Raw genomic sequence first — 57,222 nt, 5'->3', positions numbered from 1 at the left:
CTTCGCTAGTCAGTTCCTTCAAGGTACGCGAGACCATGGTGCCGAGGTTGCGTGCATCGATGAACAAGATGTCGTTCGTCCGGTCGCGCAACTTTTTGTCGCGTGAGAGGCCGTTCGACTTGTCGCGGGTGAGGAACCACAGGCAGACGGGTATCTGAGTTGTGGAGAAGAGCTGCCCCGGCAACGCCACGATGCAATCGACAAGGCCGGGGTAATGGATTTGCTTGCCGTCCTCGCCGACCGTGACGCCCTCGATCAGCGCGCGGCGTATGTCGCCCTCGCCAGATTGCTGGCTTGAGAGCGAGCCGTTGGCCAGCACCACGCCCGCATAGCCGTCTGGCGCGAGGTGGTAGATGATGTGCTGGAGCCATGCGAAGTTGGCGTTGCCTACCGGCGGCACGCCATAGCGCCAGCGGGTGTCACCCTTGAGCTTGTCACCGCCCCAGTCGCTGTCGTTGAAGGGTGGGTTGGCGAGCACATACTTCGCCATGAGACCCTTGTGCAGGTCCTCGTGAAACGTGTCCGCCCACTTGGAGCCGAGGTTCGCTTCAATGCCCCGGATTGCAAGGTTCATCTTGGCGAGGCGCCACGTGGTGGCGTTGCTCTCCTGCCCGTAGACCGCGATCTGGTCGCGCGCCTGCCTGGGAACGACGTGCTTACCTGCGTGCTCCTCGACGAAGCGCTCAGACTGCACGAACATACCGCCGGACCCACAACAGGGGTCGTAGACGCGGCCCTTGAAGGGCTCCAGCATGGCGACCAGCAGCTTCACAACGCTGCCAGCCGTGTAATACTGCCCGCCACGCTTGCCTTCCAACTTGGCAAACTCGCCAAGGAAGTACTCATAGACGCGGCCCAGCACGTCCTGCCCATGATGCGCATCCTCGAACCTAATGTCCGAGAATAGCTTCAGCACCTCCCCGAGCTTGGTCTGGTCCAGCTCCTGTCGGGCGTAGTTCTTGGTCAGCACGCCCTTGAGCGTGGGGTTCTCCGCCTCGATGGCGATCATCGCCTGATCGATCAGCTCGCCGATGGTCGGCTTAGTGCTGGTGGCGTTCTCCTTGAGAAAGGTCCAGCGCGCCCGCTCTGGTACGAAAAAGATACCTTCGCTGATAATCAGATCGCGGGCGGCGTCGGCGTCTTCGAGAAGGGAAGCCTCCTCCGGGTTCGCCTTGACCTCCTCGATGCGGGCATCAAAGCGGTCGGAGATGTACTTCAGAAAGATCAGGCCGAGGGCGACATGCTTATATTCGGCAGCGTCCATGTTGCCGCGCAGCTTGTCAGCAGCAGCGAACAGCGTGGCAGCAATGGAGGGCCCGGCTTTCGCGGCCTTTGCTGCACTATTCTTGCTCCCCGGCTTTCTCCCTCGTGGCACGACCCAACCCCCAGTCCTAGAATATCCCGTTGACCGGGGCTATTTGGTCAATGATTGGTTAACGCCCTCCTATGAGGCAAGGAAAAAGTGGTCCGGTCGACCAAATGCCAAGGCGCTGTCAAGTCCTGGCAGTCGCGGGATCAGGCGAACGCGCCCGAGTTTTTCCAGTAGCCACATGTTTCACGCATTAATTATCACAGAAAAACAATGTGTTAGGGCTGTGACTGGCATTCGGCCACCGTTAGCGCAAGGCCACAGACGCGGACCAACTAACCAGGTGTCGCTCATGGTTCACCCGCTTCTTGGCATGCAACTCGAAGTCACCAACGCGACCAGCCTGGACGAAGTGAACTAGGTCGGAGAACTGGGCCCTTGTCGTGGTAATGGTCGCCGTCTTTGCGGGGCCTGGTCCATCTGCGATCAAGCCAGCATCTGCGGCATCCAGGATGCGGTCCGTTGCAAAGATCGACAGAACTCCTGGAACCCCTCGGCCCCTGGTCGGGATGAACTCGACCGGAAGCAACAAGTAGGCAAGCTCATTCCCCTTACCCTCGGCGGTGGACCACCCCGTCACGAGGCTTGGGGTGCCTATAAGGCGAGCTATCCACGTTTCTGTCTCATCTGGCATCGCCGCCGCGCTACTCGAATAGGGCGCGAATGTCGGTATAGGGAACGGGGAACGGCCGGGGGCCGACGTACCATCCCACGGGCATCACCGTCTTGTTCGGATCGCTGTCACGGTACGATGGCTCCGTCACGTGGTCGTTGTCGAAGGGCACGATGACAGAGGCGCCATCCTTGCTCCCAACGAAGTAGATGAAGGGGTCGCTCCAGCGTCCGCCTTGCCCACCCGTCAATTTGCAAGCGACGAACCAGTAGCCCTTAAGTTCCTTCCGCTCGCAACTGGCGGAGCGATACCTAGAGAAGGGCAAATCTGCGCCTAGCTTGACCTTGTCGTCATAGACGCCCTGAAGGGTCCGGGTAATGACATGAGCATCGCCGGCCTCGGCCGCCGACAGGTCCTCGATCTCAATGAGCAACCACCCGCGCGAAAGCCCCTCGCAGCGCTGGTCCCAATTCCGCTGCTGGGCGACCGGCTGCCACTCCGTGTACGGTGCACCGATAGCCTTCTCTGTCTCTCTGCCAATTGCCTCGTCCCGCACGTTGATCCATTCCATCTTCTCGTCGGTGCCCGCGATGCCGAACTTCTCGTCGGCCTCTCGAATGACGTTGATGGTCTTGTGGTAGCCGTCGCAGTAGGCGGACAGGGCTTCCGCGCCGAACCGCTCGGCGACCTGTGAAGGAGCCTCAGTTTCGGGCAAGGCGCCAGCAATCGGCGACGCCGTGTTCTCAGGGACGATAGTTGTTGCAGCGACAGCCGACTGTTTGGAGGCATCCTTGTCTAGCGTATAGTTGGCCAGTCCCACCGACACGAAGAATGCGAGAAGGCTCAGCCCGGCGATCTTCCAGCCCCGGCGACGGCGCCCGCGAACGAAGATGCCGAGAACTATGCCGACCACCATGGCGACGAGCAACAGAAGGGCGAGTGCGGCAAAGGCTGTTGACATCTTATCTCTCTGGCTGCGGGGCAGGACAATGGATGGCGCGGGATCGCGTCCGTGGACCCCAATGCGGTGGGCGTAGTGCTGCTACGGTAACAGCCAAAAAACCGGAGTAAACCCCCGTTCCTTGTCACGGAGCCGTAGTGAAACTGCGGGACATGGACATTCGCAAACGGGTCGGACTTCGGATCAGGGCAGCGCGCAGAGAGCACGGGCTTTCTCAGAGCGAGCTTGCCGCCAAGCTGGAGCGCAGCATCGATACGATCTCGGCGATTGAGCGAGGCATCAGCCTGCCCAATCTTGAGACGCTTGAGGGCTTGGCAAGGGTGCTCGGTGTACCCCTCAAGGACTTCTTCGACTTCGAAGGGCAGGGTGCAACACCGAAGCAGGAGAAAGCCCTTGCCGAACTGCTTTCACTGGCTCGCCAGATGTCCGATCGCCAACTCGCCCTGTGTCTTGAATTGGCCCGTGTGGTGGTTCGGGCGGACTAGGGAGGGAACGGGTCATCTTCCTTCGCCACCGGTGATCGCGGATCGAGATGGCTGGGACGGATGCTTCGAACTGGGCACTCGTGCCACCCGATCGTAAACGCGTTGTTGTGGGTGAAGAACACCAGCGCGTGGTAGTCGATGTGAGCATCTATGACTTCGGCGAGTGCGGTCTTGCCGCTGATGCCGGAATGGAGGTCGTTGAACCGGGGTGCAACGATGCAGGCAGCGGCACCTTTGTGGCCGTCGGCATCAGGATGGTCCCAGATGTGTCGGCCGTAGTTCTTGACGTTCGCTGCACACTTGAGCCGGTGCTTGGCACCGAACGCGTTCAATCGAGCCGATCGAAACCCCGACCGGATCACGATAGGGCCGACCAGTCGTTGAAGCGGCTCCAGCACGTCCTGACAGAGGCGTGTGCCTGTTTCAACCGCTAGGTCGGGGTGGTCCGGCACATTCGGTATGCCAAACGCAGCGCCAATCTCAGAGTAGAGGAACTGGCGGAGATAGAAGTGCTCGGACAACCGCACCCGCCCCAGTTTCTCAAGCGTCCAGAATGTCTCTCTCATGGACATTATTATTCAAAATCAATGTGTTATGTGTGTGTCATGCATTGACGAACGAGGCGCAGAGGAGCGGTCTGACCTCAGGCCCGGTGGCAAGAGACCGATCCTGCCCACGCCGGAGCCACTTTGAAATGATCGGAAGTGCAGCGAGGCTGCAGCGCAGCCGGACATTGGTTCATACGAACCGCTGCTCGGTCAGTTGGCCATGAGCCCGTATGGTGAAGAACCAAGGCGGCTAACAGTCGCGCGCGTAGATGTGAAAAAATCGGAACCACAAACGCCACAAGCGGCAGCGGCAAGGTTGACTTTGAGCCCTCTACGGACACCGAACGGACATAGACGCCACAGGGCGCGCGCTAGCCATTACTTTTCATAGGTTTAGCCGCTTCAAGCTTCTGGCTATGTACCTGTTGACGCAATCCCCCAAGCAAAATGGCGGGAGTGGCCCTCTTGGTGGTGGACGTGGTCACCGTTCCAGTCTCAGAAAGTGGCGATTGAGAAAAACGGGGGAGAGACGCGATGACGCACGAGCGGCAACTACCGAAAGAAATCGCCCAGCACATTGAGAGCTTCAAGCTTTCGGCGGGCGAACGACAGGCGGAGGTCGATGCCTATTGGGCGATAATGAACCTAATTGAAAATGCCTCAGACCCGTTTGTGAAGCGGGTCCACCTCCAGACGTTGGAGTACGTGCTCGACCATGGTTCAATGAGGTGGACGTACTGCATGGACAACGTGTTTCCGATCGCGCTGGCGGATCAGCGGAAGGCACTGAAGAGGCTCAGGCCCGCTGAGCTTTTCAAGGCTATCGAGCACATCCTTTCCGCGGCAACTCACACCAGCAATTTCGGCGCCTCTCGCCGGTGGCCGCTGCAAACCAGTGCGTACTACTCAATGTCGAAAAAGCTACCGAGGTACGGTGATCTGATGGAACAGGCGCTGCCGCTCGACCTTCTCGGTTCAATTTATCGCTTCGGGGTTCACTCGTTCCACGTCGGTCGCGTTGTTGAGGAGATCATCCGGCTGATTGAAAAGCGGTATGACCTCGACTTCGCGGCACTGGAGAAGCAGCGTTCCGCAAAGGTGAAGCAGAAGTAGCCCCTCTACGCCCAATATGGTGCCTGCCAGCTAAATCGCCGGCCGCTATTGCCCTCAAGGATGGCACCAGCGCGGGATCAATTTCCGAGGCCAGCTTTATAAGTGTTCGCCTGGCAAGAGCCGCAATCGCGGGCGCCTCGGAGAACGCGGACACCCACGACGTCACATACCTACCTAGCTCAGGCAGGCTTTGGCGTCGCAACTTGCTGCGACAGTGTTCGACGAATTGAGCCAGATTGTCTTCGGACGGTTGGATCGTGACCTCGGCGCCGACTTTGCGGATGTGATAGCCCAAGAAATCAAAGCCGTGATCTACACGTCGAGGGGTTCGTCGCGGCTTTAGCCTCCAAGAGCCGGAAGAGCAGCGCACAACGGAGCGCTCCAAGGTTATCATCGAGTTCGACAATCGGCTCCGCGTGGCAGACAGCAAGGCCACATTATCGGCATAGGACGCGATTGCGACCTGCTCCAATGCACCTGACCGCTCTGCGTCGTCGAGAACCTGCGCCATGCGGGCCTCAGCGACGAGCGTTGAAGAACTCGATCCTTGGGGGAGACCCCCCCGGCTATCTACACGTAGGCTAACCATCGAGCATGTCTCATTCGGGATATAGTCCGCGAACGAGTATTCCACTGCTGTGATGCAGTGTCTGACTACCTCTTGGGGAAGGGGCAGCCATTCCGAAAGCGTTTGAACGATGTTTCTGTTCGACGCAAAAGTCCCGTAACAATCCGCAACGTCCCGCTCTATGAACCAACGGGCACCGGCTTCGATGTGATCTCTGATCTTCCTGATTGCCGCATTACGTCCCCCGCCCTGTTGCGCGAACTGATCAGCCCTCAGGTGTATGAAGGGACGAAGCCCGGCGACAACAAGCTGCTGGCGGGCACGCTGCCGAATGCCAAACTTGTGGATGGGGCGGTAGCCACCGTCTGCCTTCTTCTTTGCCCATATCTCTACGGGTTCTGTTTCTGGCCCGAATGGGTTCAGGCGGCCTGCCATTTGGATAAGCTGTGCGGTCGATACGCGAAGTGGAGCCTTCAGGGACTTGTTGGCTCGCTCGAACGCAAGCAACCTCGCATAGAAGGAACTGAGATATGTTCGCAGAGCCTCTCGCGCGTGCCGTGCGTTGCCACCTTCGACGTGTAGTTCGATCCGGCGAAGGAGCTTGGCGGACTGCTGCCGTGCGCGGCGAAAAAGCGCCTTATGAAGCCGGGTACGTTGAGCCGCCGACGCAGCGGCCTCAGGATCTGTGTGCACCCATGAGGAAACGCCCCGCGGTGGCCTGGTCGGGCTCTTTGACATGCTGTCAGGAACTGCCTGCGGGTTCGCCATGACTGGCCGAGAACGTATGCGGCAGGACATAGGTGTAGCTTGACGGACCGCGCTCATAGATTGCACCGGGGTTCAGCATGGTTTGCGACACGCAGGAATTGCGATCTAGCGAAGCGGGCGAACTTCCTGCTGCTCCAGCCACGCATAAAAGCGCGTAACGCTGTAGAGCACCTTCTGTCCAAGTCGAGTGAAGGGGGGCCCCTTGCGGGCCATGCGCCATTTCACAAGAGTGGTCGGATGTACGCCCAAGAGGGCCGCCAACTCGTTAGTGTCAACGTAATCGACAATACCAGATTGTTCCCTGCTTCCTGTCTCTAGAACTTTGCTAATGGCCATTTGTCTTCTCCAGCTATCCGGTGGCGTCTGGAGTAAACTTGCGGCATCTTGAGACCAGCGTCAGGGACAAAGAAGCGCTCCCCGATGTCGCCCACTATGGCTTGGGCTTTGGTCGCCGAGACCTCATGACCAAGGTGTTTTCTGCTCGCTGGTTGCGGGACGCCTGGTCAGCTAGTCGGATGGCTTTGCCCGACCTCGTCTTCGGATCGAGTGTGGCCAGGGTGTCCGGGTCTAGCTCGTCGGGACCAAGATCAGATGGCTTACGCAGATCGAGCTTGTAGTAGCGCTCAATGGTTTTCCTCGTACCGTCGTCGATGTCGAGGCTCTTGCACGCAGCGTACAGGGACGGGAGCCAGTCCGCCGACTTGCCCACCGATCTCATCTCCTTCATGCGAGCTAAGACAAGCTTGTATGTCCTGTAGCTCTCCGCGGTTGGGATGTGGTTGGTGTTCGTTCCGAAACCTCTAAGCTCCATCGGCGCGGCATCCGCCACCAATTGTGCATAATGCCGGCACGCAGCGATGGCCCACTCGGGAATGTTCCCCGGTGCAGCCTTGCCGATGGCGATCACTGCATAACGGATGTCGTTGGTCTCTTCGAAGTGCTCACGCGCCCGTTCGAATGCGGTAATTGCCAAGCCGGCCGAGGGCTCGGTTTTGTTGGCTGCCATGTCTATCGCCTCATCAGCCGGACGACGTTTGCACTGTTCTTCGTGCCAGAGATTGTGTCGGCCACAAGCTCTGTCGCCTTCCTCAAGGGATCATCGGCAAGGTGAGCGTATCTGTGCGTGGTCTGGGTCTGAGTGTGCCCAAGCAGCGCTCCAATGAGAGCGAGCGACGTTCCCCGTCCCGCGAGGATCGAAGCATAGGTGTGCCGCAGGTCATGGATGCGAACGTCCAGTACACCTGGTGCCAGCCGCACGTTGCGCGCCTTGGCGAGTTCAACTATCTCGGTGACCTGCGGCTCGCGGTCCAACTCAGCGGCAAGCCCATCGACAAGCGCCCTGACGTCGTCGCTATCCTTCCAAAGCGCGATTGTCGCTATCTCCTTTATTACCTGCCAAGTCCGCCTGACCTCCTGGAGGTGGCCCTCACCGGTTCTGCCTGGGAAGACGTAAATCGGTGACGCTGCCGTTGAATGCAGACGTACCAGCAACTGGCGGGCGGGAGCGGAGAGCGGTACGCGATGCTCTCTTCGTTGCTTTGTGTGATGCGATGGTTTCGTCCAAACGCCGCTCTCAAGGTCGAACTGAGACCATTCGGCTGCAAGTACCTCCCCTCGGCGGGCTCCCGTCAGCATTAAGAGGCGAATGGCATCGGCACTGAGTTGTTCTTTGCATGCGTCCATGGCCGCTGAGACCTGAGCAATCTCCTTGTCGGACAGGTAGCGATGTCGAGGCTGTTCCGGATTTCGTTGGACGCCTGACGCAACATTCTGCTCGATCCATCCCCACCGGTTGGCGAGGGTCAGCCCTTTGCGCAACACCTCGACGACACGGTTTGCCCGCGTACGGTGCTGACGAGAAATCCCACGGTGCAGCGCGTCAACGTCGGATGCCGTGAGGTCTCGGAGCTTAAGCTTCCCCAGCTTCGGCAAGACGTACGTTCTCCACATTGAGGCGTCGTCGGCCGCGGAGCGGGTTGCTTTGCGGGGGAGGTGCTCTTCAGCGTACCTGTCAAAAAGGTCCTGCACAGTCGGGGCATCGCGGTCGGACTGCCGCTTGCTCAAGGGGTCGCCCCCCAGATCGATCTCGCGCTTCAGCTTGGTGGCTTGATCTCGGGCTGCCTGAACTGACCATTCAGGGTAGGAGCCGATCGTGATGCGGCGCTCCCGCCCGTGGATGGTGTAGTTCAGTACGAACGCCTTTGTGCCCTTGTACGTGACGCGACAGCCGAAGCCCTTCAACTCGTCGCAGTACTCAATCTTGCTGCCGTGAGGGGGTGACGGTAGGGAGCGAACAAGGCGGTCGGTGAGTTTGGTGGGCAACGATGTCCGTCCTGTGTCCGGAAGCTAGCGTACATATCCTACCACGCCATGCCACACGTCGCCACTGGAAGTTCGCCGATTTCTTCTTTACTTTCAGCGTATTGATGTAAGTATCCTAGCTATTCTGGGCCATTCACGAAGCGCGAAGCCCAAGGCTCATAACCTGAAGGTCACAGGTTCAAATCCTGTCCCCGCAACCAAAGCTTGGCATTGGGAAACCCCGCGAAAGCGGGGTTTTTCGTTTTGGGCCGACGTTTCGGCTTTCCGGATATTTAAGTCGACAGGGGTTGGCAAACACCGGCCCCAAGCACATCTTAGCGACGACGAATTCAGGGCTCGGCTGTAATGACCCTGGGTATCTCCATCGGAGACGTCGGGGCGTGGTTCTTCACCCTCTGGCTCTGCATTGACTGGTACTTCAACCTCGACATGCAAACGGAGACTATCATGAAGGCAACGTTCAAGACTGGTATGGACATTCTGGCGGCACTGCGGGGCCCGAGGGGTGAAAGAGAGTGACCACGCCGACCGACGCAACGATGGGACGAGCCCAGGGTTAAGCCGGAGCTGCCGAGGCGGTTCGACTCCGCCACCCCGCACCAATTGAACCCCGGCCACGAGCCGGGGTTCTTTGTTTTCTGAAGGCCTGGCGTCTGTTGCAAGACCAGCGGCAACGTCAGCGGGCCGCCTTGGCGGCTGCTTCCAGCCACATCGCGACTGCTACTGCGCCGGGGTCGGGATGGCCGAGGGCGCGGTCGCCGATATAGCTCGAGCGGCCGCGCCGCGGCTGCATCGCGGCGGTGCCGGCTGCTCCGATGCGGGCTGCCTGCGCGGCTGCGTCGAGCTGGTCGGCGATGCTGCCGGTGGTCATCGCAGTGGCGGCGGGGATGAGGGCGTCCAGCATGGTGCGGTCGCCGGCGTCGGCGCCGCCCAGGCGCTTGATTGCGTCGGTGCCGGCAGCGAAGGCACGGGCGAGTGTGGTGGCGGCATCGCGGTGCTGCTCGGCCACTGCGTGCGATGCGCCGATGGCGAAGGCGGCGTAGAGGGGGCCGGAGGTGCCGCCGACGCTGCGGCGCAAGGCGAGGCCGATCTCGCGCAGCACCGCATCCAGCGGGCGGCCGGTCCAATCGGGCGCCAGCTGCAGCAGGCTCGATGCGCCGCCGGCCAGCGAGTGGCCGATGTCGCCATCGCCGACGACGCGGTCCATTTCGGTCAGCTCGGCCTCAGCGGCGATGATGGCGCGGCAGGCGGCACCGAGCACTGCGGCAAGTTCCGGCGAGGTCGGCGCCGCCGCGCCGTTATCCGTGCCGGCATCGACCGCAGGGGCGGGGAGGGTGGTCATGCCATCGAGCGGCAGCCGGCCGTGATCGCCGGGCCAGGCGGGTGCATCGGAGGGCGCGTCGAGGGCGGTGAGCAAGGCCGCGTCGGCGCGGATCAGACTGATCGAGACGCCGGTCATTTCGATGGCGGTGAGGAAGGTGCCGCAATAGGCGCGCTCGACGATGAGGCCGCGCTGGCGCAGCAGCTGCAGCGCGTCGCGCGCCACGATGCTCATTTCCATCTGCGCGGTGGCACCGAGATTGTTGACCAGCAGCGCCACGCGATCGCCCGCCGCGAGGCCGCGGTCGCCGATGATGGTGTCGACCAGGGTCTCGACCACCTGCCGGGCCGGCTGCATCGTCACGCGTCGCACGCCGGCCTCGCCGTGGATGCCGAGGCCGAGTTCCATCTCGTCGTCGCCGAGCGAGAAGTTGGCCTTGCCCGAGGCCGGTACGGTGCAGGGCGACAGGGCGACGCCCATCGAGCCGACGGTGGCAATTGCCGCCAGCGCACGAGCCTTCACCTCGGCAAGCGGCAGGCCGGCTTCGGCGGCAGCGCCCGCCACCTTGTGGACGAACACCGTGCCGGCAATGCCGCGGCGGCCGGCGGTGCGCTCGGCCTTGCCGAGGGCGGTGTCGTCGTCGACGATCACCAGCTCGACCGCGATGCCATCGGCACGGGCCATTTCGGCGGCAAGCCCGAAATTCAGCCGGTCGCCGGTGTAATTCTTGACGATGACGAGGATGCCGGCCGGGTTGGCGACGGCGCGCAGCGCGGCATAGACCGCATCGGTGCTGGGCGAAGCGAAGACGTCGCCGCTGACTGCGGCGGTCAGCATGCCCTTGCCGACATAGCCGGCATGGGCAGGTTCGTGGCCGGCGCCGCCACCGGTGACCACGGCCACCTTGCCACTTCTCACGAAGGCAGCGAGGTCGGCGCGTACCAGCGTGTTCTCGCTGCCGAGCAAGGCTAGGCCGGGATGGAGGGCAGCGAGGCCTTCGAGCGACTGACGGACGATCGAAGGAATATCGTTGATGAGCTTCTTCATGGCCTCTCCTCCCGGAACCCCGCGCCGGGGCGGCGCAGATTCATGCAGCACGACACTGGCGATGTCTGCACGATCGGGGTTCAGGAGGAAAGGGCCGAGAGGTTAGGCGGCAGCGGCCTGCTGGCGCTCCAGCGGATAGCCATCCGCCTCGTAAAGGGCGCGGATAGCGTTGCCATCGAAGCGACGTCCTTCGACCTCGAGGAACGTGCCGATCAGCCAGGCAGCGGGGCGGTCTTCCACGATGTACTGGATGGCCTCGGCGGCCGTCCTGAAGCGACGATACTGCTCCCGGGCCGACTTGGCGTAGCGGCGGCTGGGATAGAGCTCGGCGGAGGCGGTGTAGCTGAAGTTTTCCAAGTCGTGTCCTTTCGGGGCGATGAGCCGCGGGGGCGGCCGGTGGGTTTGCGTTGCAGCGGGTAATCGCCGCTCCGGTAGAGGCGCGCCAAGGCGCTGCCGGCATAGACGCGGTCTCCGACCCGTAGGCGGGCGCCGCGCAGGCTGATGGGCGCAACTTCCTCAAAGGCGAAGCGCAAGGCGTGTGCCGCGACCCGGAAAGCCCGAGGGCCCTGGGCCGTGGCAGTTTGCCAGTCGCGACCGAGATAGAGCTCGGCGCGAGCCTGGTAGTTCAGATGTGTCATGTGTTCTCTTGTGGGCCGGTCATCGTCAGATGCGGGCCTCTCGTTGAACGCCTCAACCGAAACCGGGAGACGTGTGCCGGGCCTGCCTCGACGGTAGGCCCGGCGGATCGATCAGGCGAGCTGAAGGTTGGTCGCGGACAGCTTGCCGTCCCGGCCGCTCTCGAGGTCGTAGGTGACCTTCTGGCCTTCGGCCAGGCCCATGATGCCGGCTGCTTCCAGCGCGGTGGCGTGGACGAATGCGTCCTTGCTGCCATCGGCCGGAGCGATGAAGCCGAAGCCCTTGGTGGAGTTATAGAATTTCACGGTGCCATTGATCATGACGGTTTACTTTCGATTGTGAGGGGACGCCCGGCGGGCGAACGCACTCGTTCCTCCGGCGCAACACGCGCAGGGGGTCTAGACGTTCGCAATTCAGGGGAACCAAACAACCGGCAAGCCGGCAGATCAGAAGCCAAAGATGGCCGTAACGTATGGCGCCTATATAGGGATGAATTGCGCCGAGAACAAGGTGACGCCGGAATTAGGGTCGGACACGCTCACCGTGTTTCGGCCCGGCCAGCTGCGCACCATTTACTACTTCGATGCGGCACGGGCATCGACAGCTTTATCAGGGGCGGCGCTGTCCTTGATCAGTATCACCCCGCCGCTCTCCGTACGAAATCGTACACAGTCTTGCTTAAATGCAGGTTGGCTACGGGCTTAGATCATTGTAATCAACTGCAATGCTGAGTATTCATATGTGCGGCATGAGCGTGCATCTAAGCTTTGAGATGAAGTATTTGTACGAAACCGTACGCCCGATACTTGCGATTCGGAGGCTTTCGTGGCGACGAAGGACGAGAAGCTCTCACTCAATGCCCTAATCGCCATGGTTGTCGGGTCGATGGTAGGGGCAGGGATTTTCAACCTGCCCGGCCGCTTCGGCGCGGCCACCGGTCCATTTGGGGCGATCATCGCCTGGGCGATCGCTGGCACCGGCATGTACATGCTGGCGCGCGTCTTCCAGACGCTGGCCGAGAAACGCCCCGACATCGACTCCGGCGTGTTCGCCTACGCCAAGGCCGGCTTCGGCGACTACATGGGGTTCCTGTCGGCCTTCGGCTATTGGCTCGGCAGTTGCCTTGGCAACGTCTTCTACTGGGTGCTGATCGGCTCGACGCTCGGCCGGTTCTTTCCCGAGATTTTCGGCGATGGCAGCAGCATCATCGCGATCATCGTTTCGCTGGTCGGCATCTGGGCCTTCCATTTCATGATCCTGCGCGGCGTCCAGCAGGCCGCCTTCATCAACACCGTCGTCACCATCGCCAAGCTGGTGCCGCTGGTGGTGGCGCTGCTGACCATGATCTTCGTGTTCAACTACCAGCAGTTTTCCGAGAACTTCTTCGGCGGCGCGGACATGCCTGAGAAGTCCCTGGTCGACCAGGTGCGCGACACCATGCTGATCACGGTGTTCGTGTTCCTCGGCATCGAGGGGGCCAGCGTTTACTCCCGCTTCGCCAAGAAGCGCGCAGACGTCGGCACCGCCACGATCCTCGGGTTCGTCGGCGTTACCGGCCTGATGGTCGCGATCACGCTCTTGCCCTATGCCGCCATGCCGCAATCGACGATTGCCGGCCTGCAGCAGCCTTCGCTCGCCGGCACGCTGGAAGAGATCGTCGGCCATTGGGGGGCGGTGTTCATCTCCATCGGCGTGCTGATCTCGGTGCTGGGTGCCTATCTCGCCTGGTCGCTGATCTGCGCCGAGGTGCTGTTCGCGGCCGCCAAGTCCAAGGACATGCCCAAGCTGTTCGCGGCCGAGAACGCCGACAAGGTGCCGGCGAACGCGCTGTGGCTCACCAACATCGTCGTCTCGCTGTTCGTGATCTCGACCTATTTCTCGCAAGACGCGTTCAACTTCATGCTCGACATGACGAGCGTGACGGCGCTGCTGCCCTACCTGCTGGTGGCGGGCTATGGCGTGCTCATTGCCCGGCGCGGCGAGGGCTACGAGGCCAATTCGAAAGAGCGTGGATGGGACCAGGTCGTTGCCTGGATCGCGGTGATCTACACGCTCGTCATGTTCGTCGCGGCCGGGCTCAAATACGTGCTGCTGCTGGCGGTGCTGCTGGTGCCGGGCACCATCCTCTACTTCTGGGCGCGGCGCGAACAGAAGCTCAGGCTCTTCACCTCTGTCGAGCTCATCGTCTTCGGCGTCACCCTCATCGCAGGCGCCGTTGGGGCGTGGGGCCTGCTGACCGGCACCATCACACCATGATCCTGGAAAGGTCCACGGCTATGAGCACGGAAACCTCCTTCGGCGTCCATTCCGAAGTCGGCCAGCTGCGCAAGGTGCTGGTCTGCGCACCCGGACGCGCGCACCAGCGGCTCACCCCCAGCAACTGCGACCAGCTGCTGTTCGACGACGTGCTGTGGGTGGATGTGGCCAAGCGCGACCACTTCGATTTCATCACCAAGCTGAGGGATCGCGGCGTCAACGTGGTCGAGATGCACAATGCGCTGGCCGAGACGGTGGCCATCCCCGAGGCGAAGAAGTGGATCCTCGACAACCAGGTGGTGCCGAACCAGGTGGGCCTGGGGCTGGTGGACGAAGTGCGCTCCTACCTCGACGGGCTCTCGCACCGCGAGCTGGCGGAGACGCTGATCGGCGGGCTGTCGACCGAGGAGTTCCCGGACACGCATGGCGGGGAGACGATGGCACTGGTCCGCGATGCGGGGGGGGTCAACGAGTACCTGCTGCCGCCACTGCCCAACACGCTCTATACCCGCGACACTACCTGCTGGATCTATGGCGGGGTGACGCTCAATCCGCTGTACTGGCCGGCGCGGCACGAGGAGACGATCCTCACCACCTCGATCTACAAGTTCCACCCCGATTTCGCCGGCAGGGTGAATGTCTGGTGGGGCGATCCGACCGAGGATTGGGGGCTCGCGACGCTCGAAGGCGGCGACGTCATGCCGATCGGCAAGGGCAACGTGCTGATCGGGATGAGCGAGCGGACCTCGCGCCAGGCGATCAGCCAGCTCGCGGCTAAGCTGTTCGAGAGGGGCGCGGCCCAGCGGGTGATCATCGCCGCGATGCCCAAGCTCCGCGCTGCGATGCACCTCGATACGGTGTTCACCTTCGCCGATCGCGACTGCGTGCTGATCTACCCCGATATCGTCAACCCGATCGAGTGCTTCTCCTACCGGCCGGACGGCAAGGGCGGGCTCGAGCTCAGCAAGGACAAGGGGCTGATCGAAGCCGTGTCCGAGGCCCTGGGCATCAAGAAGATGCGCGTCGTCGAGACCGGCGGCAACGCCTACATGCGCGAGCGGACGCAATGGGACAGCGGCGCCAACCTCGTCTGCGCCTCGCCCGGCGTGGTGTTCGCCTATGACCGCAACACCTACACCAACACTCTGCTCAGGCGCGAAGGCATCGAGGTGGTCACCATCTCGGGCGCCGAGCTTGGGCGCGGCCGCGGCGGCGGGCATTGCATGACCTGCCCGATCTCGCGCGACGCGGTCGACTTCTAGCGAGGGCGAAATGGAGAGCATTTCCCTTGAGCAGGCGTCGGAGGCCTATCGGGCAGCGATGCACCAGGCGGTGCGGAAATATGCGCTGGTCTACATCGCCGAGGGCATGCTGCTGATCATCGCCGGGCTATTGGCTGTGCTCTATCCGCTGTTCGCCGGGGCGGCCGTCGCCGTGCCGCTCGGCTGGCTGCTGATCTCGGCGGCCGTGCTGCAGGGGATCGCGCTATTCGGCACGCGGCAGATGCCGCATTTCAGCATGCAGTTGCTTTCGATCGTCATCGCGCTGCTGGTCGGCTTCCTGCTGCTGCGCAACCCGCAGCAGGCGCGGGAGGTGATCACGCTGCTGGTGATCGTGTTCCTGATGGTGCAGGGCGTCGCCCGGCTGACCTTCGGCCTCACCATCCGGCCGTTCGAGAACTGGCTGTGGGTGGTGCTCAGCGGGGTGCTCGGGGTCGCGCTGTCGCTGCTGCTCATCGCCGGCCTGCCGGAGCCGCCGCTCTGGGTCATCGCCCTGTTCGTCGGGCTCGAACTGATCGGGGAAGGGGGCGCCATCCTGGCACTCGCCTGGAAAGTGGTGGTGCCCGGGGGCGCCGAACCCTCAACGCCCTCCGTGTGACCAATAGGAGATGCAGATGACCTCGAACTTCTGGGAATTCCTCTGGCTGATCGCGATCAGTTTCTTCCTTCTGTCCTACCTGATGGTGCTGGTGCGCATCGTCGTCGACCTGTTCCGCGACAACACCATGGGCGGCTTCGCCAAGGCGCTGTGGATCATCGCCCTGCTGGTGGTGCCGCTGCTGACGGCGCTGGTCTACATCATCGCGCGGGGTCGCGGCATGGCGCAGCGGCAGATCGCCGATGAGCAGCGGCTCAAGTCGCAGGCCGATGCCTATATCCGCGAGGTCGCCAATACCTCGCCGGCCGACCAGATCGCGCGGGCCCGGTCGCTGCTGCGCGAAGGCGCGATCACCGAGGCCGAGTTCGCCGAGCTCAAGGCGGCGGCGCTGGCGCACTGACTGTGGTCGACTCGACATCCGGCTCCGAAGCGGCGTCAGGGCCGCCCGGAGCGGAGCAGGACCCGATCCAGGCGTCGCTTGCGGAGATGATCGCCAAGCTCCGCAAGGTGGCGGCGGAGCCGGATGCGCAGATCACCTGCGACGGGCTGATCGAGCTGATCGGCATCCACTCGCATGCCCTGGCGCTGCTGGTGTTCTCGCTGCTAAACCTCTTGCCCGCCCCGCCCGGCTACAACTTCGTCGTGTCGCTGGTGATCCTGGCGTTCGCCATCCTGATGCTGCTGCACAAGCCGATCTACCTGTGGCGCTGGTTCGGGGAACGGAAGCTGCCACTGAAGCCGCTGCTCAAGCTGATGGACATCCTGGCGCGCATCGCCGATGGCTTGGGCAAGATCTCATCGCCGCGGCTGTTGGTGCTGTCGAGCCGGCCCGTGCTGCCGGTGCTGGGGCTGTTCAACGTGCTCATGGCAGTGGTGATGCTGCCGCCGATCCCGTTCTGCAACATGCTGCCGTCGCTGGCGGTGGCGATGATCAGCGCAGGCATCCTCAACCGCGACGGCTGGCTGATTCTCGGCGGCATCCTCGTCGGCATATTGGGGGTGATCGCCGTCATCATCGCCATCTGGGCGATTATCGTGGTGTTCTGGGCGATCGATACGGTGGTCTAGCGCGCCGGGATGGCAGCGTTCGGCGCGGCGGGGCGCGGCCAGATCACGCCGCGAAAGTACGGTGTGTCGAGCCCTGGAAATGGGCTTCCATCGCGGCGATGGCGCCGGGGATATCGTGCTGTTCCAGGGCGGCGATGACGCGCATGTGCTCATCCACCGTATCGACGAGATAGCCGCGGAAACCTGGGCGGCGGTGGACGCGCTGCGCCATGCGGATATTCTCCTGCAGGCGCTCATGCGTGTCGAGGATGGCGTGGTTGCCGAGTGAGGCGACGATCTCGCGGTGCATGCGCATGTCGAGTTCGAGGAACGGTGTGTGCGCCGTCTCGAATGGGCTGCCGTCGGTGAGGCTGATGCGGCACTTTTCGTGGTTGGCTCGCATGTCGGCCAGCCAGGCGTCCGAGACGGTGTCGCCGAAACTCTTCAGCGCGAAGATCTCGATCATGATGCGGAACTGGTAGTTCTCGCGGATGAACGCCACCTCCGGGTAGACGATCTTGATGCCGGCGCGCGGCTTGATCTCGACGAGCCCGAATTCCTCCAGCAGCACCAGTGTTTCGCGCAGCGGCGACAGCGACAGGCCGAGCAGGTCGCAGAGTTCGGATTGGGTCACCACCATGCCGGCTTCGAGCGTGCCGTCATGCATCGCCTTGCGGAAGCGGCGGTACCCTTCGTTGTCATTGCGGACGTCAGACATGTTCACCGGTGAATTGGTCGAGGAGCATTTTCGCACTTTAGTATATCAACAGGCGATTTGGAAATCTCAGCAAAACGCCAGAGAACACAGGTTTCTACGAAGCTTGCGAGCGATCAGATGCGGGCCAAAGTGCGATACAGAGCGCAATCTCTGCGCTTCGCTGCCTTGACTTGAGATATCATCTCCTCTCATTAATATCTCAACGGAGGGGTAGCATGAAGCTGGTGATGACGTCGGGCCGCTCGAGCAGGGGCTGCTAGGTGGCCGCGGTCGAGCTGAGGAATGTCCGGAAGTCGTTCGGGACGGTTGACGTCATCAAGGGCGTGGACCTCAACATCGACAAGGGCGAGTTCGTCGTCTTCGTCGGGGCCTCGGGCTCGGGCAAGTCAACCCTGCTGCGGATGATCGCCGGCCTCGAGACGGTGAGCGATGGCGATATCCTCATCGACGGCAAGGATGTCACCTTCGCCGAGCCGTCGGAACGGGGCATCGCGATGGTGTTCCAGTCCTACGCGCTCTACCCGCACATGAACGTCTACGACAACATCGCCTTCAACCTGAAGCTGGCGCGCTTCGGCAAGGACGAGATCGACAAGCGGGTCAAGGAAGCGGCGCGGATCCTCAGGCTAAACGAACTGCTGAGCCGTTCGCCGGCACAGCTTTCGGGCGGGCAGCGGCAGCGTGTCGCCATCGGGCGCGCGATCGTGCGCAACCCCAAGGTGTTCCTGTTCGACGAGCCGCTCTCGAACCTCGATGCGGCGCTGCGCGTGCAGATGCGGCTCGAGATCGAGCGGCTGCACCGCGAGCTCGGCACGACGATGATCTACGTGACGCACGACCAGGTCGAGGCGATGACGCTGGCCGACCGGATCGTGGCGCTCGACAATGGCCGGATCCAGCAGGTGGGGCCGCCGCTCGATCTCTACGCACGACCGAACAACCTGTTCGTCGCCGGCTTCATCGGCTCGCCGAAGATGAACCTGTTGCCGGCCAAGGTGCTGAGCAGTTCGGGCGGCAAGGCGATGCTGCGGCTCGAGGCCAGCGCCGCGGCCCGGTTCGAGTTCGCTGCCGGCAGTGCAGGTGTGGGCGATGCGGTGACCGTTGGCGTCCGGCCGGAGACGCTGGAAGTCGTCGCCGCGGGGGCTGCCGTGCCCGCCGGGCTGACCGCACTGCCGGCGAGGGTCGAGTCCGTCGAGCGGCTCGGCAACATCACCTACGCCTATCTCGATGGGGGAACGCCGGAGGTGATCACCGTGCAGGTGATGGGCCATTCCGACCTCGAGCCGGGGCAGGAGGTCCAGGTCGGGCTCAAGCCCGACCAGGTGCACGTCTTCGACGCAGCGGGCGCCGTCATGGCGTCGGCGGTCGGCAGATAAATCCGGCAGAGGCCGGAGCTACAACAGGAGGAGAGACTATGCTTCGTACAAGGACCGCCGCGCTTGCCGGCGGCGTGGCGCTAGCCCTGATGGCTGGTGCCGCGATGGCCCAGGACGCGGTGACGCTGAATGTCTGGTCGGACACGCCGCGCCTCACCATGTTCGATCTCTACGACAAGACGCACGACAACGTGACGCTCAATGTCACCACCGTGGCGCCGGCTGACCTGATCGCCAAGATCCAGCTCGCGCTGCAGGCCAAGAGTGAGATCCCCGACGTGATCTTCATGTCGGACATCGGCTACACCGCGCAGCTCTCGACCCGCCGCTCGAACTACCTGATGGACCTCACCGACAAGGTGCCGCAGGCGCTGCAGGACGAGTTCTATCCGAACGGCAATTCGCCGTGCCATGTGAACGGCAAGCTGCTGTGCATGCGCAACGACCTGGCGCACATGATCGTCTGGTACGACAAGCCTGCGATGGAAGCGCTCGGCAAGGCCGTGCCGACCACCTGGGAAGAGTTCCAGAAACTCGGCGAAGAACTGGCGCCGCAGGGCCTCAGCCTCGGCACCGGCGTCGAGAGCTTCCCGCTCTATGCGATGCTGGTCTCCGACGGCTGTGACATGGTGATGCCGGTCGAAGGCAAGGAAGACACGGTCAAGATCGACCTCACCACCGAGAAGTGCCTGAAGCCGGCCCGGATGGTCGACGCCATGTTGAAGAATGGCAGCCTGACCAAGGTCGGGCCGTTCGAGCCGGATTTCGTGGCGCTGGCCAAGGGCGGCAAGGTGCCGCTGATGATCGGGCCGACCTGGTTCGGCGAATACGTGATCAAGCCGACCTATGAGTGGCCCGCCGGCAAGCTTGCCGCCGCGGCTCCGCTGAAGTGGGACGACCAGAGCCAGCCGCTCACCTGGAGCTGGGGCGGCGGTACCTATGGTGGCTGGAAGGACACTGCGCATCCGGCTGAGGTCGTCGATCTCGTGACCTGGATGGCAACCGATGTCGCCAACCAGACCGCAGCCGTGACGCTGCCTGGCCATCGGCCGTCGGCCGAAGCCTGGGGCGCTCGTCTCGCCAGCGACGCGTACTACGCCGATCCGAACGTCTTCCAGGTGGAAGCCGATGCGGCGGCGTTCAGCCACCCCGGTTATGTCAGCCTGCGCTTCAGCGTAAGCGACGCGATCGCCAAGGTGGTGGTGCAGCCGCTCGCCAGCGGCGGCACGGTCGAAGGCGCCCTGCCGGCGCTGCAGACCGAGCTCGTCAACCTCGCCAAGCTCAACGGCTATCAGGTCGAGTAACCGACAGACCGGCCGGACGCCCCGTGCGTCCGGCCGACCAGTCCAGGGGCATAAATGACCGCAACGGCAATGGCATCGGATATGGGGGCGGCGGCGAGCGATCGCGCCCGCAAGGCAAAGCAGAAGGCACGGCGCGACACGCGCATGTCGTATCTACTGCTGGCGCCGTATCTCATCCTCTTGCTGATGTTCGGGCTGTTCCCGATCGCCTATGCCTTCGGGCTGAGCTTCTTCGACACCATCGAAATGGTGTTCTGGGGTTTCACCAACTACCAGTTCGTGTTCGACGATTTCCGCGTGCCGGCAAGCGTCGTCAACATCCTCACCTTCGTTGCCATCTGGGTGACGCTGACGGTGACCGGCGTTGCCGTGCTGTCGCTGATGCTGGACAGCATCAATCGCAAGACCGCTAACACGCTCAGGACGATCTATTTCCTTCCCGGCGCAGTGACCTCCTCGGCCATCGTGGTGCTGTGGCTGTTCGTGCTCGACCCATCGGTCAGCCCGTTCCAGCCGGTGCTGCACGGGCTGGGCTGGGGCACGCGCGCCGATGTGGTCTCGGGCATCGGGCTCGCCGGCGTGTTCGCCATCATGGCTTACTTCTCGGCTTCGGGCGGCTGGATCGTGGTGTTCGGCGGGGCGCTTGCGAGCCTTCCTACGGAAGTTATGGAAGCAGCGCGCATCGACGGGGCCAACCGGTTTCAGTTGGCGACGCGGATCAAGCTGCCGATGATCTGGCGCTCGTTGGTACTGATGGGGATCCTGTCGCTGGCCGCCGGGTTGCAGCTGTTCGTCGAGCCGCAGTTGATGGGGCTCGCCGGCCCGCAATTCGCGCAGAATGACTGGTCGCTGAACCAGATGGCGTTCCAGTACGCCTTCCGGATGGGCGATTTCGGCGCCTCGGCGGCGCTCAGTACGCTGCTGGTCGGCTCGTCGATCGTCATCGCGCTGGTGATCGTCTTCGCCACCAAATTCTACAAGATCGATTGAGGGCACGATGAGCACCAGAACCGCACCGATGCGCCTCAACCTCGGCCGCTTCGTCGTATTCGCGACGCTGGCCTTTGCGGTGTGCTTCTACGGCATTCCGCTGCTCTGGCTGTTCATCGCGGGGACGCGGTCGGAGGCGTCGCTATTGACCGATCCGCCGTTTGCGCTCGGCACCTGGGAGGCGTTCAGCCGGACCTGGAACAATCTCACCACCTACAACAACTTCCAGATTCTCACCTGGGCCGGCAACTCGCTGATCTACTCGGTGGGCGGGGTGCTGCTGTCGCTGATCGCCTCGACCCCGGGTGGCTATGCGCTGGCGCAGTCGGAGTTTCCGGGCCGCAAGCTGATCCTGACGCTGACGCTGATCGCGATGATCACGCCGTCGACCGCAGTGGTGCTGCCGATCTTCCTCGAGATGAACCTCCTGGGGCTCAACAACACCTATGCCGGCCTGATCCTCGCTTCGGGGTTCTTCCCGTTCGGCGTCTATCTCACCTATGTCTATTTCTCGACCTCGCTGCCCAAGGGCGTGATGGATTCCGCCCGGGTCGATGGCGCCAACCGGTTCCAGCTGTTCACCCGCATCGCGTTGCCGCTGGCCCGGCCGATCATCGCGCTGGTGGCGTTCTTCAGCTTCCTCGCGATCTGGTCGAACTACTTCCTCGCCTTCGTGCTGCTCAGCGACGACAAGCTCTACAATCTGCCGGTGGGGCTGACGGCGCTGGTTTCGGGCTCGGGTGCGCTCAGTAACCTGCCGTCCAACGATGTGCCGATCAAGAAGCCGGAGGTGGTGCTGGCCGCCATCCTCGTGGTGTTACCGGTGCTGCTGATTTTCATGGCCGCGCAGCGGTTCGTGCGCTCCGGAATGCTGTCGGGCGCGGAAAAGGGTTAGGCGGCCGGATCGATTCTCATGGCGGCTGCCAAAATCGTACTTGTGGAGGATTGAATGAAGATCACGGGGTTCACGGCTTGGCTGGTCGAGCACGAGCCAGGGCCGAAGTTCATCTGGCGCGACGGCATCCCCGGCTCGCATGGTGACATCCCGCGCGGCACGAAGCCCCACAAGGCCGTGATCCGGATGGAGACCGACAGCGGGCTCTACGGCTCGATCGAAATGAACCGCGGCGAGGCGGTGGTAGATCTGGTGCGGCGGCGCTTCCACGAGTTCATCGGCGAGAACCCGCTGCTGACCGAGCGGATGTGGCGGCTGATCTGGGAACTCGACCGCATCGAAGAGTTCCACATGCGGACGCTCGGCATGCTCGACATGCTGTGCTGGGACGTCAAATCGCAGCAGGCCAAGATGCCGATCTACCAGATGCTGGGCGGCGACGACCGGGTCGTGCCGGCCTATGCTTCGACGGTCACCTGGCCGACGATGGATGAGTACGAGCGCTACATCAAGATGAGCCGCGACGTCGGCTTCAAGGCGTTCAAGCTGCACGCCTGGGGCGGCCCGGTGAAGCGGGACATCGAGCTGTGCAAGAACCTCCGCAAGTGGGTCGGACCGGATGCGGACCTGATGTTCGACGGCTCGGCCGGCTGGGACTATGTGAACGCGCTCGAGTTCGGCAAGGCGATCCAGGACCTCGGCTTCCTCTGGTACGAGGAGCCGATGCGCGAGTTCCATTTGGGCTCGTACACCAAGCTCTGCGAGAAGCTCGATATCCCGATCCTCGCCGCCGAAACCTCGGATGGCGTCCATGGCAACATGGCGACCTGGATCGAGAACAAGGCGCTCGACATGACGCGCGTCTCGACCTTCTACAAGGGCGGGTTCACCGGCTCGATGAAGGTGGCGCACCTGAGCGAAAGCCACGGCATGCGGGCCCAGGTGCACGGCATGGGGCTCGAGAACGCGCAGATCTGCGCCGCCATCTCGAACAATGACTACTACGAGCAGCTCGTGATGAACGAGGAGCAGATCAAGGGCCTCGACAAGCTCGGGCCGCTCGCCATCGTCGACGGCAACCTGACCGTCAGCGACGAACCGGGCATCGGGTACCAGTTCGACTGGAACGAACTCGATGCCACGGCCCTTACGAAGGTCGAAGTGACCGAGCGATTGACGCCAATCGGCAGTCAGGTACCATGGCACTGATATATCAGATTATATAACTGAGCTATCATGAGGGAGGAATAGCACATGACGACGAGCTTCGACCGACGTTCAGTACTGAAGATGGGCGGTGGCCTGTTGGCTGCCTCCGCGTTCCTGCCGAGCCAGGCCTTGGCCCAGTCGACTGCGATCAACTACTGGCACACCTTCACCAGCCAGTCGGAAGCCGCAGGGCTGCAGGCGGTGCTCGACCTGTTCAAGGCCGCGCACCCCGACATTGCGGTAACGCCCGAGAACATCCCCAACCCCGAGTTCATGGCAAAGATCACGGCGGCCGTGGTCGGCGGCAGCCGCCCGAACGTGACGATGGTTTCGTCCGAGCGCTTCGAGGACCTGCTTGCGATGGGCGCGCTGATCGACATGACGGACCGCATCGCCGGCTGGGAGCGGCGTGGTGACTTCGACGACAAGCGCTTCGCCTCCATAACCAAGGATGGCAAGAGCTACGGTGTGCCCGGCTTCACGTTCGTCGACTGGGGCTACTATCGCAAGGACTGGTTCGATGAGGCCGGCCTGGCCGCGCCGACCACCTATGACGAGTTCCGCGATGCGGCGATCAAGCTGACCGACGCGAGCAAGGGCCGTTATGGCTTCGGACTGCGCGGCGGCCCGGGCGGCCAGAACTTCGTGGTCAACGTGATCGAAGCGTTCGGGTCGCCGGTGAAGCACGAGGACGGCTCGATCGGCCTCGACCGCGACATCGTCGTCAAGGCGCTCGACTGGTACTCGGGGCTGCTGGTCAAGGACAAGGCCGTGCCGCCGAGCGCCGCGAACGATGGCTTCCAGCAGATCATCTCCGGCTTCCAGACCGGGCAGACCGCGATGATCTGGCATCACACCGGCTCCTACCAGGACATCGCGTCCAAGCTGAAGCCGGGCGTGGAATTCGGCACGTTCGCGATGCCGGCCGGCCCAGCGACACGGGTGGCGCGCCTCGCCTACGCCTACAACTGCATCACCAAGGAAGAGGGTGCGGATGCGGCGTGGGAGTGGATCAAGTTCTGGGGCGAGCCGGATGCCGCCGTCGCCTTCCTCGAAAAGACCGGCTACATGCCGGCCTCGACCGTGGCGGCGCAGGACCAACGCATCGTCGGCAACCCGATGTACAAGGCCGCAGCGGATACGCTCGGCTTCGGCATTCCGCAGCCAAGCTTCCCGGGTGCGGCCGGCTGGGCACAGAACACCGTGCTGCCGGCCCTGCAGCAAATCCTGATTGGGCAGGCGACGCCCGACCAGGCTGCAGACCAGATCATCGAGGGGCTGGCCGCGGCCATCGCCTGATGCTTCGGGCGGCCGGTGCACCCGGCCSCCCTTCTCCCCGACCCGATCAAAGCCAAGTCTAAGTTGTCGCGCTTCCGAACCGGAAAAGTCTGCAACTTTTCCTGGAAGCCCTCCAAGGAGCCTTGATGAGCCGAGGCCATGCCATGGCAACGCTGCCGCCGCCGCGCTCCACCTGGGACGCGATCAATCCAATGCGGCTGCTCGGCGAGCTTTCCGAGACGCGCTACTGGATGTATCTGCTGCTGCTGCCGAGCGCGCTGCTGATCACGGCGATCGTGCTGTTTCCCACCGTCTACGGCTTCCAGCTCAGCTTCACCGAAATGCGGCTCAACCGGCCCGCCGGCAACGGCGCGTTCGTCGGGCTCAAGCATTACCAGCGCATGTTGGCCGACCCGATCTTCTGGCTGTCGCTGCGCAATACCGCGGTGTGGGTGACCTTCTCGATCGTCATCGAATTCGTCGTCGGCCTCGTCGCCGCGCTGGCGCTCAACCGCAACCTGCCGGGCGGCAAGATTTTCGCAGTACTGATACTCGTACCCTACTTCCTGCCCAACGTGGTGGCGGGCAACATGTGGGCGCTGATGCTCGACAGCCGCGTCGGCGTCATCAACGATATCCTCGTCAATATCGGCCTGCTCGACAGCTACAAGGCGTGGTTCGCCGATCCGAACACGGCGATGGCGACCGCGATCTTCGTCGAGGCCTGGCACAGTTTCCCGTTCTTCACGCTGCTGATCATGGCGGGGCTCAAAGGTATCCCGACCGATCTCTACAAGGCGGCCGATATCGACGGGGCAGGGGCGTTCGCACAGTTGCGGCTGATCACCCTGCCGATGCTCCGCACAATCATTGCCGCGGCGGTGATCCTTCGTGTCATCGGCCTCGTCAATTCGCCTGACCTGCTGCTGATCCTGACGCAGGGCGGCCCGGGGCGGTCGACGCAGGTGCTGTCTCTCTATGCGTTCCAGAACGCTTATTCGGATTTCAACTTCGGCTACGCGGGCGCGCTGTCGGTGGTGATGTTCGTCTTACTGATGCTGTTCGCCTGGGCCTATATCCGGCTCAGCAAGGTCAACCAGGATTAGCGCCATGGCCCAGACCCGCACCAGCTCCAACCTTACCTGGAACATCCTCAGCTACGCCGTGCTGGTCGTCCTCGCGCTGCTCAGTATCGGCCCGCTGCTGTGGATGCTGCTGACCTCGTTCAAGGTCGACGACGACATCGTTACCCGCACGATGGTGTATTTCCCCACCCGCTTCACGCTCGAGAACTACATCAAGCTGTGGAACCAGTCGGGCTATCCGGTCCTCGTGATCAACAGCCTCGTCACCACCACGCTGACGGTAGCGATCTGCCTGTTCACCGGCACCATCGCCTCATACGCCTTCTCGCGCTTCAACTTCCCGGGCCGCATGCCGCTGATGCTGGGCTACCTCATCGTCCGCATGTTCCCCGCGGTGCTCATGATCATCCCGCTGTTCATCGTGATGCGGAATCTCGGGTTGTTCGACACCAGCCTCGGCCTCGCCGTCGCCTATACGAGCTTCCTGCTGCCGCTGTTCGTCTGGATGCTGAAGGGCTTCTTCGACGCGGCGCCCAAGGAGCTCGAGAGCGCGGCGCGCATCGACGGCTCGACCCGCATCGGGGCGATGTTCCGCATCGTCATCCCGATCGCCCGCAACGGACTGGTCGCCACCTGCGTGTTCGTCGCCATCGCGGCGTGGAACGAGTACCTGTTCGCGCTGATGCTGACTTCGAGCACCGGCTCGCGCACTTGGCCGGTCGGGTTGCAATTGATGGTCGGCGAGTTCCAGCTGCCCTGGGGTATGCTCGCTGCCGGCGGCATCATTTCCATCTTGCCGGTGATCGTTCTCTTCGCGCTGGTGCAACGCGTCATGGTCGCCGGCATCACCGCCGGCGCAGTCAAGGGTTAGCGGCAATGGCCACGTTATCGATCAAGGGCGTCCGCAAGAGCTTTGGCGCAGTCGAGGTGCTCGAGAATATCGACATCGACCTCGAGGATGGCGGCTTCCTCGTGCTGCTGGGTCCATCCGGGTGCGGTAAGTCCACGCTGCTGTCGATCATCGCCGGGCTGGAGCCGAGTTCGGGCGGCGACATCATCATCGGCCAGCGCAACGTCAACAATGTGCATCCCAAGGATCGCAACATCGCCATGGTGTTCCAGTCCTACGCGCTGTACCCGACCATGCCGGTGCGCCGGAACATCGGCTTCGGCCTCGAGATGCGGAAGGTGCCGACCGCCGAGCGGGATGCGGCGGTGCAGCGTGCCGCTGAGCTGCTGCAGATCGAGCACCTGCTCGACCGGAAGCCCGGCCAGCTGTCCGGCGGGCAGCGGCAGCGCGTCGCCATGGGCCGCGCCATCGTGCGCAACCCGGAGCTGTTCCTGTTCGACGAGCCGCTGAGCAATCTCGATGCGAAGCTGCGGGTCGAGATGCGGACCGAGATCAAGCGGCTGCATGACCGGCTGGGGACCACTACGGTTTACGTCACGCACGACCAGGTCGAGGCGCTGACGCTTGGCACCAAGGTGGCGGTGATGAAGGGTGGGGTGATCCAGCAGCTCGCGGACCCCGAGACAATCTACGACCGGCCGGCCAACATGTTCGTCGCCGGGTTTATTGGCTCGCCGACGATGAATTTCCTCAAGGGCACGCTGGAGCAGGGGGCTAGCGGGCTGGTGCTGAACCATGCCGCCGGAACGCTGGCGCTTGCCGGTTTGCAGCAGGACGTGGGCGCGTTTTTCGGGCGCGAAGTCGTCGCCGGCATACGGCCGGAGACGCTGAACGCCGGGCAGGGCGGCGCGACGCTCGAGGGTATCGTCGATGTGGTTGAGCCCACCGGGCCGGACACGATGGTGATCGCCAGCGTCGGCGGGCAGTTGATTACGGCGCGGCTCGGACCCAAGGACCGGCCGAAACCGGGTGAGACGCTGACGTTCAGCGTCGATACGGCGGCGATCAACCTCTTCGATCCTGTATCGGGCGACCGGATCTAGAAGACACTGCTCTTGTCGCCGCCCCCTCCACCGGCTTCGCCGGTTCCCCTCCCCCGCCACGCGGGGGAGGATCAGGTGGCCCGGCGCTGCGCCAGGTAAATGTGGTCGCAGGCCAGCACGGTTTCGCCGCGCTGGTTCAGCACGCGGACCTGCTCGGTGATGCGGCCGTGTTGCGGACGCTTGGGATCGGGGTCGAGCGTGGTGATGGTGAGTTCGGCGTGGATGGTGTCGCCGATAAACACCGGCTTCGGAAACCGCAACCGCTCGAAGCCGTAGGTGAAGGCGAGGGGGTTGATCTCGGTGGCGGTGAGGCCGATGCCGATGGCGAAGGTCATGGTGCCGTGGGCGATGCGCTGGCCGAACTCCGAGCCCTTCATGAACTCGGCGTCCATGTGGTGCGGGAAGAAATCGCCGGTGTGGCCGGCGTGGACGACGAAATCGGTCTCGGTGATGGTGCGGCCGGAGGTTTTGCGGACCTCGCCGATGACGTAGTCCTCGAAGTGGCGCGGCCGCTCCATCAGAAACTCTCCCGGAACATGCGGTTCAGGTCGGCGACGATCGCCGCCGGTGCCTCGCGGCCGATGAGGCCGGCGTTGAGGCGTTTGCTGGCGGCATCCTGGAAGGCCATGTAGCCGGTGTGGCGCGGGCGGACATAGGCGGCTTCGAGGGTTTTGCGGGTGTTGCGGTAGAAGTTGCCGGTGGCGGCGTTGACCGCGTCATCCTCCCAGGCGGTGGCGTGGCCGGGTTGGCCGCCGGAGCTGGCATAGAGGCCGGCTTGCACCGGGCCGGAGGCGACCCAGTAGGCATAGTCGATTGCGGCGTCGCGGTTCTGCGAGAAGGCGGAGACAGCGATACCGGTGCCACCGAGGGCGGAGCCCGCGGCGTTGGGCAGCGGGATATCGGCGAAGGTCAGCGTGCGTTGGCGGAAGCCGGGGACGGCGTAGCTGACATAGCCGTAGCCGAGGGGCATCAGCGCGACTTTCGCATCCAGGCGGGCCATGGACTCGGACGCGGCGATGGGGTCCATGGCGAAGTTGGAGGGTTCGAGGTGCTGCGCCACTTCCGCCAGCATCTCGATAGCCCGGATGCCTGCCGTTTGGTCGATCAGCTCGCCCTGCTCGACCGAGCAGGGGTGGCCGAGATTGGCGGAGAGGGTGAAGAAGCTCATCATCGAATGTGGCGGCAGCAGTGGGAAGGTCACGTGGCCGGCCTTCGCGAGTTCGACCACGCCCGCCCAGTCGTTCGGCGCATCGATCAGGTCGGCGCGGTAGGCCATAACCTGCGCTGCGGCGTCGATCGGGAAAGCCCATTGGTGGCCGGCATACTCGTAGCTCGGGTGGCTCTGGCCGACCGAAGCCTTGGCCAACGCCTCGCGCTCTGCCTCGCGGCCGGACACGTCGATCGGGGCGAGGCAGTTTTCGGCGACGACCTGGCCGACATGCGGGTGGTCGATGACGATCATGTCGTATCGCCGCGCCAGTTCCTCTACCGGGAAGGACTCGAAATCCTGGAGGCTCCGCTTGTCCCATTCGATGGCGACACCGGTCTTTTCGGCCCAGGCCTTCGCCGTCGCGACCATCGGGTCGTAGCCGCGCGGGTGGTTCCAGGTCATGCCCTTGAGGGTCGTCACAGTCCGAACTCCTTTCGGATGGCGGCGCTCTGTTCGCCGATCAAGGGCGCGGCGCGGTGGGTCTGGGTGCGCTTGCCGTCGATGCGGAGCGGCGAGCGGGTGGTGAGGATGGCAACGCCATCGTCGCGGGTGACGGTCTGCAGCATGTCGAGGGCCTTGAAGCCTTCGCTCTCCATAAGCTCGGGCCATTCGAGCACCTTGGCGCACCAAATGTCGGCGGGCTCGAGCAGGTCGAGCCAGTGGGCGGTGGGCTGGGTCTCCAGTTCGCGCGAGATGATGGTCTTGATGGCGTCGCGCTCGCTAAACCAGCTCTTGGGACTGCCGGCATAGGGATCGAGCGCCGCGAGTTGCAGCAGGTCGCGGAGCTTGCCGAGCGGGGTCATGGCGAGGGCGAGCCAGCCGTCGGCGGTGGGGTAAACGCCGTAGGGGGCCGAGAGATAGGCGTGAGCGGAGCGGAACTCCGAGCGCTTGGGCTTGCGGCGGCCATCGTTGAGATGGGTGGTCAGCACCTCGAACTGGAAATCGACCAGCGCTTCGAGGAGGCTGGTCTCGACATGCGCGCCTTGGCCGGTGCGGCCCTTGCGGACCAGTGCCGCGAGGATGCCTTGCGCCACCGCGGCGCCGGCCAGCATGTCGGCAATGGCCAGGCCGAAGGGGACGGGCCCCTGGTCGTGGTCGCCGTTGAGCCACATGACGCCGGAGCGGGCCTGGGCCAGGAGGTCCTGGCCGGGGCGCTGCGCCCACGGACCTTCCTCGCCATAACCTGTTATGGAGGCGTAGACGATGCCGGGGTTGATGAGCTTCACCGCCTCGTAGTCGAGGCCGAGGCGTTCGATGACTCCGGGGCGGAAGTTCTGCAGCATGACGTCGGCACAGCCGATGAGCTTGCGGAGAGCAGCGAGGTCGTCGGGGTTCTTCAGGTCGAGCGCCAGGCTTTCCTTGGACCGGTTGATGGCGTGGAAAATGGTGCTATCGCCGCCGATCTCGGTGTCCGAGAGATAGAGCCGCCGGCTGAGATCGCCACCGTCCGGCCGCTCGATCTTGATGACCCGCGCGCCGAGGTCCTGCAGGCGCAGCGAGGCGTAGGGGCCGGAGAGGAACTGGCAGAGATCGACGACGAGCACGCCGTCGAGGGGGAGGGTCATGGGGCGGCTTTCACTGTGGTGGCCGGTTTGGCGGCGGACTCGAAGGCGGCTTCGGCGAGCGCCATGGTGTGCCAGGCGTCCTCGACCGAGGTGACCAGCACTGCGTCCTCGCCGGCGGCGTAGCGCTGCAGGTTGCTCATGGTGCCGATGAACGCATGAGGGAACCAGTGGCCTTGCAGCGGCACCTGGGTCCAGTCTTCTCCGCGGCGGGTGATCCAGAGTTCGTCGGGCTCGCCCTCGGGATATTTCAGCAGCACGCCCAGCTTCACCATGGCGGCGCCTTCGGTGCCTTCGCAGCGGAAGCTGGCGTCCTGGAAGCGGCGCCCGAAATCGTGGTTGTGATTGATCGAGAATAGCACACGCTGGTCTGGCGCGAAGTCGAACAGGGCCGAGGTGCGCGTCTGGGCCAGGTCGGTCGAGGGGTGCCCGACGCTGCGGGCGTGGACGCCCACCGGGTTGCCCATGAGGGCACGGAGCGTGTCGAGATAGTGGATCGAGTGCACCGCGATCTCGACACGCGGCATGCCCTTCAGGAATGGGAACAAATGCCAGGGGGTAAGGAGGTTGAGGTGCACCTCGACGTCGATGAGCCTGCCGAGCCAGCCGCGCTCGAGCGCATCGGCGACAGCCAGCATCTGCGGTGAGAACCGCCCCTGGAAGTTGACGGCGGCGACGAGGGATTTTTGCCTGCAGCGCTCGAGGATGGCGGTGGCTTCGGCGAGATCGCGGCCCATTGGCTTCTGCAGCAGCACCGTGGCGCCATCGGGGAGTTTTGGCAGCACGTCGAGATGTGCGCCGGGCGGCAGGGCGAGATCGTAGACCGCATTGGGCGTGGCGATGGCTTCGTCGAGCGTCGCGAAGGCTTGGGTCTCCCACTTCGCTGCCACCTGCTTGGCGCGATCGGCATCAAGGTCGAACATGCCGGCCACCGGAAAGTTGGCGAGCTTGTAGGCCGGCAGGTGGGCATCGGTGACGATGCCGCCGGCGCCAATGATGACGATCGGCCTGGGCGTGCTCGGCCGAGGCCAGCTCTGCCGGAGCTCTTCGACTGCGATGCTCAACGCAACTCCCTCAGCCGCTATTCGCAGCCTATTCTTCTGTGAATGAGCATTTCACATATGAGCCAGCGGGGCAACGCTGATATATCAGAGCCGGTAGAGGCGCTCGGCGTTGCGGTGGAAGAGTTTTGACTGTTCGTCGGGGCTGGCGGTGGCGACGATCTCCTTGGTCGCGGCGACCCAGCGGCCGAGGTCGGCGGTGAGGGTCAGCACCGGATAGTCGGAGCCCCAGACCACCCGGTCCCAGCCGAAACACTCGATGATGTGCTCTGCGAACGGGCGCAGATCGGCGGTGGTCCAATCTGGGGCAGCGTACGCGATGATGCCCGAGATCTTGGCCGCGACATTGGGAAGTGCGGCGAGCGCCTTGATCTCGCGCCGCCACGGATCGAGCGCTCTGGCCGCGACGTCGGGCATGCCACAATGATCGAGCACGAATTGCACGCCGGGGCAGCTCTCGACGAGTTCACGACCCACTGGCAGTTGCTTGGACAGCACGCAGAGATCGAACGGCAGGTGCTTGTCGGCGAGGCGGCGGAGATTGGCGCGGAACAGCTCGCCCTGGCTCAGTTCATTGGGGGAGGTGTGGAGGATACGGCGGAAGCCTTTCACACCTTTCATTGCAGAGAGCCGATCGAGATAGGCAGGGAAATCGGGGCTCTCCGGTCGGCAGGCGGCGATGGCGCCGACGACGAGCGGATGCACGTCGAGGGCGTGGCGCGTCTCGGCTTCCATGTCGGCCTCGGCGACGTCTACCTCCATGTGCAGCGCGGCTTCAATGCCCAGCTTTTCCGCCTCGGCAGCGTAGGTTTCGGCCGGCCAGGCGCGGTTGAGCGAGCCCGCTCCGGCGAGCCACGGGTACGTGAAGCGGTCCATGTGCACCAGATGCAGGTGGGTATCGACGATGCGCATGTTTGCCTCCCATTTACGTTTTCCGGACCATAGTCGGGCGCCGCAGGAGCGGCTATTACGCGTTCGTCGACAGCCGGTTACGGCCATGTCGTGATCGTGGATGCCGCAAAATCGCCTCATAGAAGCCGCCGTTTGACGGTTGCTTGGTATTGCGAATTAGGCGGGAGGTGTCCCGCCGTGGTGGGAGGGCTCCCATCGGGCACGGCGGATCGGCCGGAGTTCACCACAGCAGCCGCTCGGGGCCACGAGCGGAGGTGCACTCACAGCGTCCGCCGAGGGCAGGGGTAGTCGGGACTGTTACAGCGGCGGGTAAAAATCGGTCTGGCCATGCTGGCCCTGTCGCCATTGCTGGTGCCGGGCGCATCGGCGTTCGAGTTCTTCGGCATCAAGCTGTTCGAGGACCAGAGTGAGATCGACGCCGACGCGGTGATCGGCGATCCACAGACTTTTACGGCTACGCTGGAAACGACCGCGACAGGCGATGTCGAGAGTGCCATCCGCAACGCGTCGGCGCTGATCGCGGACCAGGGCGCGCCGGCTTCGGGTGCGGCGGGGCTGCTGGCCAAGGCGCGCAGCGACTACCGGCGGATTCTCGCGGCGCTCTACAACCAGGGCTACTACGGCGGAAAGATCAGCATCCTGGTCGGCGGCAGGGAGGCAGCGAACCTGCCACCGGACGCCGAACTGTCTGATCCGGTGGCGGTGGTGCTGAAAGTCGATGTCGGGCCGTTGTTCCGCTTCGGCAACGTCAATATCGCGCACCGCGCGCCTCTTGCCTCCGACGATGGCGACAGGGTCGAGGCACCGGAAGTCGCGGGTTTTGGCGCTGGGCTTGTGGCTAGGGCAACTGTCGTGGCGCGGGCCGAGCAGCTGGCCGTCGAGGCGTGGCGGCAGCAGGGTTACGCGGAGGCCGAAGTGGTGGACCGCAAGGTCGTTGCGGACCATGCGACCGACACGGTCGACGTGACCATCACTGTGGCGCCGGGTCGGCATGCGACGGTTGGCAATATCGGAGTCAGCGGCACCGACCGCATGGATCCGGCATTCGTGGCGCAACAGACCGGGCTCAATCCGGGCGCCGACTACGACCCCGACGACATCGCGCGAGCCGAAAAGCGGCTGGCGCGGCTCGATGTGTTCCGTGCCATGCGGATCGAGGCGGCGGGCGTCATCGGCAATGATGGCGTGCTGCCGTTCAACGTGATTGTCGAGGAGCAGGCAGAGCGGCGGTTTGGCGTTGGCGCCACCTACTCGACCATCGACGGGCTCGGGCTCGAGGGCTTCCACCTGTGGCGCAACCTGTTCGGGCGGGCCGAGCGGCTGCGGCTCGACGCGAAGGTTGCGGGCATCAACTGGCCGATCGCCACCGAGGAGTTCGACTACGCGTTTGGCGGCACCTTCACCAAGCCGGGCTTCCTCAACCCGGACAACGACCTCGTCGCGGCGATTTCGGCCGAGCGCAGCGTGCTGCCGGCCTATACCGAGACCTCGGCGTCGGCGCGGGTGGGGATGACGCAGTATCTCACCGACCAGCTGACGCTGGATGGTGCGGCCTATTACGAGCGCTCGCTGTTCGAGGATGATTTCGGCACGCGCAATTTCTCGCTCGTGGGGCTGACCGGCGGGCTGATCTGGGATGCGCGGGACAACTCGTCTGACGCGACCGAGGGCTTTTACGTCAACGTGACGGCCGAGCCGTTCTACGAATTCTACTACGGCAACCCGGCGTTCCGGACCACGGCCGAGGTGCGCGGTTATCTCAACGTGATGGGCGATGGACAAATGGTGCTGGCGGGCCGCGCCAAGGTCGGCGCGCTGGTCGGGCCGGCGCTGGACGAGATTCCACCGGACCGGCTGTTCTTCGCCGGCGGCGGCGGGTCGGTGCGCGGCTATGGCTTCAAGAGCATCGGCGTCGATGGGCCGGGCGATACCGTCACCGGCGGCAAGTACCTGGTCGAGGGCTCGCTCGAGGCGCGCTACAAGGTCACCAACGATATCGGCGTCGTCGCCTTTGTCGATGGCGGTTACGTCGCGGCGGACAGCTTGCCGGGGCTGGATCAGCTGCGGCTCGGCGTCGGCGCGGGTGTCCGTTATTACACCGGGCTCGGGCCGCTGCGGCTCGATGTGGCTGTGCCCCTCAACAAGCGCCCGGGCGATCCGGATTACGCGCTCTATGTCGGCATAGGACAGGCGTTTTGAGACGGGTCCTCGCCATCGGCATGATGCTCGGGTTCGGCCTGTTGGCCGCGGTGCCGCTCGTCGCGCAGGACCAGGCGCAGATGACGGCCGAGCAGCAGAAAGACTGGTTCGTCGGCTTCGTCGAGGGGCAGCTCTCGACGCCCGAGCGGCAGATACGCATCTCCAATATCGATGGCATGCTGTCGTCGACCGCCTCGATCCGCGAAGTCACCATCTCCGACACGGAGGGGGTGTGGCTGCGCGTCAACAATGCGGCGATCGACTGGGACCAGGGCGCGCTGTTCACTGGCCGGCTGCTGGTGCGCGCGCTGACGGCCGAGAGCATCGAGTACCTGCGCAACGCGGTGCCGAGCCGCGCGGCGGATCCCAACCTGCCGGCGCCGGAAGCTGCGCCGCTGGCGATCCCGGAATTCCCGGTGGCGATCCAGCTCGACAAGCTGAGCGTGCCCAAGGTGACGTTCGGCGAGAACGTCTTCGGGCTTGGGTCGGAGATCTCGGTCGATGGCCGGTTCCGGCTCGAGGGCGGCTCGCTCGATACGGCACTGAATATCGTCCGGCTCGATGGGCCGGGCGGGAAGCTCGACGTGGCCGTGGCCTACAAGAAGGCCGAGAATAGCATCGATGTCGGTGTGACGCTGACCGAGCCGCCCAACGGCATCCTCGCCAACCTCCTCAACATCGAGGGCAGACCGGAGATGGCGCTGGCGGTGAACGGCTCCGGGCCGGTCGCCGACTTGCGGACCACCATGACGCTCGATGCTGGCGGGAAGCGGGCGCTGGAGGGGCTGGCGACGATCGCGCAGAAGCCCGAGGGCTTTGCGGTCGAAGCTGATCTCGGCGGGCCGATCGGAATGCTGGTGGCGCCGGCCTATCAGGCGTTCTTCGGGGCGCAGACCTCGCTCAAGGCATCGGCGCTGGTGCGCTCGGCGGGCGGTGTGGAGATTTCGGGGCTGAAGCTGAGCGGCGGGCAACTGGGGCTCGAAGCCTCAGCGGCGACGACCGCCGACGGTTTCCTCAGCAAGCTGGACCTGTCGGCCGTGATCGCCGATCCCGGCGGTGGGCGAGTGATCCTGCCGGCGCCGGGCGCCGCGACGACCATCGAGAGCGCGACGCTGAAGGTGGATTTCGGCGGGGCGGGGAGCGACGACTGGTCGGCCGACCTCGTCGCCAAGGGCTTTGCCAATGGCGGGCTCAGGGCGAGCGAAGTGGCGCTGCGCGGCAACGGTGTCGCCAGCAACCTCGGGGATCCGGCGAGCCGGCGGCTGACCTTCAATGCCGACGGCATGGTGTCGGGGATTGTCTCCAGCGATGCGGATATACAGGCGGCGCTGGGTGATAGCGCCGGGCTTGGCCTTGCGGGGCTGTGGAATGCCGGCGAACCGCTGCAGCTGGCGCAGTTCAAGCTGGTCGGCAAGGCGCTGACGCTTGCTGCGGTGGGGAAGGTCGACGACAGCGTGTTTGACGGCACGATGGAGATTAAGACCAGCTCGATTTCGCCATTCTCGGGCGTCGCCGGGCGCGATCTCGATGGCGCGATGGCGCTGACCGCCACCGGCACCGTGAGCCCGCTGATCGGCGGCTTCAACCTCAAGCTCGATGGCACGGCGCAGAACCTGGCGCTGTCCGAGCCGGCGCTCGATGCAGTGCTCGCAGGCACGGTGAAGCTCAGCGGACGCGTGGCGCGAACCGAGCAGGGGCTCGAAGCCGAGGCGTTCCGGATCGCCAACGACAAGGTGCAGATCGACGCCGACGGCACCTTTGCGACCGGCGCGGCGGATTTCCGCTTTACCGCTGCGCTTGCGGATCTGGCTCTGGTGTCGGACCAAGCCAAGGGCGCGCTGACGCTCACCGGCACCGCCAAGGGCAAGGGCGCGATTGGACTCGACGTTGCGGCCAAGGTGCCAAGCGGGGCGCTGGCCGGCAAATCGCTTTCAGATGCGGCGTTCGGCTTCACCGGGACACTGGCCGAGGACGGCACGCTGACCGGGCAGCTCAAGGGCGACGCATTCCTCGATCGCTTCCGCGTGGCGCTTGGCGGTGACGTGGCGGTGGACGCGACGACCAAGCGGCTCACTGGATTGCGTCTCGAGGCCGGGCCGACGCTGGTCACCGGCGATGTGGTGCAGGATGCTCAGGGGCTGCTGACTGGCGCACTGAAGCTCGCGTCACCCAACGTCACCACGGCGGCGGCGCTGCTGCTGCTCGATGCGAGCGGCAGTGCCGACGCGTCGATCACGTTGACCCCGGCCGCCGGCAAGCAGAATGCCGAGATCGCTGCATCTGTCCGCAACCTCTCGGCGGCGGATGTCAGGATTGGATCTGCTGATATCCGGGCGGTGGCCGTCGATCTGTTCGGTGCCGCGTCGATCACCGGCAGCGTCGACGGGCGATCGCTCGCGGCGGGGGATATCACTGTCACCACGTTTAGCGGCACCGCGACCCAGCAGGGCGGCCGGTCGGTGTTCCAGCTCAACGCGGCGGCGAGCGGGTTCGGCGTGTCCTCGATGCAGCTCGCGGCGCGCGGCAACCTTTCGGGCCAGACAGTGACGCTCGAAAGCCTGTCCGCCACCGGCACCAATGGACTGAAGCTCGCTGCGAATGGTCGCGTGCCACTCAGCGGCGGCGGTCTGGCACTGGATGTTCAAGGCTCGGCGCCGTTGGCGCTGGGCAATCGCTTTGTCGCCGATCGCGGCGGGCAGCTCAGCGGCACGGCCGATCTCAAAGCGCGGGTCACCGGCAGCCTCGCCTCGCCGCAGTTCGCGGGCACCGTGTCGACCAGGGGCTCGGGCTATATCGACCCGGCGCTGAACCTGCGGCTGGTCGATATCAACGGCCGCGCCAGCCTTGCCGGCAACCGCATCAACATTGACAGCCTGACCGCGGGGCTTGCTACCGGCGGCTCGATCTCGGTGGGCGGCTCGGTGGGGCTCGGGGGCGGCAATCCGGCGGATATCGCGGTGCGGCTCAACTCGGCGCGCTATGCCGATGGCAGCATGTTCGTCGCCACGGTGTCGGGCGACCTGGCGCTGAAGGGGCGGCTCGATGCCAGCCCGATGCTGTCGGGCAACGTGATGATCGAGAAGGCCGACATCACCATCCCGGACTCGCTCGGCGCAGCCGGCACGATCATCGACGCCAAGCACATCAATGCGTCGAAGCCCGTGTTGGTTACGCTGAAACGGGCGGCGGTGACTGCGTCCGGCGCGCCGATGCCGCAACGGCGGCCATCGGTGGTGCAGCTCGACGTCACGGTCAGCGCGCCCAACCAGATCTTCATCCGCGGGCGTGGGCTCGATGCCGAGGTCGGCGGTTCGGTCCGGCTCACCGGTTCGGTCAACGACATCCGGCCGGTTGGCGGCTTCCAGCTCAATCGTGGACGTCTCGCCATTCTCGGGCAGCGGGTGACGTTCGAGGCGGGCTCGGTGACGCTGGTCGGCGATCTCGACCCGTTCCTCGACTTCACCGCGCGGACCGAAGGCGACGGGATCACGGTGTTTGTGAATGTCACCGGCCGTGTGTCCGATCTCGATATCGGCTTTAGCTCCAACCCGGTGCTACCGGAAGACGAGGTGCTGTCGCGGCTGCTGTTCAAGCGCTCGATGGGCGAGCTGACGCCGATCCAGCTGGCGAAGCTTGCCGGCGCAGCGGCCGAACTCGCTGGCGGCGGTGGCGGCTCGCTGGTCGACTCGCTGCGCGCCAAGGCTGGGCTTGACGATCTCGACGTAGTCACCAATGAGGATGGTAGCCTAGCGGTGCAGGCGGGCGCCTATCTGCAGGACAACATCTATCTCGGTGTGCAGGCCGGGGCCGATGGCAACTCACGGGTCACCGTCAACCTCGACGTGACCGACGACATCAAGGCCAAGGTCTCGACCGGCACAAACGGGGATTCGAGCTTCGGCGTGTTCTACGAGAGCGATTACTGAACGGTCTGACAGGACGCGTTCATCGGCGTGGCAATCCGGCGGCCAAATCGGGGTTGCCGCCGCATTCGAGCCGACCTAGCGTCTCGACATGGCCGACCAGAAACTTCGCAGCTACCGCGGGAAACGCGACTTCTCCAAAACCACGGAGCCCGCCGGCGGAGCCGCCGCGTCCGGCAGCGCCCGCTTCGTCGTCCACAAGCACTCGGCAACTGCCGACCACTATGACCTGCGGCTCGAGCACGATGGCGTGCTGCTGAGCTGGGCGGTGCCGCGGGGGCCGTCGCTCAATCCGGCCGACAAGCGGCTGGCGGTGCACACCGAAGATCACCCGATCGAGTACATTGATTTTGAAGGGGTAATTCCAGAAGGCGAGTATGGCGGCGGGCCGATGATCGTCTGGGATACCGGCGACTGGGCGCCGATGGAGGATGTCGACGCGGGGTTGAGGAAGGGCGGCTTCAAGTTCCGGCTGTGGGGCGAGAAACTCAAGGGCGGCTGGATGCTGACCAAGCTCAAGGGCCGCCCGGGCGACAACGACAAGGAAAACTGGCTGCTGTTCAAGGAGCACGACCCGGCGGTGGATACCGAGACGGACATCCTCGCCGAGCGGCCCGAGAGCGTGAAGTCGGGCCTCACCACCGAGCAGTTGCTCGAAGCGGCAAAACCCAAACCGGCGAAGGCACTTAAGCCTTCCGGCGCGACCGGCGCAGTGAAGGCGCCGCCGCCGCCGCAGGTCGAGCCGCAGCTTGCCTCCGCTGCGACCGATCCACCGAAAGAGGACGCGGCACACTGGGTGCACGAGATCAAGTTCGACGGCTACCGCACCATCGCGCATGTCATCGACGGCAAAGTGCAACTGATCACTCGCAGCGGCATCGATTGGACCAAGCGCTATGGCGACCTGCCGAAGGAGTTCGCCAAGCTCCCGGTCAAGCAGGCGATCATCGACGGCGAGATCGTGGTGCTCGACGACAAAGGCATCTCGCGGTTCTCGGCGCTACAGGACGCGCTGTCGGAAGGTGCCGGGAGCAAGCTGCATTTCTATGCGTTCGACCTGCTCTACCTCGATGGCTACGACCTGCGAGGGGCGGCGCTGATTGATCGCAAGCAGTTGCTGACGCAGCTACTGGGGACGCATGTTTCGGGGCGTTCGGCGATCCAGGTCAGCGACCATGTCGAGAGCAATGGCGATGCGCTGTACGAGCGCGCGTCGGAGCTGGGGCTCGAGGGCATCGTCTCGAAGCGGGCAGATGCGAAGTACCAGTCGGGTCGGACGTCGACCTGGGTGAAGGTGAAGTCGAAGCCGATCGGTGACTTCGTCATAGCAGGTTATACCGTGTCGGCCGCGGCCGGCGGGCTGGCGTCGCTGGCGCTGGCGGAGTTCGTCGATGGCGAGCTCGAATATCGCGGCAAGTGCGGCACCGGGTTCGACGCGCCGATGCTGGCGCAGCTGTTGCGCCGGCTCGAGCCGCTGCAGGATCCGGCGCTGAAGCTGGACGGTGCGCCCAAGGACATTATCTGGGTGCAGCCGGTGCTGCGCTGCCGTGTGCACTACGCAAACATCACCTCGGACAAGCTGCTCCGGCACTCGGTGTTCAAGGGGCTGATCGAGACCGAGTTGACCGCGTCGGAGGCGCCGCGGCAACGGCTGATCACCGATGCCGATCTCGCCTCGATCTCGATCACCAACCCGACGCGGCGGCTGTTCGGCAAGAGCGGGCCGACCAAGCTCGACATCGCGGTGTACTACGCCGCGGTGGGCGATTTCATGCTGCCGCATTTGTTCAACCGGCCGGTGTCACTGTTCCGCTGCCCGACCGGATTGCCCAAGGATTGCTTCTTCCAGCGTCACGCTTTCAAGGGGATGCCGCCGAGCATCAACGTGTTCGAGACGCAGAACTCGGACGAGGAGGACCGGACCTATCTCACGATCGAGGACGCCAAGGGGTATCTCGCGCTGGCGCAGTTCGGGGTGGTTGAGTTCCACGCCTGGGGCAGCCACCTGACGCACCTCGACAAGCCGGATCGTGTCACCTTCGACCTCGACCCCGGCGAGGGGATCGAGTTCCGCGAAGTGGTCGAGGCGGCGGTGCATATCCGAGGCGAACTGGAGGCAATGGGGCTCGTGCCGTTCGTCAAGACCTCCGGCGGCAAAGGGCTGCACGTGGTGTTGCCGATCAACCCAAAGCAGACCTGGAAGCAGGTCCATGCAGTGACCGGCGAGATGGCGGCGGCGCTGGCGAAAACCGCGCCGGACACCTTTGTAACGGTGATCGGCGAGAAGAACCGGAAGCGCCGGATCCTAATCGATATCCATCGAAATGCGCGCAGTGCGACGGCGGTATCGCCCTATTCGCTGCGGGCGCGGACCAACATGCCGGCCTCTACTCCGCTCGATTGGCGCGACCTCGAATCCATCGACGCTCCGGTCGATTTGAACTACTCTACGCTTCCAGGATTATTAACCACGTCCGGTGATCCGTGGGCGGAGATTAACGAGTTCGCCCGGGATTTACCTGCATTATCAAAGGCTGGACGTAGTACGCGCGTTTAGGAGGCGAAGGTGGCACCCAGGGCAAGCTGGAAGGGCTATATCAAGCTGAGTTTGGTCAGCTGTCCGGTGAAGATGTTTCCGGCGACGAGTGCGTCGGAGCGGATCACTTTCAACCAATTGCACAAGGACACCCACAACCGGATCAACATGAAGCCGGTGGACCCCGAACTGGGCCTGGTGGAGCGCTCGGACCTCGTCAAAGGCTACGAGTACGAGGACAAGCAATACATCATCATCGACGAGAGCGATCTCGAAGCGGTGCGGATCGAATCCAACCACACGATGAACATCGAGGCCTTCGTCGACGAGAACGAGGTCGACGTCATCTACCAGGACGCGCCGTATTACCTGGCGCCGGACGGGGCGATGGCGGAGGAGACGTTCGCGGTGCTGCGCGAGGCGATGCGGCAATCAGGCAAGCTCGCCATCGCGCGGCTGGTGCTGACCAATCGTGAGCGGGTGGTGACGATCGGGGCGCGCGAGAACGGCATGTTCGTCACGGTGCTGCGCAACCCCAACGAGGTGCGCGGTACGGCCGAGTATTTCGGCAACATTCCGGCGGTGAAGCCCGAGGCCGAAATGCTGGAGTTGGCTGAAAAGCTGATCGAGCAGAAGGTCAAGAAGTTCGACCCCAAGGATTATGAGGATCGCTATGAGGTCGCGCTGATGGCGATGATCCGCGAGAAGCTCAAGGGTCACAAGCCGATCATCGCGGCGGCGCCGGAACGCGGCAATGTCATCAACCTGATGGATGCGCTGAAGGCGAGCCTGGGACAGGCAAAGCCGGCGGCCCCGAGCAAGGCGAAGGTGGAGACGCCAGCTGCGGCCAAGAAGCCATCGTTGAAGGAAGCCGTGGCGGCGTCGAAGGCTGCGGCGGCAAAACCTGCGGCAGCGAAGAAGAAGGCCTGATCTGGTGCGCTTGGCTGCCCCTCACCCTGACCCTCTCCCCAAAGGGGCGAGGGGACGCTTGGGGCAGGGCTGGCGGATCAGCCCTGGAAGCCTGTAGAATCGGCCAATGCGGAAACCGGACAGCACCGTCGGCATCGTGGGGGGGCTCAGCGCCTTTCCGCGCCGGCTGGCGGCCAAGGCGGTGGCCGGCAAGGGTGGGCGGCTGCGCCGCGGCGTCACGCGCCACACATCGCGCATGGTGCTGGGCCGCACGCTGCTCGACAAGTTCACCGACGCCGAGATCGAGCAGCGCGTCGCGGCGCTGCGCGAGAGCGGCGCGACGCTGATCAGCGAGAACGGGTTCTTGCGCTGGCTCGGGCTGATGAGCGCGCCGGACCAATCCAACCTCACGCGGCAATCGCTGCTCGAGCAATCGAAGCTCGACGGGCGGATGTTCGACCTGCTGGCGCTGTTCGACGCATTCGAGCATGACGCCGAGCCGTTCTCGTTCCGCGACCTGATCCTGTCGCGGAAGTATGCGGGGCTGGTGGCTGGTGGGGCAACCTGGGGGGCGATTGCGCGGTCGGTACATCGGTCGGGGCCGGTGGCGTCGCTGACGGCGATGTCGCTGCACCCGGGCGGGCCGAAGCGGATCCATGCGCTGTTCGGCGATGATCGAGCTGAACTCGACGGGCAGCGGCTGTTGGCGCTGGCGCCGATCGAGGACGAGTCCGAGGAGTATTTCTCGCTGGCTGAGGCGGCGGAGGCGGCGGGGCTGTTTGCCGAGGCGGCGGTGCTTTACGGGCACTGCCTGTCCATCGATCCGAACGACTCCGTCGCGGCCTATAATCGGGCCAATTGCCTGAAGGCGGCGAACGACAACTCCGAGGCGGCGAACGCCTATATGCAGGCGATCAAGCGCGACCCGGATTTCGTCGAGGCGTGGTTCAACTATGCTGGGCTGCTGCGCGAGGAGGGCAAGATCGCCATCGCGCGCCAGCACCTCGTGACGGCGATTGAGATCGACGCCGACTATGCCGACGCGATCTACAACCTTGCGACGCTGGAATACGATGCCGGCAATCTGAGTGAAGCGCGGCGCTGGTGGGTGCGCTATCTCGAACTCGACCAGGACTCGGAATGGGCGAAGACCGCATCGCGCGGCATTGCCTACGCGGACCTCCACACACGGAAATCGGCGGGCTGATGGCGACGAACTTCCTCTTCGATGGGCCCGAGGACGCGCGGGTCACGATCATGCTGGCGCACGGCGCTGGCGCGCCGATGGACTCGGCGTCGATGAACGCCACGACCAAGGCGCTGGCAGCGGCTGGGTTCCGCGTGGCGCGGTTCGAGTTTGGCTACATGGCGGGCCGTCGGACGGAAGCGGGCAAGAAGCCGCCACCGAAGGCCGAGACGGTGATGCCGGAGTATGTGGCGGCGGTCGACGACCTGGGTCCGACTAACGGACCACTGATCATCGGCGGCAAATCGATGGGCGGGCGGGTCGCGAGCATGATTGCGGATGCCGAGTTCGAGGCAGGGCGGATCGCGGGGTTGCTGTGTCTCGGCTATCCGTTCCATCCGCCTGGGCGGCCGGCGCAACTGAGGACCAAGCACCTGATTGGGCTCAAGACGCCCGCTCTGATCTGCCAAGGTACGCGCGACGAGTTCGGCGTGCCGGACGAAGTCTCGACCTATGGGCTGTCGCCGCAGATCGAGGTGAAGTGGCTCGAGGACGGCGACCATGACCTGAAGCCGCGGAAGGCGATTTCGGGGTTTTCGACGGCCGATCACCTAAAGACGGTGGCAGACAGCTTCACGGCCTGGGTCGGGCGCATCGCGCCGTAGAGCACCAGCTTTGAAGATCGCGACGTTCAACATCAACAACGTCAACCGGCGGCTGGACAACCTGCTGGCCTGGCTGGATGAGGCCGAACCGGATGTCGTCTGCCTGCAGGAGCTGAAGGCGCGCGATATCCAGTTCCCCGCGACGGCGCTGGCCAATGCCGGCTACGGGGCGGTGTGGCGCGGCGAGGCGAGTTGGAACGGCGTTGCCATCCTCGCCAAGGGGGTCGAGCCGGTGCTGACGCAGGAGTCGCTGCCGGGTGATCCGGACGATGAGCAGGCGCGCTATATCGAGGCAGCGGTGAACGGGGTGGTGATCGCCTCGCTCTACGCGCCGAACGGCAACCCGCAGCCGGGACCGAAATTCGACTACAAGCTGGCCTGGGGCGAGCGGCTGATCGCGCACGCGGCAGAGCTGTTCGACAGTGGCGTGCCAGTGGTGCTGGCGGGTGACTACAACATCGTGCCGGAGCCGCGCGACATCTATGTCACGACGTCGTATCGGGACAATGCACTGGTGCAGGATGAGCCGCGCGAGCAGTTTCGACGGTTGCTGCAGCAAGGTTGGACCGACGCGCTACGCAAGAAATTCCCCAACGAGACGCTCTACACCTTCTGGGACTACATGCGGAACCGCTGGCCGCGCGATGCCGGGTTGCGGCTCGACCACGTGCTGCTGAGCAAGCAGCTGGTGCGGAAGCTTGGGGCTGCCGGGATCGATCGCGAGGTGCGCGGCGAGGACGGGGCGAGCGACCATGCGCCGGTCTGGATCGAGCTCAAGGTCTAGCGGTTTCGGCCGATTCAAAGTTGACTGATATTGTCAAAATTAGTAGCCCAGACGCATTGATTTTGAGCGTAGTGGGTTGAGCATATGAAGCCGCTGAAGCTGTTGACTGGGACGGTGCTGGGCCGCCGCATGGTCACTCCGGGCATGGTGCGGGTGACGCTGGGCGGCGAGGGGCTCAAGGACCTGAAGACCACAGGCGTCGGCGACGAGTATGTGCGGCTGTTCTTTCCTGATCCCGAAACCGGCGAGCTAGTGCTGCCGCAGGTCGACGCGCAGGGGTTCTGGAAATACCCCGAGGGCAAGAAGCCGTCGCATTGCGAGTGCTACACTATCCGCTATGCGCGGCCGGGTGAGGTGGACCTCGATTTCGTGGTGCATGAGCACGGCCGGGCCAGCGAGTGGGCACAGGCCTGCGCGCCTGGCGACACCATCACCATGCGCGAGCCCTACGGGATTTACGAAGCGCCAGCGGATGCCAAGTGGCAGCTGTTCGTCTGCGATGCGACCGGGTTGCCGGCGCTGGGCCGGTTGCTCGAGGGGCTCGATGCGGATGTCGAGGCACGGGCCATCGTCGAGGTGGCGGACGCCAGCCATGAGCAGGTGTTCGAGACCAGGGCGATGCTGAAGCTGGTGTGGCTGCATGGTTCGGGCAACGGCATCGCGCCGAGCAAACTCGAGGACGCGGTGCGGTCGATGAACCTGCCGACGGATCGCGAGGTCTATGTGTGGGTGGCGTCCGAGGCCAGGGCAGTGCGGCCGATCCGCAGGTATCTGCGCCACGAGCTGAAGTGGCCGGCGACGAGGTACTCGATCACCGGCTACTGGACCGACAAGCTGGCCGAGTGGGAGCGCAACTGGGCGGCGCTCGATGAAGGCGTGAAGAAGCAGATCGACGACCTGTGGCGATCGGGGCGCGACGCGCAGGACGTGCGCGATGACGTCGAGGCCGTGATGGAGAAGTTCGGGCTTTAGGCGAAGCTGCGGATGGCGGCGGTGACGGCTTCGGTGATGCTGGGGTCGCTGAGGGAATGGCCGGCGTTGTCGACGACCTGCACCGTGGCGTTGGTCCAGATCGCGGCGAGCGCGTGTGCGGTGCGGGGCGGGCAGAGCAGGTCGTAGCGGCCCTGCACGATGACGCCGCGGATGCCCGCGAGACGGTGGGCGTTGGCCATCAGCTGGTCGGGCGCCATGAAGCTGTTGTTGCTGAAGTAGTGCGCTTCCATCAGGGCGGTCGCCGGGATGCGGTTTGACGGGGAGAAGTCCAGCCGGGTGGTGACGGGGCGGACCTCGGAGAGGACGCGCTCGGTATCGCCATAGGCGCGTGCGGCCGGGGCGTGGATCGCCGGATCGGGATCGAGGATGCGCTTGAAGTAGCTGTCGACAGGGGACAGGCGCTCCTTGGGCGTGAGCAGGCTGAGGAAGTCCTCGTGGAGCGCCGGATAGAAGGTCGAGAGGCCGGTGCCGAAGGCCCATTCGAGCTCGGCGCGGGTGCCGAGGAAGGTGGCGCGCAGCACGATACCGAGGACGCGCTCGGGGTGAGTTTCGGCGTAGGCGAGGGCGAGGGTGGCGCCCCAGGAGCCTCCGACGACCAGCCAGCGCTCGATGCCGAAATGCTCGCGGATGCGCTCCATGTCGGCGACGAGATGGGCGGTGGTATTGGCGTCGCGCGAGCGGGTGGGAATGGAGCGGCCGGCGCCGCGCTGGTCGAACAGCACGGCGCGGAAGCGGGTTGGGTCGAACAGCTGGCGATGGGCCGGCTGGCAGCCGCTGCCAGGGCCGCCGTGGAGGTAGACCGCGGGGATGCCATTGGCCGCGCCGACGGTTTCGACATAGAGCTCGTGGCCGTCGCCGACGGGCAGTCTCAGGGTCGAGATCGGTCCGTAAGGGGCAGTTCCGCCGTCAGGCGCCATCGTTGATCCGGTTCGAGCATGTGGCGGTTCGTTCCGGTAGCAGACTCCTGCTCCCTTGTGCCATTTCTGATTTCAGGAACGGCCGGGCTACAGGGTGCCCTTGGCCTTGAGCTCGCGCACGGCGTCCTTCATCGCGACGAGGGTGTCGTTGACGACGCCGGCATCGTGCTCGCTGGAGAGAAACCAGGCGCCGCGTTCGAGGGCGCGCACGCCGCGATACATCAGGGCAGTGGTCAGCGCGATGTAGGCGGGGCGGTTCATTTTGGCGAGATCGCGGTAGTCGCGGGCGGGCTGGTCGAGACCGAGCGCCACGTGGAAGACCTGCGGGAAGCCGACGACCGATGCGGTGACGCCGGCCGAGGCGAAGATCTCCTTGAAGCCTTCCTGCAGCGCGGTGCCGGCGACGCCGATCTTATTGTAGAGCGCCGGGGTCAGCGACTTAAGCGTCGCGGCAGTTGCCGCCATGGCGATGGGCTGGGCGTTATAGGTGCCGCCATGGACGACGCCACCCGAGGTGAACATGTCCATCAGGTCGGCGCGGCCGGCGACTGCCGCCACCGGGAAGCCGTTGGCGATGGCCTTGCCGAAGGTCGAGAGGTCGGGTGTGACGCAGAACAGTTCCTGCGCGCCGCCAGCGGCGAGGCGGAAGCCGGTGATGACTTCGTCGAAGATCAGGACGGTGCCGGTCCTGGTGCAGGCCTCCCGCGCGCCTTCGAGATAGCCGGCGGCGGGGTGGATGGAGCCCTGGTTGCACATCGCGGCTTCCATGATGACGGCGGCGATATCGCCCTGCGCAAGCCGGGCCGTCAGCAGCTCGAGGTTGTTCCAGGGGAGGACGACCAGGGTGTCGGCGGTATCCTTGAGCTGACCCTTACTGCCAGCGACCGGGACCGGCGCATCAGCGGGGCCAGCGGCGTCGATGGCCGGGGCGGTCGACCACAGCACGTTGTCGAACCAGCCGTGATAGTGGCCTTCGAACTTCAGGATCTTCGTTCGGCCGGTCGCGGCGCGGGCGAGGCGTATCGCGGCCTGGTCGACCTCGGAGCCGGAGGAGCCGAAGCGCATGCGCTCGGCCGACGGCACCATCTCGCAGACAAGGCGGGCGGCCTCAGCCTCGATGGCGGTTTGCCCGGCGAACAGGATCCCGTTGTCGATCTGCGACTTCACCGCATCGACCAGCGCCCGCGGCTTATGGCCAAGGATCATCGGGCCCATGCCGAGGTAGTAGTCGATCAGCTTGTTGCCATCGATGTCGTAGAGGTAGGCGCCTTCGCCGCGTTCGAACACCAGCGGAGTGGGCGAGATGTTGAGACGAAAGTTGCTGTTCACGCCACCGGAGATCCACTGCGAATTGGTGCGGATCGCCTCGATGGATTTGTCGAAGTTGAGCGGACGCGGCGCAGCGGCGGGTGATGTAACGGTCAACGCAGGTCTCCTCAGTTCTTGCAGTCCAACTGGACCGACGCCCCGAACGTTGTAAATGGCCGCCCGTTTCGCGAGGCGGAAAAAAGGGGGGACTGGATTGCCACTACATTCTAGGCGGGAGGTTCGATGTCGTTCCATTATGTAGGACGACGAGCGGCAGGCGGCGGCCCGTTCTTCCGACCAGCCGGGATCAATTCGAAGTGGTGAAGCGATGAGCAAGTCTGGCGACGACTATGTCGTTCTCCCTGTCATGAAGGCCCTGCAGGTGCTGGATTACGTGGCGCGGCAGGGGCACCACGTGACGCTGACCGAGACGGTGCAGGAGCTGAAGCTGCCCAAGACCACGGTGTTCCGATACCTGCAGACGCTGTCGGCGGCGCAGTTCCTCGAGCACGACCTGAAGCGCGACCGCTATGGCGTGGGCAGCAAGTTCCGCTCGCTGGCGCGGGTCGACCAGGAGTTGCAGGGGCTGCGCGATATCGCCCAGCCCGAGATGCGGACGCTGATGGAGACGTTCCACGAGACGGTGAACCTCGCCGTGCTGTCGGAGAATGAGGTGGTCTATATCGACATGCTGGAGCCGACAGTTCGGCCGCTGAAGGCGGAGGCTCGGATCGGGCGCCGGCACCCGGCGCATTCGACTTCGCTGGGCAAGGCCATGATGGCATTCCTGCCGGATGCAGCCGCGTCGGCGCTACGCGAGCGTGGCCTGCCGCAGCGGACCATCAACACGCTGACCGATGCCGACAAGCTGCGCCGGCAGGTGGATGACGTGCGGCGGCGCGGCTACGCGATCGAGGTGGGCGAGAACGAGGATGGAGTGATGTGCATTGGCGTGCCGATCCTCGACCGGACTGGCTATCCGGTGGCAGCGATGAGCCTGTCGGCGCCCGAGCGGCGGATGAAGCCCGAACTTACCGTCGTCGCGGCAGATGCGCTAAAGGGCGCGGCCAGACGCATCTCCACACATCTAGCCGCGCAAGGAACTGCATCTTGACCGAGACCAAAACACACCTCGTGCCGTGGGAACGGCTGCAGGCGAGCACCATAAGTGTCTTCCGCGCCGCGGGGTCGGAACTGCGGGAAGCGCAACTGATCGCCGAGCATCTGGTGGAGGCGAACCTGCGCGGCCACGACTCTCACGGGGTCGGCGTGGTGCCGATGTACATCAAGGGCGTGCGTTCGGGCGGCATGGTGTTGAACCAGAGCCTCAAGGTCGCCGTCGACACCGGCGCGATGCTGATCTGCGATGCGGGCCAGGGCGCCGGCCAGGTGATGGCGCATGATGCAATGGCGCTGGGGATTGCCCGCGCCAGGGACGAGGGCAGCGCCATCGTCAGCCTCCGCAACAGCCATCACATCGGCCGTATCGGCCACTGGGCGGAGCAGTGCGCGGCGGCGGGGATGGTATCGATCCACTTCGTCAACGTGGTCGCAGGGGCCATCGTCGCACCGTTCGGCGGGACGCAGTCGCGGCTCGGGACCAATCCGTTTGCTGCGGGGTTTCCGAGGGCCGATGCCCCGCCCGTGGTGGTGGACTTCGCCACATCGAAGCTGGCGGCCGGCAAGGTGCGCGTGGCGCACAACAAGGGCGTGGAGTTGCCGCCCGGGGCGCTGCTCGACAACCAGGGCAAGCCGACGATCAACCCCGGTGCGCTGTTCGAAACGCCGCCGGGCTCGCTGACGACGTTCGGCGAGCACAAGGGATGGGGGCTGATGCTGACCTGTGAACTGCTGGGCGCGGCAATGGTGGGCGCGCCGACGCAGCACGAGAAGGACGGCAGTGGCGCGGTGATCAACTCGATGTTCTCGGTGATCGTCTTGCCGGAGCGGCTGGGGACGGCAGGGCCGTTCGCGGCGGAGATGGAGTCGGTGCTCGGCTGGGTGCTCTCGGAGAACGAGGCTGGTGGCTCGGTGAAGCTGCCGGGGATGCCGGAGCTGGAAACGAAGGCGAAGCGGAGCGCTGAAGGCATTCCAGTCGACACGGCTACGCTCGATCAGCTGGAAGCGGCAGCGCGCGATGTTGGGCTCAAGGGGTTCGAGGTCGGCTGACACACAGGTGACGAGCGGCGGTTCGCCGCGGCAGCTCTGAAGTCCCAACCGGACGAATTCCACGTTGGGAGGGCTTTGCGAGGTGTCACCGCGCCGATAATGTCGCCGGAAATTCTGGAGGATAGTCCCATGCATAAAGTCATCGCAGCCCTCGGGCTCGCGGCAACCCTGTCACTCGGCGTGTCTCCCGCGGCGCTGGCTGCCGGCGAGAAGGTGTCGGTGATCACCCCGTTCCTCGCGGCGATCGCGACCGGCGAGATGATCGAGGCGTTCAAGGCAAAGGCGGCGGAATATCAGTGGACCGTCGACGTGGTCGATACGGCCGGCGACATGGCGGCGTTCGCCAGCCGCGTCGAGGATGCGACGACCGGTGGCGCCAACGCGATCGTCCTGGTGTCGGTCGATCCGGCGCAGATCCAGGACCAGGTCGACAAGGCCAAGGCCGCGGGCGTGCCGGTGATCACCATCGATGGCGCCAAGAACGCCTCGAGCGTGCTCAACGTCACCTCCGACAACTATGTGCTCGGCGAGACGATGACCAAATTCCTGTTCGACCAGATCGGCAACAAGGGCAACATCGTGCGCTTCTTCTATTCAGCGCATCCGGGTGTGCACCAGCGCGAGCTGGCGCTCGATGCGGCGCTGAAGGCGAACCCGGATGTGAAGCAGGTCGCCGACCACTACGTGGCGGTGCCGGGCCAGGTGGATGACAGCCGTGCCGCGATGGATGCGATGCTGTTGGCGAACCCGGGCGACGGCGCGATCAACGCGGTGTGGGCCGGCTGGGACGAGCCCGGCATCGGCGCGCAACTCGCGGTGGAAGCGTCGGGCCGCAAGGGCATCGTCATTGCCGGTATCGACGGTAACCCGCAGGCGATCGAGCTGATCAAGGGCTGCACGGCCTATGTCGGCACAGTCCGCCAGGGCTTTGGCGAGATGGCCAACATCGCCGCCACCGAGCTCAACACCATCCTCGCGGGCGGCCCCGCCAGTGCGGACGAGCTCTACGCGCCGGTGGAACTGATCACCCGCGAGAGCCTCGGCGTTACCTGTCCCTGACGTTGCTGGACCTCCGAGGGATCAGCCGGCACTTCGGTGCGACCCATGCGCTCGAGGATGTGAGCCTCGCCCTTTCCGAGGGCGAGGTGTTCGGACTTGTGGGGCCAAACGGCGCCGGCAAATCGACGCTGATCAAGATCATCGCGGGCGCCGATCGGCCGGATGCGGGTGAGATCCGCATCGACGGTGTGCCGGTGCATTTCCACTCGGCGCATGACGCCTATGCCGCGGGCATCCGGGTGATCCACCAGGATGCACCGCTGGTGCCGGGGTTCGATACGGTCGAGAACTGTTATCTCGGGCGGGCGTATCCGCGGCGCTTCGGGCGGATCGACCGCAAGGCGATGCGGGCGGCGATTGCCGAGGTTGCGCGGGCCATTGCGCCGGAACTCGACCTCGATGTGCCGGTGATGTTCCTGCCGCCGGCGGAACGGCAGTTCGTGAGGCTGTTGCGCGCCATTGCCGACAAGGGGCGGTTGCTGATCCTCGACGAGCCGACCGCGGCGCTGCCGGCGGAGGATGCCGAGCGGTTCTACGAGGTGTTACGGCGGACGCGGGAGCGGGGGACCTCGATCATCCTCGTCAGCCACCGGCTCGATGAGATTGCGGACTTCTGCGGCAGCGCAGTGGTGATCCGCGATGGGCGGATCGTCTCGCGGTTCGGTGCAGGCGAAGTGAAGCCCGAGGCGATGATCGCGGCGATGGGCGGCAGCGCCTCGGAGCGTTCGACAAGGACGACTGATACGACGGCGCCCAAGATCATCGAGATCGACGGTGTGACGGCAGGCGACCTGACGCGGCCGGCCCAGCTCGATGTGCACGCGGGCGAGGTTTTGGCGCTGTACGGACTGGCTGGGTCGGGGCGCTCGAGCCTGCTCAATGCGATCTGGGGGGCGATCCCGTGGGCCGGTGGGATGCGGCTGGAAGGCGAGGCCTATGCGCCGCGTTCGCCGCGACAGGCGATTGCGCGGGGCGTGTCGTGCGTGCCGGCCGACCGGCATCGCAGTGGGCTGTTCCTCGCCGAGGACCTCATCTTCAACAAGACGCTGCCGCTGTTGTCTGGCTATCGCCGGATGCGGGGGTTGCCGGTGCCCGACACCAAGGCGGAGCGGGCGGAGTTTCTCGTTGCGGCCGAGCGGGTGTCGCTCAGCTATCTCGACCCGAAGCAGCTGGCGCGGACGCTTTCGGGCGGCAACCAGCAGAAGCTCATCTTCTCGCGCTGGGCCAACCGGCACTCGCGGGTGATGCTGCTCGACGAGCCCACCGAGGGCGTCGATGTGATGGCGAAGGCCACCATCAAGGACATCATCCGGGCGATCGCCGCCGATGGCAACGCAGTGCTCGTCTCGACCTCGGACCGCGACGAGGCGCTGGAGCTGGGCGACCGCATTGCGGTGTTCCGGCAGGGCGGCATCGTCAGAGTTTTCACCCGTGCGGAGGCGAGCGCGGAAGCGCTGTCGGCGGCCGCGCAGTCTCGGGAGGCGGCGTGACCCGCACCAATCTCAATCGTTTCGGCACACTGATCGCGTTCGTGCTGCTGTGTATCGGCTTCTCGATCGCGGCGCCGGCGGCGTTCGCCTCGCCGGCCAACGTGTTCAACCTGGTGCAGCAGATGGCGACGCTGGCGATCGTTGCGACGGCGGCGACGCTGGTGATGACGATCTCGGAGTTCGACCTGTCGGTGGGTTTTTCGGCGTCGCTCGCGGCGGTGATCTGCTTCGTGCTGTTCGGGCAGGGTTATGACGTGTGGCTGGCGGTGCCGGCGGCGCTGCTGGTGGGGATCGTCGGCGGCGCGGCCAATGGCGTGCTGGTGGCGCGGTTCGGCATTCCGTCGTTTGTCGCGACGCTGGCGCTTGGGACGATCCTCTCCGGTTTCGCCTTCGGGTTGAGCGGTGGGCAGAGCCTGTTCCAGTCGGTGCCGGAGGGGTTCAAGGCGTTGGGCAGGGGCGACATCTTCGGCATTCCGGTGCTGGGGTTCTGGATCGTCGGCGTGCTGGGCATCGCGGCGTTCGTCCTGACGCAGACCGAGTTCGGGCGGCGGCTCAAGGCGATCGGCGGCAATGCGCAGGCGGCGCGGTTGGCCGGGTTGCCGATCGTGCGCGACGTGATCGTGACGTTTGCGATTGCCGGCGGGCTGTCGGCGCTGGCCGGGTTGTTGCTGGCGTCGCGGCTAGGCAGCGTGCAACACACGATGGGCGAGCCGCTGCTACTGCCGGCCTATGCGGCGGTGTTCATCGGCACCACGGCCTCGCCGACCGGTGCGCCGACGGTGGCGGGGACGCTGCTGGGCGTGGCGATCACCGGGGTGATGGTCAATGGCATGACGATCGTGGGCGTGGAGCCGTTCGTGCAGCGCATTCTCACCGGAGTGATCATCATCGTTGCGGTGCTGCTGCGGCGCGTGGGGCGCGGGCGATGAGCGTGCTGGTTCTCGATTGCGGCAGTTCGGCGCTGAAGGCGACGGTGTTTGCCGATGATGGGGCGGTGATCGCGACGACCGATGCGGGTTATCCCGCGGCGATCGCGCCACATCGGCGGGCGCCGGAGGATTGGTGGCGGGCGGCGGTCGAGGCGGTGTGGAAGCTGCCCCTCGATGGGGTGACGGCGATCTCGCTCACCGGGATGATGGAGAACCTGATCGCGGTCGATGCCACCGGGGTGCCGGTGCGGGAGGCGGCGCTCTACTCGGACCCGATCGGCACCGAGGCGTTCGAGGCGGTGGCGGGGCGGCTCGAGGCTGTGGACGCGACGGCAATTCTCGGCAATGCACCGCGGCCGCTGATGACGGCGTTCAAGCTGCTGGCGCTCGGACCCAAGGGGGCCGAGTGGGTGCTGCCGGGTTCGAAGGATTTTCTGGCGCTTCGGCTCACCGGCGTGGCAGCGACTGATCCGAGCTGTGCCAGCACGACGGGGCTGATGGATATCGCGACGCGGGACTGGTCCGGGCAGTTGGTCGAACTGCTCGATGTTGACCGGGGCCTGCTGCCGCCGATCCTCGCGGCGGAGACTGTGCTGGGTGGGCTCACCGCCGGGGCGGCGGAGGCGCTGGGGTTGCCTGCGGGTACCCCGGTGATCAATGGCTGCGGGGATGCCGCTGCGACGACCATCGGGAGCGGGGCCGAGCAGGCGGACGAGGTGAGCGCCTATCTTGGCACCAGCGGCTGGGTGGCGGGTGTCACTGCGGTGACCGAACGGACGCCACGACCGTACTATCGGCTGGCGCATCCGCTGCATGGCGGGTTGATCGAGGTCGCCCCGATCCTCTCGGCGGGTGCGGCGGCGGCTTGGGCGCGCGAGACGCTAGGGCTGACGCTGCCGGAGGCCGAGCGCATGGCCGGGGAAGCAGATACGTCGCCTGGTGGGGCGCTGTTCCTGCCGTATCTCAATGGCGAGCGCACTCCCTTCGTTGACCTGGACCTGAGGGCCGGGTTTGCCAATGTATCGGCCACCGACGGCGCGGGAGCACTTTATTACGCGGCGCTGGAGGGCGTGGCGTTCGCCATTGCCGCCAATGTGCGGGCAATGGGGGCGGCGGGGCCGGTCTACCTGGTGGGCGGCGGCGCGCAGAGTGCGGTCTGGCCGCATGTCATGGCCGATGTGCTGGGGCGCGAGGTGACGGTGCCGGCGCATCCGGTGCTGGCGGCGAGCCTCGGGGCGTACCGGATCGCGGCCAAGGCGCTGGGGCTGACTTCGCGGGCAGCGGCGCAAGGCCGGGTGTACCGGCCGCGGGCCGAACGGGCCGAGCGGATCGCGCGGCAGGCGCGGGCGTTCGACCGGGCGACGGCGATGCTGCGCGAACTGGGGCGGGGCTAGGCTTCGGCGAGCATATCGCCGAGGTTGCGCGAGAAGTGCCGGCGGAACAGCGTCAATTGCGCGGCGCCGAGCGGTGCGGCGAAGGCGCCGAGCTTGCCGGCGACCAGCCGTGGGCGCTTGAAGCCGGCCGCGTCTAGATCGGACAGTGCTCGCTGGGTGGCATCGACGAGCCGCTCGACGATCTCCTGCGGGACCGCGCTATCAATGATCGCCTGGTCGATCTCGAGCACGGCGGCAGTGTTGAAGATGATCTCGGCCATGGCGATGCCGGCTTCCTCGATCCAGGGCTCCACCTGTTCCTTCCAATCCTGCCACGGCCACGCGGCGGGAGCGTCGACGGGGATACGGATGCCGCTCTCGGCGAGGCGGCGGCTGAGGGCGGTGGTGGAGGCAAGGTCGTGCCCGAACCGGGGATGGCCATCATGGCCGTTGACCAGCATGGAACCGAGATTGGCGGAGTTGCCAGTCGGGCCTTCCCACAGCGTGTGTTCGGCCGTGATACCGGCGCCCAGATAGGTCGACACGAACAGATGCACGAGGTTGGGCGGGCGGGGCGGCGGCGACATCACCATCTCGGCGAAGCAGGCGCAGTTGCCGTCGTTGAACCAGGTGGTCGGCAGGCCCGTAGCGGTCTCGATGGCGCTGCGCAGGTCGAGTTCCGCCCACAGCGACAGCTGGTCCTCGGGCGGATCGATCAGCCGGATCAGGCTGCCCATATTGCTGGGGGTCGCCAGCCCGATGCCGGCGAGACGCTGTTGCTTTTCAGGGCTGAGCTTGGCGACGAGGGCGGCAATTGCGCGGGCCGCTTCCTCGACGATGGTCTGCGCATCGGGATAGGCGAAATCGCGCCGGTAGCGCCCCAGCTCCTCGCTGCCCACGTTGATGAGCGCGACGTCGATGTGCTGCCACGATATCTCGCAGCCGATGCTGTAGGCGCCGGAATAATCGAGATGGAGCGGTGTGGCCGGCTGGCCGCGACGGCCGCGCAGCACTTCGCCGCGGGTTATCAGCCCATCGTCCTCGAGCTCGCTGACGATGGCCGAGGCGGTCTGCGGCGCGAGGCCGGTGCGGCGGGAAACCTCGGCATTGGAGAGGCCAGGGTTGAACGCAATGGCGGTCAGCACGGCGCGACGATTGGCGGCGCGCAGGCTGGCGTGCTGCACACCCCGCTCCGCAGGTTCAAAAAAGTCCGCCAATTCCACCACCCCGCCGCGACTCAAATTGACGCCGAAGCAACGATCCCCAGCCCAAGTATGGGCTGAGGTTCGATTCCTGCGTCCACAAGTACTAAGTGGGATCGCGGGGCGAGGCGTCAACCCGGCATAACACTACCAATTGGTCACAGAACCATCGCGGCGGCGCAGCATGGGCGCCTGCCAGAATTTGAAACTCTGCTTTTTGATCAGTTCCTCGTTGACCTCAATGCCGAGGCCGGGCGCGTCGCTGACCGGATAATGCGCGCCTTCGAGGCGCGGCTGCACCGGGAAAAACTCCGAGTTATCGAAGCCGAGATTCTCGGCGGGACTAGAGCGGGTCTCGAGCCAGGAAAAGTTAGCGACGGCCGCGGAGAAATGAATAGTGGCCGCAGTGCAGATCGGCCCGAGCGGATTGTGCGGCATCATGTCCACGTAATGGGCCTCGCTCCAGCCGGCGATCTTCATCGACTCGGTGAGGCCGCCGACATTGCAGACGTCGAGGCGATTGAACTGGTGGATGCCGCGTTCGATGTAGGGCAGGAACTGCCACTTCGACGCGAATTCCTCGCCGATGGCGAAGGGGATATCGGTGAGGGTGCGGAGCGACTCGTAGGCTTCAGGGGTCTCGTCGCGGATCGGTTCCTCGAGGAAGTCGAGCGTGCCCGACGGCATCTTCTGGCAGAAGCTGGCGGCTTCGGCGACCGACAGGCGGTGGTGAAAATCGATGCCGAGGGTGACGTCCTCGCCGAGCTCCTCTCGCGCCTTGGTCATCCACTTGGCGGTCTTGCCAATGTGCTCGCGGGGCTCGTAGATGGTTTCGCCATGGCCTGAGGGCGAGAGGCGCATGGCGTTCCAGCCGTGCTCGATCAGCATCTTGGCTTGCTCGATCATTTCGGGACCGGGCTCGCCCGAAGTGCTGGCGAAGGTCGGAATCCTGTCGCGCTGCTTGCCGCCGAGCAACTGGTGCACCGGCACGCCGAGCGCCTTGCCCTTGATGTCGTAGAGCGCGATGTCGATGGCCGAGATCGCCGCCTGCAGCACGCGGCCCCCCTCGAAATATTGGCTGCGATAAAGCAGCTG

Annotated in this window: 51 protein-coding genes (2 of these 51 cut by a window edge); 31 read left to right on the top strand and 20 right to left on the bottom strand. The window is 64.8% G+C overall.

Annotated elements, in window-relative coordinates:
• Positions 1 to 1,375, bottom strand: the 5' portion of a protein-coding gene (locus AC1DYL_RS12305) for a type I restriction-modification system subunit M (protein WP_477173344.1). It extends 299 nt beyond the left edge of the window; the window shows 1,375 of its 1,674 coding nt (coding positions 1-1,375); it begins with the start codon at positions 1,373 to 1,375; its stop codon lies off the left edge, out of view.
• Positions 1,376 to 2,013: 638 nt separating this feature from the next.
• Entirely contained in the window at positions 2,014 to 2,943 is a 930-nt protein-coding gene (locus AC1DYL_RS12300) for a hypothetical protein (RefSeq protein WP_477173343.1), read from the bottom strand.
• A 137-nt stretch (positions 2,944 to 3,080) separates the two neighbouring features.
• Between AC1DYL_RS12300 and AC1DYL_RS12295 the strand changes: the two genes are divergently transcribed.
• A complete protein-coding gene (locus AC1DYL_RS12295; RefSeq protein WP_477173342.1) occupies positions 3,081 to 3,428 on the top strand; it encodes a helix-turn-helix domain-containing protein in 348 nt (115 codons plus the stop codon).
• Here the strand turns inward: AC1DYL_RS12295 and AC1DYL_RS12290 are convergent.
• On the bottom strand, positions 3,425 to 3,994 hold the full coding sequence (locus tag AC1DYL_RS12290; protein ID WP_477173341.1) for a hypothetical protein: 570 nt from the start codon (positions 3,992 to 3,994) through the stop codon (positions 3,425 to 3,427). The two genes, AC1DYL_RS12295 and AC1DYL_RS12290, sit on opposite strands and share 4 nt — an antisense overlap.
• Positions 3,995 to 4,510: 516 nt before the next feature.
• Here AC1DYL_RS12290 and AC1DYL_RS12285 point away from each other — a divergent pair.
• Positions 4,511 to 5,089 carry a hypothetical protein gene (locus tag AC1DYL_RS12285; RefSeq protein WP_477173340.1) on the top strand — a complete coding sequence of 193 codons (579 nt, stop codon included), beginning with the start codon at positions 4,511 to 4,513 and terminating at the stop codon, positions 5,087 to 5,089.
• Here the strand turns inward: AC1DYL_RS12285 and AC1DYL_RS12280 are convergent.
• The 4 genes from AC1DYL_RS12280 to AC1DYL_RS12265 form a co-directional block, all read right to left on the bottom strand.
• Positions 5,007 to 6,092, bottom strand: coding sequence for a reverse transcriptase domain-containing protein (locus AC1DYL_RS12280; protein ID WP_477173339.1), 1,086 nt, complete (start codon positions 6,090 to 6,092; stop codon positions 5,007 to 5,009). The genes AC1DYL_RS12285 and AC1DYL_RS12280 overlap by 83 nt on opposite strands.
• Before the next feature lie 438 nt (positions 6,093 to 6,530).
• The gene (locus AC1DYL_RS12275; RefSeq protein WP_477173338.1) at positions 6,531 to 6,761 is read right to left on the bottom strand and encodes a helix-turn-helix domain-containing protein; all 231 of its coding nucleotides are present in this window, start codon (positions 6,759 to 6,761) and stop codon (positions 6,531 to 6,533) included.
• A gap of 94 nt (positions 6,762 to 6,855) precedes the next feature.
• Positions 6,856 to 7,431 carry a hypothetical protein gene (locus tag AC1DYL_RS12270; protein ID WP_477173337.1) on the bottom strand — a complete coding sequence of 192 codons (576 nt, stop codon included), beginning with the start codon at positions 7,429 to 7,431 and terminating at the stop codon, positions 6,856 to 6,858.
• Between the two features lie 2 nt (positions 7,432 to 7,433).
• Entirely contained in the window at positions 7,434 to 8,747 is a 1,314-nt protein-coding gene (locus AC1DYL_RS12265; protein ID WP_477173336.1) for a tyrosine-type recombinase/integrase, read from the bottom strand.
• 345 nt (positions 8,748 to 9,092) lie between these two features.
• Between AC1DYL_RS12265 and AC1DYL_RS12260 the strand changes: the two genes are divergently transcribed.
• Positions 9,093 to 9,266, top strand: a complete 174-nt coding sequence (locus tag AC1DYL_RS12260; protein WP_477173335.1) for a hypothetical protein — start codon at positions 9,093 to 9,095, stop codon at positions 9,264 to 9,266.
• A 157-nt stretch (positions 9,267 to 9,423) separates the two neighbouring features.
• Here AC1DYL_RS12260 and dhaL read toward each other — a convergent pair whose 3' ends face one another.
• From dhaL to AC1DYL_RS12245, 3 genes are all read right to left on the bottom strand, one after another.
• Positions 9,424 to 11,115: a dihydroxyacetone kinase subunit DhaL gene (gene dhaL / locus AC1DYL_RS12255; RefSeq protein WP_477173334.1), complete on the bottom strand. Its 1,692-nt coding sequence runs from the start codon at positions 11,113 to 11,115 to the stop codon at positions 9,424 to 9,426.
• Between the two features lie 102 nt (positions 11,116 to 11,217).
• Positions 11,218 to 11,472: a hypothetical protein gene (locus AC1DYL_RS12250; protein WP_477173333.1), complete on the bottom strand. Its 255-nt coding sequence runs from the start codon at positions 11,470 to 11,472 to the stop codon at positions 11,218 to 11,220.
• Positions 11,473 to 11,864: 392 nt separating this feature from the next.
• The gene (locus tag AC1DYL_RS12245) at positions 11,865 to 12,071 is read right to left on the bottom strand and encodes a cold-shock protein (RefSeq protein ID WP_477150039.1); all 207 of its coding nucleotides are present in this window, start codon (positions 12,069 to 12,071) and stop codon (positions 11,865 to 11,867) included.
• 505 nt (positions 12,072 to 12,576) lie between these two features.
• On the opposite strand from AC1DYL_RS12245, the gene AC1DYL_RS12240 reads away from it, so the two are divergent.
• From AC1DYL_RS12240 to AC1DYL_RS12220, 5 genes are read left to right on the top strand one after another with little or no spacing between them, the layout of a single operon-like run.
• Positions 12,577 to 14,007: a basic amino acid/polyamine antiporter gene (locus AC1DYL_RS12240; protein WP_477173332.1), complete on the top strand. Its 1,431-nt coding sequence runs from the start codon at positions 12,577 to 12,579 to the stop codon at positions 14,005 to 14,007.
• A 20-nt stretch (positions 14,008 to 14,027) separates the two neighbouring features.
• Complete coding sequence (locus AC1DYL_RS12235) at positions 14,028 to 15,269, top strand: arginine deiminase (RefSeq protein WP_477173331.1); 1,242 nt, start codon at positions 14,028 to 14,030, stop codon at positions 15,267 to 15,269.
• 10 nt (positions 15,270 to 15,279) lie between these two features.
• On the top strand, positions 15,280 to 15,885 hold the full coding sequence (locus AC1DYL_RS12230; protein ID WP_477173330.1) for an HdeD family acid-resistance protein: 606 nt from the start codon (positions 15,280 to 15,282) through the stop codon (positions 15,883 to 15,885).
• A 16-nt stretch (positions 15,886 to 15,901) separates the two neighbouring features.
• Positions 15,902 to 16,285, top strand: a complete 384-nt coding sequence (locus AC1DYL_RS12225; protein WP_477150035.1) for an SHOCT domain-containing protein — start codon at positions 15,902 to 15,904, stop codon at positions 16,283 to 16,285.
• Between the two features lie 2 nt (positions 16,286 to 16,287).
• Entirely contained in the window at positions 16,288 to 16,953 is a 666-nt protein-coding gene (locus AC1DYL_RS12220; RefSeq protein WP_477173329.1) for an exopolysaccharide biosynthesis protein, read from the top strand.
• Positions 16,954 to 16,996: 43 nt separating this feature from the next.
• On the opposite strand, the gene AC1DYL_RS12215 is transcribed toward AC1DYL_RS12220, so the two are convergent.
• Complete coding sequence (locus AC1DYL_RS12215; RefSeq protein WP_477173328.1) at positions 16,997 to 17,650, bottom strand: GntR family transcriptional regulator; 654 nt, start codon at positions 17,648 to 17,650, stop codon at positions 16,997 to 16,999.
• A 260-nt stretch (positions 17,651 to 17,910) separates the two neighbouring features.
• On the opposite strand from AC1DYL_RS12215, the gene AC1DYL_RS12210 reads away from it, so the two are divergent.
• The 9 genes from AC1DYL_RS12210 (at position 17,911) to AC1DYL_RS12170 (ending at position 27,740) form a co-directional block, all read left to right on the top strand.
• Complete coding sequence (locus AC1DYL_RS12210; RefSeq protein WP_477173327.1) at positions 17,911 to 19,026, top strand: ABC transporter ATP-binding protein; 1,116 nt, start codon at positions 17,911 to 17,913, stop codon at positions 19,024 to 19,026.
• A gap of 38 nt (positions 19,027 to 19,064) precedes the next feature.
• The gene (locus AC1DYL_RS12205) at positions 19,065 to 20,330 is read left to right on the top strand and encodes an ABC transporter substrate-binding protein (RefSeq protein WP_477173326.1); all 1,266 of its coding nucleotides are present in this window, start codon (positions 19,065 to 19,067) and stop codon (positions 20,328 to 20,330) included.
• Between the two features lie 54 nt (positions 20,331 to 20,384).
• Complete coding sequence (locus AC1DYL_RS12200; protein ID WP_477173325.1) at positions 20,385 to 21,320, top strand: carbohydrate ABC transporter permease; 936 nt, start codon at positions 20,385 to 20,387, stop codon at positions 21,318 to 21,320.
• Between the two features lie 7 nt (positions 21,321 to 21,327).
• Positions 21,328 to 22,215: a carbohydrate ABC transporter permease gene (locus AC1DYL_RS12195; protein ID WP_477173324.1), complete on the top strand. Its 888-nt coding sequence runs from the start codon at positions 21,328 to 21,330 to the stop codon at positions 22,213 to 22,215.
• A 54-nt stretch (positions 22,216 to 22,269) separates the two neighbouring features.
• Entirely contained in the window at positions 22,270 to 23,424 is a 1,155-nt protein-coding gene (locus tag AC1DYL_RS12190; RefSeq protein ID WP_477173323.1) for an enolase C-terminal domain-like protein, read from the top strand.
• 45 nt (positions 23,425 to 23,469) lie between these two features.
• Positions 23,470 to 24,723 carry an extracellular solute-binding protein gene (locus AC1DYL_RS12185; protein ID WP_477173322.1) on the top strand — a complete coding sequence of 418 codons (1,254 nt, stop codon included), beginning with the start codon at positions 23,470 to 23,472 and terminating at the stop codon, positions 24,721 to 24,723.
• Positions 24,724 to 24,848: 125 nt separating this feature from the next.
• Positions 24,849 to 25,808: a carbohydrate ABC transporter permease gene (locus AC1DYL_RS12180; RefSeq protein WP_477173321.1), complete on the top strand. Its 960-nt coding sequence runs from the start codon at positions 24,849 to 24,851 to the stop codon at positions 25,806 to 25,808.
• Positions 25,809 to 25,812: 4 nt separating this feature from the next.
• Positions 25,813 to 26,658 (top strand): carbohydrate ABC transporter permease, encoded by an 846-nt coding sequence (locus AC1DYL_RS12175; protein WP_477173320.1) that lies wholly within the window; start codon positions 25,813 to 25,815, stop codon positions 26,656 to 26,658.
• A gap of 5 nt (positions 26,659 to 26,663) precedes the next feature.
• A complete protein-coding gene (locus AC1DYL_RS12170) occupies positions 26,664 to 27,740 on the top strand; it encodes an ABC transporter ATP-binding protein (protein ID WP_477173319.1) in 1,077 nt (358 codons plus the stop codon).
• Positions 27,741 to 27,811: 71 nt separating this feature from the next.
• On the opposite strand, the gene AC1DYL_RS12165 is transcribed toward AC1DYL_RS12170, so the two are convergent.
• The 5 genes from AC1DYL_RS12165 to AC1DYL_RS12145 all read right to left on the bottom strand — a co-directional run bounded on the left by AC1DYL_RS12165 (position 27,812) and on the right by AC1DYL_RS12145 (position 32,485).
• Entirely contained in the window at positions 27,812 to 28,258 is a 447-nt protein-coding gene (locus AC1DYL_RS12165; RefSeq protein WP_477173318.1) for a MaoC/PaaZ C-terminal domain-containing protein, read from the bottom strand.
• Positions 28,258 to 29,352: an extracellular solute-binding protein gene (locus AC1DYL_RS12160; RefSeq protein ID WP_477173366.1), complete on the bottom strand. Its 1,095-nt coding sequence runs from the start codon at positions 29,350 to 29,352 to the stop codon at positions 28,258 to 28,260. The genes AC1DYL_RS12165 and AC1DYL_RS12160 overlap by 1 nt, the downstream gene beginning before the upstream one ends.
• 14 nt (positions 29,353 to 29,366) lie before the next feature.
• A complete protein-coding gene (locus AC1DYL_RS12155; protein ID WP_477173317.1) occupies positions 29,367 to 30,515 on the bottom strand; it encodes a CaiB/BaiF CoA transferase family protein in 1,149 nt (382 codons plus the stop codon).
• Positions 30,512 to 31,576: a Gfo/Idh/MocA family protein gene (locus AC1DYL_RS12150; protein ID WP_477173316.1), complete on the bottom strand. Its 1,065-nt coding sequence runs from the start codon at positions 31,574 to 31,576 to the stop codon at positions 30,512 to 30,514. The genes AC1DYL_RS12155 and AC1DYL_RS12150 overlap by 4 nt, the downstream gene beginning before the upstream one ends.
• A gap of 84 nt (positions 31,577 to 31,660) precedes the next feature.
• Positions 31,661 to 32,485, bottom strand: a complete 825-nt coding sequence (locus AC1DYL_RS12145) for an amidohydrolase family protein (RefSeq protein ID WP_477173315.1) — start codon at positions 32,483 to 32,485, stop codon at positions 31,661 to 31,663.
• A gap of 327 nt (positions 32,486 to 32,812) precedes the next feature.
• Here AC1DYL_RS12145 and AC1DYL_RS12140 point away from each other — a divergent pair, with 327 nt between their 5' ends.
• The 8 genes from AC1DYL_RS12140 to AC1DYL_RS12105 all read left to right on the top strand — a co-directional run bounded on the left by AC1DYL_RS12140 (position 32,813) and on the right by AC1DYL_RS12105 (position 45,659).
• On the top strand, positions 32,813 to 34,684 hold the full coding sequence (locus AC1DYL_RS12140; protein WP_477173314.1) for an autotransporter assembly complex protein TamA: 1,872 nt from the start codon (positions 32,813 to 32,815) through the stop codon (positions 34,682 to 34,684).
• Positions 34,681 to 38,610: a translocation/assembly module TamB domain-containing protein gene (locus AC1DYL_RS12135; RefSeq protein ID WP_477173313.1), complete on the top strand. Its 3,930-nt coding sequence runs from the start codon at positions 34,681 to 34,683 to the stop codon at positions 38,608 to 38,610. Before AC1DYL_RS12140 ends, AC1DYL_RS12135 begins: the two co-directional genes overlap by 4 nt.
• A gap of 88 nt (positions 38,611 to 38,698) precedes the next feature.
• Complete coding sequence (gene ligD / locus AC1DYL_RS12130; protein WP_477173312.1) at positions 38,699 to 41,164, top strand: DNA ligase D; 2,466 nt, start codon at positions 38,699 to 38,701, stop codon at positions 41,162 to 41,164.
• A gap of 9 nt (positions 41,165 to 41,173) precedes the next feature.
• Positions 41,174 to 42,073 (top strand): non-homologous end joining protein Ku, encoded by a 900-nt coding sequence (ku, locus tag AC1DYL_RS12125; RefSeq protein ID WP_477173311.1) that lies wholly within the window; start codon positions 41,174 to 41,176, stop codon positions 42,071 to 42,073.
• Between the two features lie 106 nt (positions 42,074 to 42,179).
• Entirely contained in the window at positions 42,180 to 43,259 is a 1,080-nt protein-coding gene (locus AC1DYL_RS12120) for a tetratricopeptide repeat protein (protein WP_477173310.1), read from the top strand.
• The gene (locus AC1DYL_RS12115) at positions 43,259 to 43,903 is read left to right on the top strand and encodes an alpha/beta hydrolase family protein (RefSeq protein ID WP_477173309.1); all 645 of its coding nucleotides are present in this window, start codon (positions 43,259 to 43,261) and stop codon (positions 43,901 to 43,903) included. Before AC1DYL_RS12120 ends, AC1DYL_RS12115 begins: the two co-directional genes overlap by 1 nt.
• Before the next feature lie 10 nt (positions 43,904 to 43,913).
• Positions 43,914 to 44,687, top strand: coding sequence for an exodeoxyribonuclease III (locus AC1DYL_RS12110; protein ID WP_477173308.1), 774 nt, complete (start codon positions 43,914 to 43,916; stop codon positions 44,685 to 44,687).
• A gap of 84 nt (positions 44,688 to 44,771) precedes the next feature.
• Positions 44,772 to 45,659 (top strand): siderophore-interacting protein, encoded by an 888-nt coding sequence (locus AC1DYL_RS12105; RefSeq protein WP_477173307.1) that lies wholly within the window; start codon positions 44,772 to 44,774, stop codon positions 45,657 to 45,659.
• Here the strand turns inward: AC1DYL_RS12105 and pip are convergent.
• Together pip and AC1DYL_RS12095 are read right to left on the bottom strand one after the other, a co-directional pair.
• Positions 45,656 to 46,597, bottom strand: a complete 942-nt coding sequence (pip, locus tag AC1DYL_RS12100) for a prolyl aminopeptidase (protein WP_477173306.1) — start codon at positions 46,595 to 46,597, stop codon at positions 45,656 to 45,658. The two genes, AC1DYL_RS12105 and pip, sit on opposite strands and share 4 nt — an antisense overlap.
• 87 nt (positions 46,598 to 46,684) lie before the next feature.
• Positions 46,685 to 48,022 (bottom strand): aspartate aminotransferase family protein, encoded by a 1,338-nt coding sequence (locus AC1DYL_RS12095; protein ID WP_477173305.1) that lies wholly within the window; start codon positions 48,020 to 48,022, stop codon positions 46,685 to 46,687.
• Between the two features lie 211 nt (positions 48,023 to 48,233).
• Here AC1DYL_RS12095 and AC1DYL_RS12090 point away from each other — a divergent pair, with 211 nt between their 5' ends.
• The 6 genes from AC1DYL_RS12090 (at position 48,234) to AC1DYL_RS12065 (ending at position 54,946) form a co-directional block, all read left to right on the top strand.
• Positions 48,234 to 49,019, top strand: a complete 786-nt coding sequence (locus AC1DYL_RS12090; protein ID WP_477173304.1) for an IclR family transcriptional regulator — start codon at positions 48,234 to 48,236, stop codon at positions 49,017 to 49,019.
• The gene (locus tag AC1DYL_RS12085; protein WP_477173303.1) at positions 49,016 to 50,074 is read left to right on the top strand and encodes a malate/lactate/ureidoglycolate dehydrogenase; all 1,059 of its coding nucleotides are present in this window, start codon (positions 49,016 to 49,018) and stop codon (positions 50,072 to 50,074) included. Before AC1DYL_RS12090 ends, AC1DYL_RS12085 begins: the two co-directional genes overlap by 4 nt.
• A gap of 129 nt (positions 50,075 to 50,203) precedes the next feature.
• On the top strand, positions 50,204 to 51,133 hold the full coding sequence (locus AC1DYL_RS12080) for a sugar ABC transporter substrate-binding protein (protein WP_477173302.1): 930 nt from the start codon (positions 50,204 to 50,206) through the stop codon (positions 51,131 to 51,133).
• A 2-nt stretch (positions 51,134 to 51,135) separates the two neighbouring features.
• Positions 51,136 to 52,623 (top strand): sugar ABC transporter ATP-binding protein, encoded by a 1,488-nt coding sequence (locus AC1DYL_RS12075; RefSeq protein WP_477173301.1) that lies wholly within the window; start codon positions 51,136 to 51,138, stop codon positions 52,621 to 52,623.
• Positions 52,620 to 53,552 carry an ABC transporter permease gene (locus tag AC1DYL_RS12070; protein WP_477150005.1) on the top strand — a complete coding sequence of 311 codons (933 nt, stop codon included), beginning with the start codon at positions 52,620 to 52,622 and terminating at the stop codon, positions 53,550 to 53,552. The genes AC1DYL_RS12075 and AC1DYL_RS12070 overlap by 4 nt, the downstream gene beginning before the upstream one ends.
• The gene (locus AC1DYL_RS12065; protein ID WP_477173300.1) at positions 53,549 to 54,946 is read left to right on the top strand and encodes a xylulokinase; all 1,398 of its coding nucleotides are present in this window, start codon (positions 53,549 to 53,551) and stop codon (positions 54,944 to 54,946) included. The genes AC1DYL_RS12070 and AC1DYL_RS12065 overlap by 4 nt, the downstream gene beginning before the upstream one ends.
• On the opposite strand, the gene AC1DYL_RS12060 is transcribed toward AC1DYL_RS12065, so the two are convergent.
• Both AC1DYL_RS12060 and AC1DYL_RS12055 read right to left on the bottom strand, forming a co-directional pair.
• Positions 54,943 to 56,109 (bottom strand): ROK family transcriptional regulator, encoded by a 1,167-nt coding sequence (locus tag AC1DYL_RS12060; protein ID WP_477173299.1) that lies wholly within the window; start codon positions 56,107 to 56,109, stop codon positions 54,943 to 54,945. The genes AC1DYL_RS12065 and AC1DYL_RS12060 overlap by 4 nt on opposite strands.
• A 165-nt stretch (positions 56,110 to 56,274) precedes the next feature.
• A protein-coding gene (locus AC1DYL_RS12055) for a mandelate racemase/muconate lactonizing enzyme family protein (protein WP_477173298.1) crosses the window boundary here: on the bottom strand, positions 56,275 to 57,222 show its 3' portion. The gene runs 201 nt beyond the window's last position; 948 of the gene's 1,149 nt are visible here — the last part of the coding sequence; its start codon lies off the right edge, out of view; the stop codon is at positions 56,275 to 56,277.

The organism is Devosia sp. P1_H9 (genome assembly GCF_056405135.1).
Note: the sequence above shows the minus strand (reverse complement) of the source record. Positions and strands in the feature narration are given on the sequence as shown.

What these genes read in the sequence shown, in the direction of transcription:
- AC1DYL_RS12180 (WP_477173321.1), top strand. Translation starts at nt 24,849, where the DNA reads ATGAGCCGAGGCCATGCCATGGCAACGCTGCCGCCGCCGCGCTCCACC.
- AC1DYL_RS12080 (WP_477173302.1), top strand. Translation starts at nt 50,204, where the DNA reads ATGCATAAAGTCATCGCAGCCCTCGGGCTCGCGGCAACCCTGTCACTC.
- pip (WP_477173306.1), bottom strand. Translation starts at nt 46,597, where the DNA reads ATGGCGCCTGACGGCGGAACTGCCCCTTACGGACCGATCTCGACCCTG.
- AC1DYL_RS12165 (WP_477173318.1), bottom strand. Translation starts at nt 28,258, where the DNA reads ATGGAGCGGCCGCGCCACTTCGAGGACTACGTCATCGGCGAGGTCCGC.
- AC1DYL_RS12175 (WP_477173320.1), top strand. Translation starts at nt 25,813, where the DNA reads ATGGCCCAGACCCGCACCAGCTCCAACCTTACCTGGAACATCCTCAGC.
- AC1DYL_RS12200 (WP_477173325.1), top strand. Translation starts at nt 20,385, where the DNA reads ATGACCGCAACGGCAATGGCATCGGATATGGGGGCGGCGGCGAGCGAT.
- AC1DYL_RS12245 (WP_477150039.1), bottom strand. Translation starts at nt 12,071, where the DNA reads ATGATCAATGGCACCGTGAAATTCTATAACTCCACCAAGGGCTTCGGC.
- AC1DYL_RS12205 (WP_477173326.1), top strand. Translation starts at nt 19,065, where the DNA reads ATGCTTCGTACAAGGACCGCCGCGCTTGCCGGCGGCGTGGCGCTAGCC.
- AC1DYL_RS12140 (WP_477173314.1), top strand. Translation starts at nt 32,813, where the DNA reads ATGCTGGCCCTGTCGCCATTGCTGGTGCCGGGCGCATCGGCGTTCGAG.
- AC1DYL_RS12160 (WP_477173366.1), bottom strand. Translation starts at nt 29,352, where the DNA reads ATGACCTGGAACCACCCGCGCGGCTACGACCCGATGGTCGCGACGGCG.
- AC1DYL_RS12145 (WP_477173315.1), bottom strand. Translation starts at nt 32,485, where the DNA reads ATGCGCATCGTCGATACCCACCTGCATCTGGTGCACATGGACCGCTTC.
- AC1DYL_RS12105 (WP_477173307.1), top strand. Translation starts at nt 44,772, where the DNA reads ATGAAGCCGCTGAAGCTGTTGACTGGGACGGTGCTGGGCCGCCGCATG.
- AC1DYL_RS12065 (WP_477173300.1), top strand. Translation starts at nt 53,549, where the DNA reads ATGAGCGTGCTGGTTCTCGATTGCGGCAGTTCGGCGCTGAAGGCGACG.
- dhaL (WP_477173334.1), bottom strand. Translation starts at nt 11,115, where the DNA reads ATGAAGAAGCTCATCAACGATATTCCTTCGATCGTCCGTCAGTCGCTC.
- AC1DYL_RS12190 (WP_477173323.1), top strand. Translation starts at nt 22,270, where the DNA reads ATGAAGATCACGGGGTTCACGGCTTGGCTGGTCGAGCACGAGCCAGGG.
- AC1DYL_RS12275 (WP_477173338.1), bottom strand. Translation starts at nt 6,761, where the DNA reads ATGGCCATTAGCAAAGTTCTAGAGACAGGAAGCAGGGAACAATCTGGT.
- AC1DYL_RS12215 (WP_477173328.1), bottom strand. Translation starts at nt 17,650, where the DNA reads ATGTCTGACGTCCGCAATGACAACGAAGGGTACCGCCGCTTCCGCAAG.
- AC1DYL_RS12280 (WP_477173339.1), bottom strand. Translation starts at nt 6,092, where the DNA reads ATGGCAGGCCGCCTGAACCCATTCGGGCCAGAAACAGAACCCGTAGAG.
- AC1DYL_RS12270 (WP_477173337.1), bottom strand. Translation starts at nt 7,431, where the DNA reads ATGGCAGCCAACAAAACCGAGCCCTCGGCCGGCTTGGCAATTACCGCA.
- AC1DYL_RS12115 (WP_477173309.1), top strand. Translation starts at nt 43,259, where the DNA reads ATGGCGACGAACTTCCTCTTCGATGGGCCCGAGGACGCGCGGGTCACG.
- ligD (WP_477173312.1), top strand. Translation starts at nt 38,699, where the DNA reads ATGGCCGACCAGAAACTTCGCAGCTACCGCGGGAAACGCGACTTCTCC.
- AC1DYL_RS12300 (WP_477173343.1), bottom strand. Translation starts at nt 2,943, where the DNA reads ATGTCAACAGCCTTTGCCGCACTCGCCCTTCTGTTGCTCGTCGCCATG.
- AC1DYL_RS12235 (WP_477173331.1), top strand. Translation starts at nt 14,028, where the DNA reads ATGAGCACGGAAACCTCCTTCGGCGTCCATTCCGAAGTCGGCCAGCTG.
- AC1DYL_RS12195 (WP_477173324.1), top strand. Translation starts at nt 21,328, where the DNA reads ATGAGCACCAGAACCGCACCGATGCGCCTCAACCTCGGCCGCTTCGTC.
- AC1DYL_RS12170 (WP_477173319.1), top strand. Translation starts at nt 26,664, where the DNA reads ATGGCCACGTTATCGATCAAGGGCGTCCGCAAGAGCTTTGGCGCAGTC.
- AC1DYL_RS12225 (WP_477150035.1), top strand. Translation starts at nt 15,902, where the DNA reads ATGACCTCGAACTTCTGGGAATTCCTCTGGCTGATCGCGATCAGTTTC.
- AC1DYL_RS12090 (WP_477173304.1), top strand. Translation starts at nt 48,234, where the DNA reads ATGAGCAAGTCTGGCGACGACTATGTCGTTCTCCCTGTCATGAAGGCC.
- AC1DYL_RS12120 (WP_477173310.1), top strand. Translation starts at nt 42,180, where the DNA reads ATGCGGAAACCGGACAGCACCGTCGGCATCGTGGGGGGGCTCAGCGCC.
- AC1DYL_RS12285 (WP_477173340.1), top strand. Translation starts at nt 4,511, where the DNA reads ATGACGCACGAGCGGCAACTACCGAAAGAAATCGCCCAGCACATTGAG.
- AC1DYL_RS12230 (WP_477173330.1), top strand. Translation starts at nt 15,280, where the DNA reads ATGGAGAGCATTTCCCTTGAGCAGGCGTCGGAGGCCTATCGGGCAGCG.
- AC1DYL_RS12260 (WP_477173335.1), top strand. Translation starts at nt 9,093, where the DNA reads ATGACCCTGGGTATCTCCATCGGAGACGTCGGGGCGTGGTTCTTCACC.
- AC1DYL_RS12155 (WP_477173317.1), bottom strand. Translation starts at nt 30,515, where the DNA reads ATGACCCTCCCCCTCGACGGCGTGCTCGTCGTCGATCTCTGCCAGTTC.
- AC1DYL_RS12185 (WP_477173322.1), top strand. Translation starts at nt 23,470, where the DNA reads ATGACGACGAGCTTCGACCGACGTTCAGTACTGAAGATGGGCGGTGGC.
- AC1DYL_RS12290 (WP_477173341.1), bottom strand. Translation starts at nt 3,994, where the DNA reads ATGAGAGAGACATTCTGGACGCTTGAGAAACTGGGGCGGGTGCGGTTG.